The sequence below is a fragment of the Variovorax sp. J22R115 genome, assembly GCF_030317005.1.
GTDB lineage: Bacteria > Pseudomonadota > Gammaproteobacteria > Burkholderiales > Burkholderiaceae_C > Variovorax.
In genome coordinates this window covers 285,006-340,433 of record NZ_JASZYM010000003.1, presented here as the reverse complement: position 1 = coordinate 340,433, position 55,428 = coordinate 285,006, and the positions used below count along the sequence as shown (strand labels likewise).

Below are 55,428 nucleotides of genomic sequence, written 5' to 3'. Positions count from 1 at the left end.
CCGACATCAGGTCGCCGAAAACGGCCCATACGGGCACGGTCGGCTCCACGCCGGCGTCGAGCTCCTCTGTCATCACGCTTCGCTGCCTGCCGTTGAACGGTTGCTGGCGAGTTGCTGCAGGTCCTCGACGATCTGCTTTTGCGACATGATGCTCAGGTCGATGACTTCACGCGCCTGCGCCACGTAGTAGTCCAGTTGCTCGTCACTGCGCGCGATGGACTTGCTGAGCGCACCTTCGATGCGCTGCAGATGCGTCACCAGCTTGTCGTTCGAATCGCTGAACAACTGCACGCCGAAGCCGAATGCCTCCCCGAGGCTCGCCACTTCGACGGCGCTGCCGGTGATCTGCGCGGCGACCTCGGTCATCTTCCCGGTTTCCGCCTCGACCTTGTCGTTGAAGCGCGTGCCGACACGGTCCATCAGTTCCGCCGACGCGCCGACCAGCGCATCGATGGCCGAGCGCTGTTCGGTGGAGGCATGGTTCACGGCGCTGAGCAGAGTCTCCAGCGTTTCGAGAATGCGGCTGCGCTCCTCCAGCATCGCGTTGTCGCGCGCCATGCTGTCGGACAGCTTCTGGCGCAGTTCGGCGATGACTTCGGCGGCGGCGCGAGGCGCTTCCGAAGCGGCTTGCATGAGCTGGGCGATTTCGGCGATCGTGTTTTTCGCGTGCGCCTCGGATTGCGTGGAGATGTCGCGCGCGGTCTCGGCCAGCGTCCTGCAGATTTCGTGCTGCTGGCTCTCGGTGCGCGCGCCCGCCTGCTGCCATTCCTGCTGGAGCGATGCGGCCATGGCCGCAAGCGCCTGGGTCCAGGCGCCCAGGCGTTGCGCGTCGCGCGACGCCATCTCCGTCTGGAGGCTCGCGTGCGCCTCGTCGACCGTGCGCAGAAGCGAAGTCGAATGCTGCTCGAAGGTCGCCGCAGCCGCTGCCAGGGCGCCTTGCGTGCCCTTCGACAGGTTCTCGCTCACGCGCTCTTGCTGCGCCAGGGCGTTGCCCCAGGTGTCTGACACGCTGCCGACCGCGGTCTCCAGGCGGGCAGAGACGCCGTCCACGAGCGATGCCGAGCGCTGTTCAAAAGTCTCGGCGAAGCGGTCGAGCGAGGTGCGCAAATCCCTGGACAGCGCTTCGCTCGTGCTCTGATGCCCCGCGAGCGCCGTCTTCCAGAGGTCCGCCACCGTGGCGGTGCTGGCCTCGAAGCGGCTCGACAGGCCATCCAGTTGCCGTTGCACGCCGTGCTCGACGGTGTGGTGCAGCGAGGTAGCTTCGCGCGCGATGCTCGCCATCGTCGCTTCGACGACCGGCTGGATCGTCGCGCTCGCGGCCCGGGCGCTTTCGGTCAGGCTCTCCTTCAGTGACTGGTCGACGGAGGAGGCAAGGGTGGCGTATGCGGCCTCGGCCTTGTCGTGGAACGTGTCCTGGTTGGCGATCAGTCGTTCGTTCAGCGCCTGGGTCTGCCTCTCCATCTTCGCCATCATGGCCTGCAGCCGGTCGATCAGTGCGGGCATCAGCTGGCCCTGCTGCTGCAGCAGCTTGAAGGATTCCTCGCGCTGGTGGGCCTGTGAGAAGACGCGCAAGGTGCTCGCGATCCGCGTGTCGAGCAACTGCGCGGTCTGGATTCTGTCGCGCCGGCACAGGGCGGAGACAAGGCCCAGCATCGCAGACGCGGCCACGCCGGCCAGCGAGGTGCCGAACGCCACGCCCAAGCCCTTGACGGGTGCAGCCAGGGAGGCGCGCATGCCTTGCAGATCCGATGCGTTTTCGAGAGCCGTCCCGGTGCCGTTCAGCGTGACGACCATGCCGACGAAGGTGCCCAGCATCCCGAGCAGCACCAGCAGCCCTGCAAGGTAAGGCGTCAGGGCCGGGCCCGGCAGGCCGACGCGCTCACCTTCGACGCGAAGGCGCACTGCGTTCCGCAAGGAGGGATGCAGCTGGTCGAGCCATGGGCCCAGGCTCGCCGGGGGAGCGTTCAGGTCCGCGACGGCATGCGTCAAGCCGGACGTGGCTTGGTGGAAACGATGCAGCTCCAGCGCGCCCATCAGGTAGAAGGCACCGATGAGCACGGTGATCGCCAGCGCCAGCGGGTTCGAGCCGATGTAGCCGACGCCGACCCAGCAGACGGCGGCCAGGCCGACGAAGAAGGCGGTGAAATGAAGAAATCTGGTCATGAAGGCCTGGTTAACTCACGCGAAGGGCTTCGAGCAGCCCTTCGACCGGTTGAAATCGAATGTCCAATTCAGCGAGCAACACGCCTTGCATGTCCTTGCGGAACACATCCAGCCACGCGCCGGGGTGAACCCCGCCGACGGACTCGGCCGCGGTGACTGCGGCGACCTGCGCTGTCTCGTCGGCCTTGCGCAAGCGCTTGAAGTGCTTTTCGAGCAATGAGGGCACGGTCGACAGCAAGCGGTGCTCATGCACACCCAGCGCCTGCTCCATGACGGCGTCCACCGCGGCCAGACGGGCCATTGCCGGCGATCCGGCCGCCAGCCTGGCTCGCAGGCGCTCGCGCAGGGGGCCGACGCTCGCCTCCATCGCCTGTTGCCGGGAGAGGTAGCGCTGGCGGTAAGGCGAGAAGTCCGCCGCCGCTTCCATCGGCGCGGCGATGGCGTGCACCAGGGTGGCGCGCGCGCGGGTGCATTCGCTTTCTTCGGCGCTCAGGGGAACTCGTGCGCCGGAGGGCGCCGTCGCGGGACCGCCATCCAACGCCCCGGCCAGGGAGATGGCGTCGGTCCAGCTGACCCACTGACTCAATCGATCCGCGAAGGCTTGTTTGGGTTCGGGGACGCCGGTGTCGGCCAGCCGAGCGAGCAAGCGAATGAGCGCCGAGCCGGTGAAACCTGTGCGCCGTGACACTTGCACCATGCTGCCAAATTGGATAAACCCGGCAGTCTACACTGCCCGGCTCGCCGCACGACTTGTTACCGCCTGCAGATGCCGAGCACCAGTTCCTGCTCGGTGCAGGGGCGGGCAGGCGCTGGCGCCCTGGTCGAAGTCGGCGTGCCAAAGCCGCTCTGGCCGGCAATGCACGCACGCAAGCGCTTTTCCATCGGGCCGTAGTAGCGCCACCCCTGGCTCAGCGCAGGGAGCTCGAGCTTCACCTGCTTCCACTTGGGATGCCCGTTGGCCTGGAGCTTGTCGAAGTTGGTGCACAGCGACTCGGCAAACCGGGCGAGATTGCCGACGGTCGACTGCAGACCGTAGTCATAGGTGACCAGGTAAGCCTTCACCGTGAGGGTCGGGGTATCGGCCGTGAGCCATGTGGGGTAACTCGTGGCGCGGATGGCCGCGGGAAAGTAGGTCTTCTTCGCGCGCGCCGATTCAGGTGCCGACTCGTCCAGCTTCAGGATCTTGATGAACTTGCGCGCCTCGGGCTTCATGTCCGCGAACAGCTTGGCCGGCTGTCCGGCCACGATGATGGCGACGTCGATCGTCTTGTCCACGGTGAGCTTGACCAGCGCATCCTCGTTCGTCAGGTACTGCGCGTTCGCAGCCGATATCGGCTCCTCGAACATCAACTGATAGAGCGTTCTCGCCGTGAGTGCCGTGCCGCTGCCCAACGGGCCGACGCTGATCTTCTTGTTCTTGATCTCGTGGATGGATTCCAGCGGCGAGTCCGCGCGGGCGACGAAGTAGATCTCCTCGTCATAGAGCGGCATGATCAGACGCAGCGGTCGAATGATGTTGCCGGCATCGGCGTTGCCCGCCTTCGCTTCGTCCAGGAAGGCCTGGTACACGTCGGACTGCACCAGCGCCAGCTTCACCCCCGGTTCGAAGCGCATGCGCTGCACGTTCTCCGCCGAGCCCTTGGACTCCAGGACTTCCAGGTCGATGCCCGCAGGATCGGCCACCCACTTGGCAAGGTCGTTGCCGATCTGGATGTAGGTGCCGGTCTTCGAAGCGGTGACGATCTTGTACTCCGCCCTCGGCGCAGCGGCTGCGGACGACAGGAAGATCATCCCCATCAGCACCGTCAGTAGGGTTGTGATTCGCATGCTGGCTCCATCGAAGGTTGGTAGTCGCGCCAGGCGATGCCTGGCCCCTTGCTGCTGCTCGCTGTCTGATCACTTCTGGCACAGGGCCAGCGCCGCAAGCGCTTCATTGCACTCTTTTTCCTTCGGATCCGCTACGCCAATTGCGGGCGCAGGGACTGCGGGCTTCGGCGCTTCCTTCGCGGCAGGGGCAATCGGGGCGGCCGATTCCACCAGTCCGATTGCATTGGACGCCTTCACTGCGGCGTTTCGAAGCTGGTCACGGCGGGCGGCCTGCGCCAGGATTCGCTGATCGAAGGTCTCCCTCAACTCCAGCACGCCGGGGTCATCCGCGTGGTCGACGTCCAAAGTATCGAGCACGCGTTCCGCCGCTGCCAGGTCGCCACGGCTCAAGGCGCTCTGGACCCGCGCGATATTCGCCTTGAACTCTCGCTGCCTGCCGGCATCGCTTTCATTGTCGAGATAGAAGTGATCGAACATCAGCGCGATCACGAGGACTGCCAGCGTCGCCACGATGGCGATCACGAGGCGGAGCGACACGACGGAGTTGCTTGCCCAGTTCCTGGACCCGCGGCCCCCGCCCGCTACTTCCTGCTGCCAGACGGCGCCAGGGCGGACCTGCCCGATCTCGGGGTTCGTTTCGTCATTGGTTGCGCGGGTCAAGACGAGACTGCCTACAGGCTCTTCCTCTGGCTGCACCGTGTCCGCAAAATCCACCTGAATGGGTGCCAGGGCCCGGCCTCTGGCCGACCTTGCGCCAGCAGTGTGAGCCGCGGCACTCTGGATTGTCTGATCAGTACCGCAGAACCGGCAAAACCGGTCCCCTTCCTGCAACAGAGCAGCGCAATGCTTGCAGGACATCGGCGTAGACGAGGGCTGATCGGCCAGGCTCTCCATGACTCGGAACAAGGTTGATGCTCGCAATGGAGCGATGCCAGTCTCATTCTGGACCCGTGTGGCGTCAATCGGCCATCCGTCGGAGCCCCAGTCAAACTTACCTTTTCGGCTATTTTTTCTTCGGGAAATTCCCTGCAAAAATCCGTCGTTCTCGCGACTCAAGTGTTGCGAGGATGCCAAAGTACATGGCACTCGCGGGCTACCATGGCCCATGGACTGCACGACCTATATCGAGGCCGAACTGGACCTCTATTTCGCTTGGCTCACCCAGTTCGAAGCCAGTATTCCCCGCGCGCACGACGTCGTCTCGAACTGGTACACGAGCCAGGTGCTTCAGGCCTACACGCGCTACTCGTGGTTCAAGCCTTCCACGCCGGGAGCGCCTGCCCTGTGCCTGGCCAACATCACCTTGGCCGACAGCGCCAGGGGCCAAGGCTACTTCGCCAGGTTCGTCGAGCGCTTCACCCATGGAGGCGATGGCTTGCAGGCGCGAGTGCTGTATCTGGAGAACATCGCCAGCCCCCGGTTCGAGGACAAGCTCCTCCGAATGGGATTCCAACGCTGCAATTACGGGACAGGCGAGTTCTCGGCCTACTACCTGGTGCGATAGCGCGATCGCGATCGCGACGTTGCCGGATCGCTCAGATTTCCCTGTCCAGCCCCTGCGCGCGCAGGACGGCCTTCAAGCGCCGCACTTCGTGCTCCAGATCGAGGATCAGCGCGGCGGCCTCGAGGCCCACGCCGAAGTCGCGCTCCAGCCGTCGCGCATCGAGCGCGCATTGCAGGTCGCTGCTGTGAAAGCGCCAGTCGTCCGGCCGCTGGGCCGGCGTGCGCGACGCGATGATGCCGACCTCGACCAGCTGAACCACCCACTCGATCTCCGCCCCGCAGGCGTGAGCGAGTTCGCCGGCGGCGAGCGGATGCGAAGCGCTCAGGGTGGTGCTCGTGACGGAAATGGTAGCCATGGTCATCACACTCCGAGGTGGCGGCGCGGATCGAAGGGCGCCGCCTGTGCGAGTTGCTCATAAGCCTTGCGCGCGGCCTCGGTGTCGGCCGGCGGCAACGCAATTTCGAGGAGCAGGTAGAGGTGGCCTGGCGGCTTGCCCGGCAATCCACGCTCCTTGAGCCGCAGTTTCAATCCGTTGCGCGCATTGGGCGGCACCGTGACCTCGACCACGCCGCCGTCGGGCGTCGGCACTTGCACCTGTGCGCCTAGCGCGCCTTCGGTTGGCGTGATCGGCAGCGTCATGTAGAGGTCGCGATCCTCGATGCGATAGCGCTTGTGTGGCGCGATGCGCACTTCGAGGTAGAGGTCGCCGGCCGGCTCGCCGCCATGGCCTGGCATGCCTTGCCCGGCCAGGCGGATGTATTGGCCAGGATGCACGCCGGGCGGAATCTTCACGCTCAGCGTGCGGGTTTTCCACTCGGGCCGGCCCTGGGCGTCGATCTCCTGTGAACGCAGCGTGATCTCGCGCTCGGCGCCCTTGAGCGCGTCTTCCAGCGCGATCTCGATCGCCGCATGGTGGTCCTCCCCACGGGCACGGTAGTTCCTGCGCTCGGCGCCGCGTCGCTCGGCGGCGCCGAACAGTGACGAGAAGAATTCGCTGAATTCCGCATGGTCGGCCGGTCCCTGGTGCGGGCCGCGATGGAACTCGAAGCCTTCGTCCCATCCCGGCGGCGGCTGGAATCCTCCATCCGGGCTGCCGCCGCGCGCCACGTGATCGGCCAACTGGTCGTAGGCGGCACGCTTTTCCTTGTCGCGCAACACGTCGTTCGCCTCGTTGAGGTCGCGCATGCGCAGTTCGGCGTCCGGCTCCTTGCTGACGTCCGGGTGGTACTTGCGCGCCAGCTTGCGGTAAGCCTTGCGCACCTCGTCCTCGGAGGCGCCGCGTTCGAGCCCGAGGATCTTGTAGTAGTCCTTGAAGTCCATGCCGATGAATCCGTGGGGGGGTGGGCTAGGCCAAGGCTGCGCCGCCGTCCACGGCCTGCAGGAGCGGCTTCACGCGCCATGCAGAGCCGCTTCGTTCGAAGCGCAAGGGTTGCGCGTTGCCGAGCACGCTCATGTCGATCGGCACGCCGAGCAGCGCCGCGAGCACATAGAGCGATCCGCCGTGCGCCACGATCAGCACGGGCGCCGGGTGCGTCAGGGCTTGTTCGAGCGCGATCCGCTTGCGTGCGACGAACTCGGGCAGCGTCTCGCCGCCTTCGGGCTCGCAGGCCCAATCGATGTCGGCGGACGAAGTGCCGATCAGCGCGCCGAAGTTGCGCTCGCGCAGGCCCTCGAACACCACCGGCGCCATGCCATGCGGAGCCGACACCGTGTGCGCCGTGGTCAATGCGCGATTCACGTTGCTGCTCGCGATGCTGCGGATCGGCTCGCCGGCGAGCAGTTCGGCCGCGCGAGCGGCTTGCTGCAGACCCAGCGCGCTCAATGGCTCCTCGGTCGTCTGGAAGATCCGGCGCGCGTTGCATTCGGTCTGTCCGTGGCGCAGGAAGTAGAAGTGGTCGCAAGCAGGTGTCAGCGGCTGTGCGGCTGCCAGCTTGACGAGTTGTCGAAGGCCGTCGTTCATCAGGTCAATCAAAAGAGGGCATGTGGGGCATCCACCCTACAGCATCCATTCGATGGGCAGGATCTCCAGGAAGTTGATCCAGCCACGCTTGAGCGCGCCCGAGCCCGGCTCGGTCGTGTAGATCGTCTCGCCTTGCGGTGTGCGGTCGATCCATTCCATGCTGCCATCCGGCTTGAGCCGAACCTGGTAAGCCGCCTTGGGGATCGCGGTGTCGAGCTGCTGCGCGAGACGGCCCGCCAGCACCGGGCTGTCGATGATCACGCCCATTTCCGTGTTGAGGTGCGCCGAGCGCGGGTCGAGGTTGAATGAACCGACGAAGATCCGGTTGCGATCCACCGCGAAGGTCTTTGCATGCAGGCTCGCGGCCGAACTTGCGCGGCTGCCGCTTCCGGGCAGACCTCTGGTTTTGTCGGCGTCCTTCTCGGGCGGTGGCACGCCGATGCCTGGCTTCAATTCGTAGAGCGTGACGCCGGACTGCAGCAGTTCCTGGCGGTACTTGGAGTAGCCGGCGTGGACCGGGCTGACGTCGGTCGCCGACATCGAGTTGGTCAGCACTCGTACCTTGATGCCGTTCCGCGCCAGCGTGGTCAGGGACTTCGTGCCGCCCTTGCCGGGTACGAAGTAGGGCGATACCAGGTCGAGTTCGTTCTGCGGATTGCCGAATGCCTCTGTCAGCAGCGGCAGCATCTGCAAGTCCTTGCGATCGGTCGTGTCGAGCACCTTGGCCGGGTTGTCGTGAATCACGCGCGCCGTCGTCCATTCGAAGCTGAGCTGGTTGTCAGTCAGTTGGCGCAAGAGCGGGGTCCGCCGCACGGCCTCGACGTAGCGCTGGGCCTCCGGGCTCTTGTGGACCTGCTCCCATTTCTGGAGCAGGCGCGCTGCGCCGTCGGATTCCGCGGGCGGCAACAAGCTCGCGGCGGGATAGGCGGAGGCGCTGTTCCAGAACAGGTCGAATTCCTTGGAGACTTCGCGCACGACGGGCCCGACCGCCATCACGTCGAGATCCTGGAAGCCGACTTCCATGTTGGCGCCGTAGTACTCGTCGCCAACGTTGCGGCCGCCCACGATGGACACCTGGTTGTCCGCGGTGAAAGACTTGTTGTGCATTCGCCGGTTGACGCGCGAGAAATCCATGGCGAAGTCGCCGACCCTGAAGCCGCGGTTCGCGAAGGGATTGAAGAGGCGGATCTCGATGTTGGGGTGTGCGTCGAGCGCTGCAAGGGTCGGGTCGAGGCCGCCGGTGTTGGCATCGTCGAGCAGCAGGCGAATGCGCACACCGCGTTCCGCCGCCTTCCAGATGGCTTCCCACAACAACTGTCCGGTCGTGTCGCCATGCCAGATGTAGTACTGGAGGTCGAGGCTTCGATCGGCGTATTGCGTGAGCAAGATCCGGGCGGCGAAGGCGTCCTCGGCGACGGGGAGCGGATGGATGCCGGACTTGCCCGGGTTGGCCGATGTGAGCGTTCGGACCGACTTGCCCAGTCGGGTGTCATTCGTGTTCGTGAATGCGGCGGACTCTGCGCGCTCGACGTGCCCAGGCAGGCTGGCACAGCCCGAGATCAACAGCCCAAGAAGGAAGGCAACCAGTACACGCGATGAAATCATGGATTGGGCCTGACTCGGCGACGACTATGTGCGCATTCTAGGCACGCCCCCTGGTTTGCTACAGCTTGGGAATGCGCAGGGTCTTGCTGATCATCAGCGTGCCCGACAGCGCAAAGAGCAGCGACAGCGGATGAAGCACCCACGGCCCGAGCAACCACTCACCGCCCCAGATGGCATCGCCGATGCGGCCCTGCCATGCGGCCAGCGCGAGCACGCCCACGAGCACCACGCTGGTCGGGATGGGAGTGCCTTCGAAGTACTTGACCTTGTCGGCGCCTTCGGAAAGCGCTTCGGCCGTGACGTTGTAGCGCGCGAGCCGGCTCACGCCGCAGCACACGAAGTAGATGAGCAGCACGCAGTCCCAGCCGCCGTCGAGTCCCGCGGCAAAGGCGAGGGAGGCGGGCATGACGCCGAAGGAGATGACGTCGGCGAGCGAGTCGAGTTCGCGCCCGAGGGCCGAATGGGTTTGTCGCCAGCGAGCGATGCGGCCGTCGAACACGTCGAAGATGAAGGCCGCGGGCGCCAGTGCGGCTGCCCAGAGGAAGTGGGTGAGCGAATGGCTGGCCATATACGCCATCGCGAGGAAGACGGCGCCGACGCCGCATGCCGCGTTGCCCAGGGTGAACACGTCGGCCAGGTGGAAGCCGCGGATCATCGAGAAGTGCTTTCGGACGGGGGCCGATGCGGGAGATGAAGGGGGCATGGGTGCTTTCGTTTGGAAAGTTGCGGGACACATTAGCGCAAGGGCGTTCCGGGCGGTGTAGTCGCATTCTGATGTCGCGTGCGCCGCGCGGGGGCTCAGGCGCCGCCGGGTCGCGCCGCGGCGTCGTGCGCTTCGGCGATATGGGCGAAGCGTTCGAGCAGGCAGGCCGCAGTCGCCGTGCCTGCGACCCGGTCGCGCAACGCCGCGGGATCGACGCCCTCGGCGCGCAAGGATTGCGCGAGCTGCTCGACGTAGCCGCGCATGATGTCGGCGTCGAACTCGGGGTGAAACTGAACGCCCCACGCGTTCTCGCCGATGCGGAAGGCTTGCGTGCGCTCGAAGTCGTTCCCGGCGAGGCGCACGGCGCCCTCGGGAAGCCGCAGCGCGCTCTGGCGGTGCACCACGTGCGCGTCGAAACGAGATGGCAGGTCATGCATGAGCGGATCGTCGGCGGCCTCGGGCGTGAGTTCGACCTGGACCGTGCCGATCTCCATGCCGCCCGGATGGTCCCCGGCCTCGCCGCCGAGGGCACGGGCCAGCAACTGGTGACCGAAGCAGATGCCGAGCACGGGGGTGTGGCTGGCGACGAGTTGCGAGAGCCACGCGCCGGTGGCCTCGCTCCAGGGTTCGCGATGCGAGACCATCGCGTGAGACCCGCTCACGATGGCACCGGAGATTTCCGCGGGCGAGGGCAGGGTGTCGCCGCGTCGCGGGTCGAGCACCACAACCGGCAGACGGGTGTCGCCGAGGCCTGCGGCCATCCAGTGCTCGAAGTCGCCGCGGCGTTCGCGCAGCGCATCGAAGGTGTCGCCGAGCTTGATGATCGCGAGGGGACGAGGGGAGAGGTCTTCCATGCGCGTGATCATGCCGCACTCATGCGGGAACACGCTGCTCGACGACCTCGATGGCGCCTGCGACCCGTTGCGCCACCTGCGCCACGAGATCCTGCCTTTGAGGCGCCTCGCGCCAGCGCAGGCGTGTGCCGGACTCCCAGTCCGAATGGCTGCGGGCCGGTTGCGCGGCGCGAATTACATCGGCGATCGTGCGATGGGCCGCGTCTGTTGCGCTCGTTGCGCCGGCACCTGCGTCGATCCGGTCGACGGCCGCGTGACCGCGCTGCTCCAGCGCTCGCAGCAGGCGGAGTTGCCAGCTCAGGAGCACGAACAGCACCCGGTCTTCCACGGTGAGTTCGTGCACATCGCGCAGCTTGTTGGCGAGCTTGCGGCCCAGTGGGCCCCACCCCTGCGACACTGCACCACCGATGGCGCCGCCGAGCGCCGCGCCCGCGCCGAGCGAGAGGCCTGCAAGTGCGAGGTCCGCGACGACGCCCACCGCAGCGCCGACCGCAACGCCCTTGCCGAGCAGGATGCCTGCGTCCTTCAAGGCCTCGGGATGGAAGAAGTCCATGGTCCATCGACCTTCCACCAGCGGCAGAGCGGCTTCGTCCGCATCGCCTTCGCGAAAGCCGTAGAGCGCGAGCAAATCGTCGGCGCAGCGCTGCGCCTTTTCGAACAGGTCTTTCTGCAATCCGTTGACCAGGCGCCGGCGGCCCTCGGCGTCGGCGAACTCCGTGGCGGAGGCCGTGCGGCGCATGGCGGTCGCGTCGATCAGCAACTCTGCGATACGCGTGCTCGCAGCCTGCCGACGCTGCCTGAACTCGGCGTCGAGAAATGCCGCGACGCCATCCAGCGTGCTGCGTCGGTCGCGTAGCAAGGTCGACAGATCGCGATAGAGATCGCGCTCGGCGCCGACAAAGGGTGCCGCTGCATCGAAGCGCACCACCACGTGCAACCCATAGGCCGAAAGCAGCTCTTTCCAGGCGGCCTCTCGGCTCGTGGCACGGCCCACGAAGTTCAGCACGGGTAGGACGGGGCGTGCGCAGGCGCTCAGCAGTTCGATCTCCGCGCGGAACTTGGGCAGCACGGGTTCGCGCGCATCGATGACGAGGAACGCGGCATCGACATCGAGCAGGGCGCGGAGCACTTTGGCCTCCTGTTCGAAGGCGCCATGCGCTTCGGGGCCTTGCAGGAACTGTCGGATGCGGTCGGGCGGCGTCAGGCTTCTGTCGAAGGCTTCGAGATGCTCGCGCAGTGCGACGGCATCCTCCAGTCCGGGTGTGTCGAAGAAGCGCACGGCGGGCGCACCATCGACCACCAGATCGACCGACTCGACATGGCGTGTGGTGCCGGGCCGCTCCGACACTTCACCGAAATTCACGCGCCGCGTGAGCGTGCGCAGCAACGAGGTCTTGCCGGCGTTGGTGTGGCCGACCACGGCGATGCGGATGGCGTTGGAGGGCTTGTTCATGCTCCGGTCCAGCCGTGAAGCATGGGTTCGAGCGCATCGCCAGCGTGCAGGCCGTCGAGTCCGGCATCGGCCAGCCAGGCGTGCCAGCGCTGGCGGGCGGTGTCGTCGGGCGCAGTGCCGAACAGCCACAGCCGGCATTCGCCACTCAAGGACATGACCTCACGCAGGAAGCGTTCGGTGCCGCGGTCCGGACTGGATGCTGCATGGCAGCCGACCAGCACGCGTCGGGGGCGCACGCGGGCCAGCGTGTCGAGCAGTTCGCGCCGGGCGTTGGCGCTGCCGTCGATGCGCATGGCCTGCGCGCCACGCATGTCGAGCGCGGCCGGCGGCCACGGGAGTTCATCGGGCAGTTCGAAGCCGACGGCCATCAGCGAGTCGGTGGTGTCGCCTGCTGCCAGAGCATGCGTTGCAAGGTGCGGCAGCTGGCCGGGATCGGCGTCGACGATGTGCGGTGGCGCGAGCGCGTCCAGGCGCGCGAGCAGCTTGCGGTAGTAGGCCTGAGACAAATCGGGCCGAAGTGCCTTCTTGCGCACCTGCCACACGGCCGCGCAGAGCAGCGCGAAGACCACGCGTGGCAGCAAGCCATAGACCACGATGCAGCCGGTGAGCCATAGCGCCCAGGCGCGCTGGCCCGAGGCGGCCGCCAGGGGCGAGCGCACCGCCTGCGCATCGGGCACCGGGAAACCCAGCCACTCGGGCGCGCGCCCGAGAAATTCCACGCTGCGCACGAAGAAGTCCGGTTCGAGAATCGTGGTCTGCCAACTCAGCGTGTAGTTGCGAAACGCGAGTGCGAAGAGCATGGCCGCGAGCACCACGGCGAAAGAGAGCGTCCAGATCGCATGGCTCACGAAGCCCAGCGCCCAGGGTAGCAATCGCGCACGGTTCAGCAGTCGCGTGATGGCGCGCAGCAGCACCGGCGCCTGGCCGCGCTGGCCGCCTGCCACGCGTGCCGTGAGCGTCAGCCAGAGCCAGCCGAAAGACGCGTTGAACGATCCCAGCGGAACGACCAGACCGACCAGCCACGCCACCAGCGTGATCAGGTGCAGACCCAGCAGACTTGCCAGCGCGACGACGACGTTGATCTGCCCGGTCCCGCCGAGCACGTTGCCCGCGAGCGTCAGGCCTGCGATGACGATGACCGCCACCAGCCCCAGCAGGACCCATGGAGACCAGGCCCGCGCCCGGGCCCATTCGTCCTGCAGTCCGATACGCTGCCCGAGAATCCGCGCGCGCTCGACGATTCGGCGGCCGGGGTCTTGCTGAAGGCGCATCGCCTCTCGCAGGGCTTGCGCGTCGTCGAGCGGGCCGGCTTCCTCGACCAGTTGCACCGCCTCGGTGATCGTCGCGTCCTGGAACGGAGAGGGGTGCGCCACGGGATTCAACGGCTTCCTTTACAACACAGAGCAATGCCGGCGCACCGGAGGGGAGCGCGAAATTATGCCCGTGCCAAGTTGGCCGATCGCCCATGAAAAACGGGGCCGCTCGGCGGCCCCGTCAACCCCGTGGCCGGGGATACGAAAGAGGAAACGGGTGTTCTCAGCGGAGGCCGAAGAACGAAAGCACGGCGACGACGACCACAACCAGACCGACGATGTAAATGATGGAATTCACGGTGGAAACTCCTCTTTGTTGAAGACGAAGCCAGAATGCCCGCCGACCGGGGGCGACGATGTCGGCGGGCGTCACCGCGCCCTGTAGGACTTGCAAGTCAGACCGTCGAGGGCTCCGCGACCGCGTAGTCTTCTTCGTCGCTGCCGTCCCCCAGAAAGCCGCCGCTCTGGTGGGCCCACAGGCGCGCGTACAGGCCGCCTTTCGCCAGCAGCGTCTTGTGATCGCCTTCCTCGACCACTCGGCCTTCGTCGAGCACGATCAGCCGGTCCATCGCCGCGATCGTCGACAGGCGGTGCGCGATCGCGATCACCGTCTTGCCCTCCATCAGGCGATAAAGACTGGCCTGGATCGCGGCCTCCACCTCGGAGTCGAGTGCGCTCGTGGCCTCGTCGAGCAGCAGGATCGGCGCGTCCTTCAGCATCACCCGCGCGATGGCCACGCGCTGGCGTTGCCCGCCGGAGAGCTTGACGCCGCGCTCGCCCACGTGGGCCTCGTAGCCGCGGCGCCCGTTCGGGTCGCCGAGCGTCTCGATGAATTCGTGCGCCTCGGCGCGGGCGGCGGCCGCGCGGATGGCCCCGTCGCTCGCGTCGGGCTTGCCGTAAGCGATGTTGTCGGCGACCGAGCGGTGCATGAGCGAGGTGTCCTGCGTGACCATGCCGATGTGGGCGCGCAGGCTGTCCTGCGTGACGTGAGCGATGTCCTGTCCGTCGATGAGGATGCGGCCGCTGTCCAGGTCATGGAAGCGCAGCAGCAGGTTCACCAGCGTCGACTTGCCCGCGCCGGAACGGCCCACGAGGCCGATCTTTTCGCCGGGCGCGACGGCGAGCGTCAGGTCGTCGATCACGCGCCTGGCTCCTTCGCCGTAGCGGAAGCTCGCATGCTCGAAGCGCACCTCGCCGCGCGGCACATCCAGCGTGCGCGCATCCGGCGCATCGAGCACGGTGCGCGGGCGCGACAGCGTCTTCATGCCGTCCTGCACCGTGCCGATGTTCTCGAACAGGCTGGTCATCTCCCACATGATCCAGTGCGACATGCCTTGCAGGCGCAACGCCATGGCCGTGGCCGCGGCCACTGCGCCGACGCCGACCGAGCCCTGCGACCAGAGCCACAACGCCATGCCCGCCATGCCGGCGGTGAGGCCCATGCTCAGCGTGTGGTTCACGATCTCGAAGGCGCTCACCAGTCGCATCTGGCCGTAGCCGGTGTGCATGAATTCCTTCATCGCCGCGCGTGCGAAGCCGGCCTCGCGCTGCGTGTGCGAGAAGAGCTTGACGGTGGCGATGTTGGTGTAGGCGTCGGTCACGCGGCCCGTCATTGACGCACGTGCATCGGCCTGGGCCTTGCCGACCTTGCCGAGGCGCGGCACGAAGAACACCAGCGAACCAATGTAGAGCGCGAGCCAGATCAGGAAGGGCAGCATCAACTGCCGGTCGAGCACTGCGGCGAGCACGATCATGGTCGCGACATAGACGCCCATTGCCACGAGCACATCGGCCAGCACGAAGATCGTGTCGCGCACTGCCAGGGCGGTCTGCATGACCTTGGCGGTGATGCGGCCAGCGAACTCGTCCTGGTAGAAGGCCATGCTCTGGCCCAGCATGAGCCGGTGGAAGTTCCAGCGCAGCCGCATCGGCAGGTTGATCGCCAGCGTCTGGTGCTTGACGATGGTCTGCAGCGCGACCACGCCGATGCTCGCGAGCAGGGCGATGCCGAGCCACATCAGCGTGGTGCCGCGGTCTTCCCACAAGCGCGCTGGCACCTGATCGCCCAGCCAGTCGACGATGCGGCCCATCATGGCGAACAGCAGCGCCTCGAAAGCCGACATCACAGCCGTGAGAACGGCCATGGTGGCGATCGTGCCCCGCAGCCCGCGGGTGCATGCCCAGAGAAAGGCGAAGAGCCCGTGCGGCGGCAGCGTGGGCTCGGCAGGCGGGTAGGGGTGAAGCAGTTTTTCGAAGAAACGGAACAAGGCGGGCTGTCTCCAGTGAGGCGCCACTGTACCGGCGGGCGAGGTGTTTCGCGCGGAAAGGGCTATGGCGGCGCCGCGTACTCGGGCGCCAGGCACGAGGCGGCCTTGAAATCTCTAGACTGACGGTCAAGGAGCATTCCATGAGCACCACACGACTCTCGACCCTTCCCACCTATTTCATTTCCCATGGCGGCGGACCCTGGCCGTGGATGAAGAAGGAAATGGGTCACGCCTACGACCAACTCGAAGCCGCCCTGGCGGACATGCCGCGCCAGGTCGGCCGCACGCCGGCCGCGATCCTGATGATCTCGGCGCACTGGGAAGAATCCGCCTTCACGGTGATGGGCAACCCGCGTCCGCCGATGATCTACGACTACGGCGGCTTTCCCGAGCACACCTATAGCGTGCGCTACGACGCACCCGGCTCGCCCGAACTCGCGCGCCGCGTGCAGGCGCTGATCGAGGCGGCGGGGTTGCCCGCGCGGGTGGATGCCGAGCGTGGCTTCGACCACGGCACCTTCTCTCCCATGGCCGCGATTTATCCGAAGGCCGAAGTGCCGGTGGTGCAACTGTCGCTGCGACGCGGGCTCGATCCGGCCGAGCACATCGCGCTGGGCCGTGCCATCGCACCCCTGCGCGACGAAAACGTGCTGATCGTGGGCAGTGGGCTGAGCTATCACAACCTGCGCGCGTTCGGCCCGCAGGCGCGCGATGTGTCCAAGGCCTTCGACGATTGGCTGGACGATGCGGTGGTCGCCGCCACGCCACAGCAGCGGGTCGAACGATTGCTGCAGTGGTCGACGGCGCCAGCGGCCCGCGTCGCCCATCCGCGTGAGGAGCATCTGATTCCGCTGATGGTCGCAGTGGGCGCCGCTGAAGGCGACGCCGGGGAGCGCATCTATCACGAAGATGCCTTCATGGGCGGCATCGCTGTGTCGAGTTTCCGCTTCGGGGAAGCGGCCGCCTGATCGCCGGTGCGCGGCACAATGCACCGGTGCCTTATTTCTCGACCTTCGATCCCCAGGCGGAAGCCGACGCGCTCCGCCTGATCGCGCGCATCGACGCGCTCTCCACCCATCACGATGCCGAGCATGGCGGCGTGCGCGTACGCTGGCGCCGCTTCGGCGATGACGACACGCACCCGCCGCTGGTGCTGCTCCACGGTGGCCACGGCAGCTGGATGCACTGGCTGCGTAACGTCGAGGCGCTCTCGGCCACGCACACGCTGTGGCTGCCCGACATGCCGGGCTTTCACGATTCCGACACGCCGCCCAAACCGGCGTCCGGCCAGGCGGCGGTCGATCCGCTGCTCGACGCCCTCTCCGGAACGCTCGACAGCCTGATCGGCGCGCAGACCGAGATCAATCTCGGCGGCTTCTCCTTCGGTGGCCTGGTGGCCGCGAAGTTCGGCGCACGGCGTGGCGGCATCCGTCGGATTGCCTTGCTGGGCAGCGGCGGCCACGGCACGCTGCGCCGCATGACAGTGGAGATGATCAACTGGCGCGCCGCCGAGGATCGCGACCAGGAGCGCGCGGCGCTGCTGCACAACCTCGCCGCGCTGATGCTGCACGACAAGGCGGCCATCGATGCGCTGGCTTTCGCCGTCCACGACATGTCCTGCCATGGCACGCGTTTCCGCAGCAAGGAAATTTCGCTCGCGGGAGGGTTGCAGGCGGCGCTGGAGGCCATCGGCGGGCCGCAACTCCTGCTCTGGGGTGAACACGACGTGACCGCCGATTCGCGCCCGCTCGTCGCGCAACTCGCAGCCGGCCACCCGCAGCGCGAAGGCGTGGTGATCGACGGCGCCGGGCACTGGGTGCAGTTCGAGCGCGAGGACGAGGTCAACGCGCAGTTGCTGCGGTTTCTCGCCTAGCCCGGCAGCGAAACATCCTTGCGGCGCCAGAACGCCGCATCCGGCACAGGGCCCGCGCCGGCCGCTGCGTTGTCCGCCATGTGCTCGGGCCGGCTCGTTCCGGGAATCGTGCAGGTCACGGCAGGATGGCTCAGCACGAACTTGATCAGCACCTGCGCCCAGGTCGTGGCGCCGATCTCGGCGGCCCAGCCGGGCAGGGGCTTGTCGCGCAGCCGGCGCAGCAGCCCGCCGCCGCCGAAGGGCATGTTGACGATGACCGCAACGCCGCGTTCCGCCGCCAGCGGCAGCAGGCGCTGCGCCGCTTCGCGCTCGTCGAACGAATAGTTGATCTGCAGGAAATCGAGCTTCTCGGCACGCAGCACGGCCTCGACCTCGGCATAGGCCGACGCGGTGTAGTGCGTGATGCCGATGTAGCGCACGCGGCCCTTGTCCTTCCAGCCGCGCAAGGTCTTGAGGTGCGTGCGCCAGTCGACGAGGTTGTGCACCTGCATCAAGTCGATGCGATCGGTGCGCAGGCGCTCGAAGGACTGTTCCATCTGCGCGATGCCGGCATCGCGGCCGCTGGTCCACACCTTGGTGGCGAGAAAGGCCTTGGCTCGCTGGTTCGACGCGGCCAGGAGATCGCCGGTGACGGCTTCGGCGCGGCCATACATCGGCGAACTGTCGATCACCTTGCCGCCCGCGGCGAACAACGCATCGAGTACGCCCGGCAGGCGCTGGTACTCGGCGCTCCCGGCCGCGACGTCGAAGCCGATCCAGGTGCCGCAGCCGACCACGGGCAGCGCTTCGCGGGTGGAGGGGATGGGGCGGGTGTTCATGCGGAGAGGTCCTGATGTCTGGGCCGACGCGAATGGCAGTGATGCGCCGAGGGACAGGCCAGCTCCGAGGCGCAGGAAGTGCGATCGACGAATCGGATGAGGGTTCATGATTCCGAATGATCGTCTCGGGAATGCAAAAAGAAAAACCCGGCATCCCAAAATACTGTATAAAAATACAGTTACTCGATCCATCATGGGCCTCCCTTCCCTCGACTCTTTTTCACCCTCCGCGCGGCACAAGGTCTGGCGCGGGGATGAGCTGGGCATGGCCGATGCGCAGGTCATCGCCACCGGCCATGCCCCGCTCGATGCGCAGTTGCCCGGTGGCGGCTGGCCGGTCGGGGCGATGACCGAACTCTTGCAGTCCGCGCCCGAGGCGCATTCGTGGCAACTGCTATTGCCGGCGCTGGCGCATGCGGTGCGGGGCGGCACGGGGCCGGTGGCGCTGATCGGTGCGCCCCATGAACCTTTCGGCCCCTCGCTGGCGGCGCACGGCTTGCCGATCGAGTCCTTGCTGTGGATTCGCAGCGAGGCGGCCGCCGCACGGCTCTGGGCGTGCGAACAGGCGCTTCGCTGCGCCGACGTGGCCGCCGTGCTGGCGTGGCTGCCGCAGGCGCGCATGGGCGATCTGCGGCGGCTGCAGCTCGCGGCGGCGCAGCACGAATCCCTGCTGTTCGTGCTCCGGCCCGCGGCGTCGGCGTCTTCCACGTCGCCGGCCCGTTTGCGCCTGCAGGTGGCGCTCTGCGAGGAAGACAAATCGCGGCTCGATGTCCACATCCTCAAGCGTCGAGGGCCGCCGCTGGCCTCGCCCATCCAACTGCCGGCATGCGGCGAACGCATGGCCGCGCTGCTGGCGGCGAGCCAGCTCCGGCGCAAGCTGCTCCGTCAGCAGCAAGGCGTGCCGCAGGCAATCGGCACAGCCACGGTGGTGCGCATCGACCTCCACCAAGGAAAACGACATGCACTGGATCGCGTTGCGCTGGCCGCAGCCTGAGGCGGAGATGCGCATGCCGCCGATGCCCTCCGACGAGGCGCTCGGTTGGTGGGCCCTGCAGTTCACCCCGCGCGTCGCCTGGGTCGACGAGGCGCTGCTGCTCGAGGTGTCCGCCTGCGAGCGGCTGTGGGGCGGGCGGCTGGGCCTGATGCGCCAGATCCTGAGCCTCAATCCCGCGCCGGTGCGCGTTCAGCAGGCGCAGGGCGCGACTTGCCTCATCGCGCTCGCGCGACTGCGGATGTTCGCGCGCGGCGAGCAGCCTCCAGCCGATGTGCCGTCCGGGCTGCCGCTCGACACACTGAGCGCCGCGCGCGATCACCTCGAGGTGCTGGCGCACCTCGGCTGCCGCACCTGGGGCGAGGTGGCGGCATTGCCGCGTGGCGGCCTCACGCGGCGCTTCGGCAAGGATCTGCGCACCGCGCTCGATGCAGCCTACGGATTGCGACCCGAGAGCCATCGCTGGCTCACGCTGCCCGATGTGTTCGAGCAGAAGCTCGAACTGCCCGCACTGGCCGAAGGCGCACCCGAACTCATGTGGTCGGCCAATCGCCTGCTGTCGGCGCTACAGATCTGGCTGCGTGCCCGGCAGCGAGGCGCGCGTGCGCTCGAACTGCAATGGACGCTCGACCTCAAACGCTTCAACGGCGTGAACCTGCCGCCGCACCAGCTCATCACTGTGCGTACTGCCGAGGCGACGCAGGACATGGCGCACCTGCGCCGCTTGATGGCCGAAAAACTGGCGCTCACCACGCTCGCTGCACCCGCAAGCTGGCTGCGACTGCGTTCGCTCGAAACCGATCCCTGGGCTGGCGCCAGCAAGAGCTTCCTGCCCGAGGACAACCGCAAGGGCGACAGGCTCCATGAAATGGTCGAGCGGCTCAGCGCGCGACTCGGTCCGCAGCAGGTGCTCGTGCCCGTGGCGCAGGCCGATCACCGGCCCGAGCGCAAGCAGACATGGCAACCCGCCTTGAACACTGGCCGGCGCAGCGAAGCCCGTTCGCGGAACACCGTGGAACCAGCTTCGCCTACGTGGCTGCTGCCCGAGCCGCTGCGTCTCGACATGGATGGCGAGCGCCCGTGCTACCGCGGACCGCTGCGTCGATTGATCGGCCCGCAGCGGGTGGAGGCCGGCTGGTGGGGCGGCGTGGAAGACGGCGGCCGGCCTGCCGTGCGCGATTACTACGTCGCCGAAAGCCCCGAGGCCGGCCTGGTGTGGATCTTTCGCGAGCGCCCGGCCGCTTGCTTCGCTGAAGGCGAAGTTCGCTGGTACCTGCAAGGCCTCTATGCCTGAACTCAGCGACAAGAAAGTCCGCGCGCTCACGCTCGCGGCGATGCATGCGTTGCCGAAGCGGCAACCGCCCGTGCCTGGCTTGCCAGGGTATGCCGAGCTTCATTGCCTGACGAGCTTCAGCTTCCAGCGCGGCGCGTCCACGCCCGAGGAATTGGTGGAGCGCGCCTACCAACTCGGCTATGCGGCGCTCGCGATCACCGACGAATGCTCGGTGGCTGGGGTGGTGCGCGCACATGTCGGCCTGCGCGAACTGCCCGCCAAGCTCGATGCCTACGAGCGCGACCACCCTGAAGAGCCGCCGATCCCGCGCAACCCGGACTTTCGCCTGCTGTTCGGCAGCGAGTTCCGCTTCGAGCGCTTCAGGTTCGTGGTCATTGCGAACGACACAGAGGGCTGGGGCAACCTCTGCGAGTTCATCACCGCCGCGCGCACCACCGAACTGCCCAAGGGCGAATACCGCGTGAGCTGGGAAGACAGCGACGTCGCCTCTCTGCAGCATTGCCAGATTCTTTTCGTGCCCGACCGAAAGCCCGTTGGCACGGTCGATGTCGCCACGCTGCACGATGACCTGATCGCGGCGAAGACGCTTTATGGCGGCAGCCTCTGGCTCGCCGTCGAGATGCTCAACGAACTCGACGACGACCTCTGGTTCGTCACGCTGGTCGAGGCCGGCGCGCGGGCCGGCGTGGCGCTCGTGGCGGCCGGCGATGTGCACATGCATGCACGCGCACGCAAGCCGTTGCAGGATGTGCTCACGGCAGTGCGCGAAGGCAGGACCGTGGCCGAGTGCGGCTTCGCGCTGCAGCCCAACGCCGAGCGCCACCTGCGGCAGCGCGTGCGGCTGGCGGGGCTCTACACGCAAGAGATGCTCGCGAACACGCTCGAAGTGGCCGGACGTTGCCGCTTCGATCCCGAGGTGATCCGGGAGAACTACAAGTACCCGCTCGAAAGCGTGGGCAACGGAGAAACGCCGGCACAGACGTTGGTGCGCAAGACTTGGGAAGGCGCACGCGGGAGATATCCGGCAGGCATCCCGGAGAAGGTGTCCCAGCTGCTTGAGCGCGAGCTGCAATTGATCCTCGACCTCGAATACGAGATGTTCTTCCTCACGGTCGAGGACATCGTGCGCTTCGCCCGATCGCAAGACATCCTCTGCCAGGGCCGCGGCTCCTCGGCCAATTCGGCGGTCTGCTACTGCCTCGGCATCACCTCGATCAATCCCGACAAGGGCCACCTGCTGTTCGAGCGCTTCCTGAGCCGCCATCGTCGCGAGCCGCCCGACATCGACGTCGATTTCGAACACCAGCGGCGCGAAGAAGTCATCCAGTACATCTACGAGAAGTACGGCCGCGAGCGCGCCGCCATCGCCGCGGTCGTGATCTGCTATCGCTCGCGCAGCGCATTGCGCGACGTGGGCAAGGCGCTCGGCATCGATGCGCGGCTTGTCGACGAATTCGCCAAGGACCACTACTGGTTCGACGAGACCGTGCTCGGCGAGCAACTGCAGGCAGCCGCCGTGCGCGCGGAGGTGCAGGAAGACCCGCTCAAGCTGCAGCAGTGGATCGAACTCACGTGCGAGCTCAAGGGTTTTCCGCGCCACCTGAGCCAGCATGTCGGTGGCTTCGTGCTCACCCATACGCGGCTCACGCGCCTGGTGCCGGTGGAAAAGGCTTCGATGAAAGATCGCTCCGTCATCCAGTGGGAAAAGGACGACCTCGAAGCCATGGGCATGCTCAAGGTCGACGTGCTCGCGCTGGGCATGCTCAGCGCCATCCGCCGCGGACTCGAACTCATGAACCACTGGCGTGGCACGGCGCTGCAGATGCACCAGATTCCCAATGACGACCCGGAGGTGTTCGACATGATCTGCGACGCCGACACCGTCGGCGTGTTCCAGATCGAGAGCAGGGCGCAGATGTCGATGCTGCCGCGCCTGAAGCCGCGCACCTACGAGGACCTGGTGATCGAGGTTGCGATCGTGCGTCCGGGGCCGATTCAGGGCGGCATGGTGCACCCCTATCTCAAGCAGCGCGAGCGGGTGCGCAAGGGGCTCTCCATCCACTACGAGAAGGACGAACTGCGGCCCGCGCTGGAGCGCACGCTGGGTGTGCCGATCTTCCAGGAACAGGTCATGCAGATTGCCATGGTCGCAGCCGATTTCACCGCCGACGAGGCCGATCAATTGCGTCGCGCCATGGCCGCATGGAAGCGCAAGGGCGGTCTCGGGAAGTTCCACGACAAACTCGTGAATGGCATGGTTCGCAAAGGGTACAAGCCCGCTTTTGCCGAAGCGATCTTCAAGCAGGTGATGGGCTTCGGCGACTACGGCTTTCCCGAGAGTCATGCCGCGAGCTTTGCCCTGCTGGTCTGCGTCAGCAGTTGGCTCAAGTGCCACGAGCCCGCCTGCTTCCTGGCGGCCTTGCTCGATTCGCAGCCGATGGGCTTCTACAGCCCTTCGCAGCTCGTGCAGGACGCGCGGCGCCATGGCGTCGAGGTGCGGCCGGTCGACGTCACGGCGAGCGAATTCGACAGCAGCCTCGAAGGTCGCACGCCTGGCGCGCCGCGCATGCCGCCTGGCGCCGATGCGCGCCATGCCGGGCGCTTGGGCAATGCCGACCCGCCCGCCGTGCGTCTGGGGCTGAGCCGCATCGCCAGTTTCAGCAAGGCCGGCGCCGAGCGCCTTCTGGCAGCGCGCGAACTGGCCCCTTTCACCAGCACCGAAGACCTTGCCTTGCGCGCCGAACTCGACGCCAAGGACATGGCGGCGCTGGCCGCCGCCGATGCATTGATGTCGCTCTCGGGCCATCGCCGCCAGCAGGTGTGGGACGCCACCGCCCAGCGCCGCGCACCCGCCTTGCTCAAGGGTGTGCCGATCCACGAGCCCACCTTGCAACTGCCCGCCGCGCCCGAAGGCGAGGAGATCCTCGGCGACTACGTCTCGCTCGGCCTCACGCTGCGCCGCCATCCGCTCGCATTGCTGCGCTCACGGCTCGCCCGCATGAACCTGATGAGCGCGGAGCAACTGCGCCCGCTGCCCAGCGGCCAGACCGTGCGTGCCTGCGGCATCGTCAAGGGGCGTCAGCGGCCGCAGACCGCCAACGGCACCATCTTCGTCACGCTCGAGGACGAGACCGGCAACGTCAATGTGATCGTCTGGAGCCACGTGATCGAGGCCTGGCGCGAGCCGTTGCTCAAGTCGACGCTGCTGGCGGTGCAGGGCACGTGGCAGCGTGATGTAGACAGTGGTGGCGAGGTGCGGCATTTGGTGGCGACGGGGTTCAGGGATCTCACGCCGATGCTGGGCAGGTTGGCGCAGGCGAACAAGAGCCGGGATTTTCACTAGGCGGGTCGTTCGTGCGCCGTCACGGTCCGCGTGATGAGTCGGCCTTCGCGCAGCAGAGACACCTCCACGGGCCGCCCGATGCGGTCCGCGCCGAGCAGGCGCAGAAGGTCGTCCGCGCCTTCCACGACCACATCGTCCAACGCAAAGAGGATGTCGCCCACGCGCAGGCCTGCAAGCTGCGCCGCGCCGCCGGGCTGTACCTCGCCGATGCGCACGGCGTTGGCGCCGGAGTGAATGGCCAGTGACACGCGCCGGGGCAGGGGCACCGTCTGCGCCGCAATGCCGAGGTGCGCGCGCCGTACGCGGCCGTGGGCGATGAACTCGCCGATCACGAAGCGCGCCGTGTTGCTGGAAACCGCGAACGCAAGCCCCTGCGCGCCGGCGATCATGGCCGTATTGATGCCCACCACCTGCCCGGATGCGGCCACGAGGGCGCCGCCGGAGTTGCCCGGATTGAGCGCCGCGTCGGTCTGGATCACGTCGTCGATCAGGTGCCCGCTCTGCGAGCGCAGCGAGCGGCCCAGCGCCGACACGATGCCGGCAGTGATGGTCGATTCGAATCCCAGTGGATTGCCGATGCCGACGACCAGATGGCCGCGCCTGAGCATCTTCGAATCGCCGAGCGTCGCGGTGGCGGCGCCGCGCGGAAGTTCCACTCGCAGTAGCGCGAGATCGGTGGCGGGGTCGTCGCCGAGCACCTCGGCTTCCCTGTCGCCGGCTTCCGGGAGTCCGATCCGTACGCGGCGCGCACCGGCGACGACGTGGCTGTTGGTCAGCACCAGCCCGTCGCCGGCGATGACCACGCCCGAGCCCAGGCCGCCGCGTCGGTCGGGCGTGCCGCTTTGCACGCGCACCACGGCTGGCCCAACGCTGTCGGCCACCGCCGCGACCGCGTGCGAATAGGCATCGATCAGGGCGTCCTGGTTCAGATCGGGAGCGCTGCCTTCGGCGGAGGGCGAGGGGGCGTTGTCGTCGAACATGGTTTTCTCAAAGATGGATGACACCCTGCCGCACTGCCTGCGCCACTGCGTCCGTACGGCCTGTGGCGTCCAGCTTGTCGAGCAGCGAGCCGACATGGAACTTGGCCGTGTGCATCGAAATGCCCAGCCGCCGGGCGATGGTCTTGTTGGATGCGCCTTCGGCCATCAGGGCCAGCACTTCGAGCTCGCGCCGGGTCAGCGTTGCCTCGGCGTCGGCGGCGGGCACGGCGTGCGCCGGCACCACCGCGACATCGGCCGGCTCGCCGCGCTGCGCGACACGCAGCCCGGGCACATCCGACAGGGACGCGAGCAGGCGCTCCGACAGTTCCACGTCGGCGATATCGACCGCGATCACGATCGGCTCCGTGACGCCCGTCTTGTTCAATCGTCCGGCCTTTCGCCAATGGTGACGTTCGCCTCGACGGGCTCCCCGGCACGCCGCAGCGACAGCGTCACGACGGTGCCCACGCTCGCCGGGCCCAGCGCTCGCAGCAGCGCCTGCACGCTGCGCACCGCTTCGCCGTTCCAGGCCACGATCACGTCGCCCTGGTGAAGGCCAGCCTTCGCAGCCGGCCCGTCGCGATCGATGGCCATGACCATCGCGCCGATGCCCTCGGGTTCGATCTTTACGGGTTGGAGTCCCACACCCAGGTAACCGCGCGGGACCCGGCCGTGCGCTGCGATCTGCGCGGCGACCCGATCGATCGTCGCGCCCGGAATGACCAGCACGCGCCGGCGTGGCCCGAACACGCTCATGCCGATGGCCCGGCCCTGCACGTCCATTGCCAACCCGCCTTCGGCGATGCGCCGCAGGGTCAGCCCGAGTTCGATCCGTGCGTCGATCTCGCCGCCGCGCAAGCTGCGCCAGGCGGGGCCCGACAGCGAGACCACGCCCGCCGCCGCGACAGGTGCGCCGGCGAGCGACCCGACCGTGAGCGCGATGGAGCCGGCGCGCACCGGCGACAGGTCAAAAGCGATCGGGGAGGGCGCGTTGCCTTCGATGCGTAACAGAGCGATGTCGGTGCCGGCATCCCGACCAACGAGCTTCGCGCTGGCGTTCGCGCCGCCCGGCAGACACACCGTCACGTCCGCGTCGTCGGGCAGCGCCTCGTCGCAGGTGACGACCAGCCCGTCGCGCCAGGCAAATCCGCTGGAGCGCGAGCACCCGGTGTGCACTGCCACCACGCTGCCAGCTGCAGCGGCCACCGCCTCGGCCATTGCCGCGGACAGTTGTTCGAAAGATGAGGACATCGTGTCGGCCATGGGAGCTCCTTAGATGGCTTCATTGTGTGAATGCGCAAGGGGCAGACGCTACTGCCCGGATGGGCAGGGTGTGCATACTGGCTGGTCCGATGAAGCTCGAACCCTTTGTCCGCGTCGACGAAACGCCGTTCTCGGCCTCCAGGGAAGAGGTCTTGCGGATGTGGGGCGTGCCGACGAGAACATGCCGCAACGGCATCGGGCTCAATGAGCTGGACTATGAATCGATCGTCTTCCGCTTTCAGGACTGCGGCAGGCTGGAAGAGATCACGATGCAGGCGCCGGTCGTGAACATCGGCAACGTGTCGGTGCCATTCGCCGCACTCTCTTCTTTCGTTCGCGCGACCGATCCGTCGGTGTTCGAGAGGGCGGGCTTTCTCGTCAGTCCTGTGTTGGGACTGGCCTTCGATCCGGACGAGCCTTGCTGGATTACCGCGCTCGCGGCTCACTGCATCGACTCCTGGCGCGCGATATGAACGGACCCGCCACTTTCGAGTGCCGTCAAAATGGCGCCCACCAGGACAAGGCAGCGACTCTCGCGACTCAAGACACATGACCAGCTTTTTCGATTTTTCCAGGGCCAGCGTGGCCGAATTGGCGAGCACGGATGCGCTCCGGGCATTGCAGGAGGATGTCGGCGATCAGGATCTCACGGCCGGATTGGTGGCCCCGCTACGGCGCGCCACCGCTCATGTGCGCACTCGCGAAGCCGCGGTGCTGTGCGGCGCGCCCTGGGTCGAGGCCGTGGTGCGGCAACTCGACCCGCAAGCGCGCGTGACGTGGCATTGCGTGGAGGGCGGGCATTGCGCCGCGGACCAGACGGTGCTCGAACTCGCCGGCGACGCGCGCAGCTTGCTCACGGCCGAACGCACCGCGCTCAACTTCCTTCAACTGCTGAGCGCCGTGGCAACACGCACCGCCACGTATGTCGATGCGGTGCGCGGCACGCGTGCCCAGATCGTCGACACGCGCAAGACGCTGCCGGGTCTTCGGCTGGCGCAGAAATATGCCGTGCGCACGGGCGGTGGCACGAATCACCGCATCGGCCTCTATGACGCGATCCTGATCAAGGAGAACCACATTGCAGCCGCCGGCGGCGTGAGCGCGGCCCTGCGCGCAGCGGCTGAAGTCGCTGCGCAGGCGAAATTCATCGAGATCGAGGTCGAAACCCTCGCCCAGCTCGACGAGGCGCTGGCCAGCGGCGCCCGCATGGTCCTGCTGGACAACATGGACCTGCCCACCTTGCGCGAAGCCGTGCGTCGCAACGATGCGGCGGGCGACGCCCGCGCCGTGCTCGAGATATCGGGCGGCGTCACGCTCGACAGCATTCGCGCCCTCGCCGAGACTGGCGTCGACCGCATCTCGGTCGGTGCACTCACCAAGGACGTCAAGGCCATCGATTTCTCGATGCGGTTCCTGGAAGGCTGAGCAATGGCGCACTCACTCATCGGCGTCGACTACGCCCAGCCCATCGAGACTGCCGAAAGCGGACCCGCGTGCGACACCCGCCGGGCCTGGGCCCGTGTGCCTCCTGAGCCCACGGCGGCCGAACGCGACGCCTTGAAGGATCGCATCCGCTCGTTGTTGCGCGAGCGCAATGCGGTGATGGTGTCGCACTACTACGTGCACCCCGACCTGCAGGACCTGGCCGAAGAGACCGGCGGCCTGGTGAGCGACTCGCTCGAAATGGCGCGCTTCGGCCGAGACCATGCCGCGCAGACGCTGGTCGTTTCCGGCGTGCGCTTCATGGGCGAGACGGCAAAGATCCTCTCGCCCGAAAAACGTGTGCTGATGCCCGACCTGGACGCGACCTGCTCGCTGGATCTCGGCTGCCCGGTCGATGCCTTCAGTGCCTTTTGCGATCGGCATCCGGATCGCACGGTGGTCGTCTACGCCAATACCAGCGCTGCGGTGAAGGCGCGAGCCGACTGGCTGGTGACGTCGGGTTGTGCACTGGACGTGGTGCGGGCCTTGACGGCGCAAGGCCAGAAGATCCTGTGGGCGCCGGACCAGCACCTGGGCGACTACATCCGCCGCGAAACCGGGGCCGACATGGTGAGCTGGCAGGGCGCCTGCATCGTGCATGACGAGTTCAAGGCGCTGGAACTCGAACTGCTCAAGAAGGAGCACCCCGCGGCTCGCGTGCTCGTGCACCCTGAATCACCGGCCGACGTGATCGCGCTGGCCGATGCGGTGGGGTCCACCTCGGCCATCCTGAGTGCGGCGCAGCGCATGGATGCGAAGGAATTCATCGTCGCGACCGACACCGGCATGCTGCACAAGCTGCGCACACTCAATCCGGGCAAGACCTTCATCGCAGCGCCGACCTCGGGCAACGGTGCGACGTGCAAGAGCTGTGCGCACTGTCCGTGGATGGCCATGAACGGGCTGGCTGACGTGGCGCGCGCACTGGAAACGGGCGCGGGCGAAGTCCATGTCGAGCCGGCTCTGGGTCTGCGAGCGCGCGTGCCGATCGATCGCATGCTGGACTTCACCGCGAGGCTCAAAAGCGGGCAGCCCGCGGGCGCCATGGTCGCGGGAATCGGCGCAGCCTGAAGCTCCGGCGATGCCGGGCGCCGATCAGGTCTGCGCGTCGATTTCGAGGTTGTCGATCAGCCTCGTCGCGCCCAGGCGGGCCGCGGCGAGCGCAACGAGCGGGTCGCCGGGCGAAGGTGCTTGCAGGTCGGATCGTCGCCGCAGCACCAGGTAGTCGGGTTGCCAGCCGCGCGCCCGAAGGGCGTCCATCGCACGCGTCTCGACGGCCTCGAAATCGTGCTCGTCCGAGCGCACCGCCTCGGCCATGCCCTGAAGCGCCTTCGAAAGCTGCACCGCCTCCGCCCGCTCCGGCTCGCTCAGGTAGCCGTTGCGCGAAGACAACGCAAGGCCATCTGCGGCGCGCAGCGTCTCGACGCCCACGATCTCGATCGGCAGCGCGAACTGGCGAACCATGTGCCGGATGATCATGAGCTGCTGGTAGTCCTTCTTGCCGAACATGGCTGTGGCCGGTTGCACGCACGAGAAGAGCTTCATCACCACGGTGCAGACCCCGACGAAGAAGCCGGGGCGGAAATGGCCTTCGAGGATGTCGGCCAGCACAGGGTCGGGGTGCACCTTGCAGGTCTGCGGTTCGGGGTACAGCGCCTTTTCGTCGGGCGCGAACAGCACATCGCAGCCGGCTGCGCGCAGCTTCTCGCAATCGCTGTCCCAGGTGCGCGGGTAGGTGTCGAAATCCTCGTGCGGCAGGAACTGAAGGCGATTGACGAAGATGCTGGCCACCGTGACGTCACCCAGCGGCTTGGCCCGGCGCACGAGGTCGAGGTGGCCGTCATGCAGATTGCCCATCGTGGGAACGAAGGCGGGGCGGTGAGAGGCGCCAAGGTGTTCGCGCAATTCGGGGATGGTGCGTGCGATGTACATGGGATGGACCGTGATCGTCGAAAGGGAGCGAAGGGAGGCAGCGAGGGCCCGCTACCACGCGTGCAGCGCGTCGTCCGGAAAGGTGCCGTCTTTCACGGCGCGCACGTAGGCTTGCATCGCCTGTGCAATGCCGCCGCTTTCTGCCATGAAGTTGCGCACGAACTTCGGCATCTTGCCGAGGTTGATGCCCAGCATGTCGTGCAGCACGAGCACCTGGCCTGCCGTTGCGTGCCCGGCACCGATCCCGATGGTCGGGCATCGTGCAAGTTCTTGCGTGAGCGTGGCGGCGAGCGACGCGGGCACCATTTCCAGCACCAGCATCGCCGCACCTGCGTCCTGCAGTTCGAGCGCGTGCCGGCGCAGAAGTGCGGCAGCCTCGATGTCCTTGCCTTGCACGCGATAGCCGCCCAGCGCATGCACCGTCTGCGGCGTGAGGCCGAGGTGCGCGCACACCGGAAGGCCGCGCTCCACCAGGAAGCGCACGGTGTCGGCAGTCCAACCGCCACCTTCGAGCTTCACCATGTGGGCGCCGGCCTGCATCAGCACCGTGGCACTGCGCAGGGCCTGTTCACGCGACTCCTGGTAGCTGCCGAAGGGCAGATCGGCAACGAGCCAGGCGGTGCCTTGCACGCGGCGCAATCCGCGCGACACGCTTTCGGTGTGATAGCGCATGCTTTCAAGCGTGACGCCGACTGTGCTGTGCAGACCTTGGCAGACCATGCCGAGCGAATCGCCCACGAGCAGGCATTCAACGCCTGCGGCATCCGCCATCGCGGCAAAGGTGGCGTCGTAGGCGGTCAGCATCGTGATCTTCTCGCCGCGCGCATGCATGTCTGCCAGGCGCGGCAGGCTCAAGGGTTTGCGCAGGGATGGCGGCGACGCGGGTGGCAACGTGCCATAGGGACTTGCCGATTCCCTGGCGGTGATGGTTGACATGTTGATGGCTCGAAGTGAAATGCCGGCTGATCGACACGGCTCGGATGCCGCCTTGGATCATCTGAAAACGACCATGGCGGAGGGAAGCGCGCGGACTGTAGCATCGTCCAAATGGACGGCGGCGTTTTGACTCGGCCGCATGCGGTCAGTTGGTCGCCAACTCCGCCTGGGCGCGAAGCACGGCTTTGTTCGAGACCCCCACGACGCCGGAAAAAGGCGTGTCCAGTTCGAGGATGATGAAGATCGAACAGGCGAAGGCCAGCGCACAGATGGCCAAGGCGACGTTCACACTTCTATTGATGACCATGAACGCGCCCAGCCCGACGTAGATGGCCACCACCCATCCGCACACGATCACCAGCAGGGCAGCGGGCACCGAACTGTCCTCGCGCTCCGCGGTCAGTACGCGGCTCTGCGCGATATCGGAGGACAAGTGCATGGCGCGCGACTGGTACCACTTTTGGGAATCATTGCGCGGCAACATGGAGAGAATGGTCTGTTGAAGCCGCGTGATCGCGCGCAGGTCTGCGGAGTACTTGGCATCCTCCAGGCGTCGTTCCTTGTGGCGCTGTCGCTCGGTGAGCTCGACGATCCGGTTCAGGATGCCATGCAACTGGTCGCGAGCGGGGCGAGTCTCTTCCCCGAACCCCACGAGAGCGCGATCCAGCAGCACGATCGACGTAGAGAGCTGAATCAGCTCTGCCTCGCGTTCATCGAATGATCGCTTCGCGGAGGTGATCATGAGACCCAGCACCAACGCGAGCAGTGTGGCCAGCATTCCGATGCCGACCTTTGCGGAATCGCGTGCATCGCTCACAAGGTGGTGCTCCGGCAGCAGCGTCGACAGGCGAACGCCCAGCCAAAACCCGCTTTGGGTCAGAACGAAAACGAGAGCGGCGACGGTGTAGGAGAGCATTGGATGAACCCGGCACGAAGGTTGCCGAATCGGCTTCGAAGATGCGCTCCCTGACAAAAGACGATACCCGCTGACGCGAAAAGTGGGCAAGGACTTTGACATTGATGTGCCCGCGGCATCAATGCCGCCCGCCGTTTTCATCGAACCGACAGCGGCATCCCCCTAGCATCGATGCACGAGGTGGCATTCATGACTCCGAATCTTCAAGGTCCGAACATCGATGGCGGCAGCGAGGGCGGCGACCCTATCGCCGAGTTCTTCGTGCAAGGCGCGGAGGACCGGTACAGCGACTGGGATCTCTTCGCGAATATGGCGCACTGGGCCAGCGTTTCGGCCGGCCTCGCGTTGATGATGGCGGCCGGCCTGGGTTTTTTCTAGCTATCGATCAGGACGAGGCCGTGCAAACGCCGGTCTTCCTGTGACGGGCCGGCTGAACCACGCGCACAGGCGCCTTGGCCTGCGTCCGACTGCTCACGGTGTGGATCAACAGGGCGCCGACCACCATCGCCATCCCCAGCAGTTCATTGCCCGAAGGGAGCTTGCCCGACGCGACGCTCATCAGCAGCGCCGAGACCGGAATGAAGTTCAGGAAGGCCGTGCCGGTGATCGTGCCCAAGGAACGCACGCCATAGTTGAAGGCCAGTACGGCGATGGCGGACGACACGAGACCCACGTAGACCAGGCCGTGCCATGACAGCAGCAGGCCGTCGCCGCTGGGGATGTCCGCTGCACCCAGGACGGTCGCCAACGCGGCGCCGATCGCAAGCAGGGGCCATGACGCAACGACGGTCAATGCGCTGTATTCGATGACGTCGAGCCTGTCCGCGAACTGCGCGGCGCCGCGGGTGTACCAGACCCAGCCCAGCGTGCCTGCAAAGGCCACTGCATCACCCCATGCGGTCGATGTCTCGCCGTGAGCGTTGTGCGGCGACAGCGCACCTGAGACGATGACCACGCCGACCAGCGCGAGCAGGCTGGTGAGCAGCGTCGAGCGGGCGGGCCGCACGCCGTCGAGTGCCCAACGCAGCAACTGCGTCGTCATGGGCGTGGTGGCCATGATGATCGCGCCATGCGACGGCACGGAGTGCGCGAGGCCAGTCAGCAGCATCACGCTGAACACGCCGTAGCCTGCCACCCCTCGCACCGCGAGCGGCAGCGCATGGGCGCGAAGCTTGCGCCACGGCGCCATGCCGCGCGGCGCGATCAATGCGACGAAAAGGATGACGGAGAAGGTGTAGCGGATCAGCGTCAACCAAACCGGGTCGACGTGGTGAAGAACCCCTTTGCTGACGAGGAACATGCCTCCCCATGCGGAGGTGGCGAGCAGCAGCGCGGCGATGCCGAGTGAGCGTGGATGGATGGTGATCATTGAGGTGCCTGCAATGTGGAATCGATGGGCAGAAGCATCGGCGCCAGGTCGCTCGTTGACCATTCGTTTCTTTGGACGGGGCTTTCGGCTTTTGCGAATGGCCCGATGCGACCATCGCGCTCACAATTCGCGGCATGGAGCTTTACCAACTCAAGACCTTCGTCGCGATCGCCAGGGAGGGCAGCCTCACGCGTGCGGCCGAACGCGTCTTCACGAGCGCGCCAGCCGTAAGCGCGCAGCTCAAGGCGCTGGAGGATGAGCTCGGTGTCAAGCTGTTCGACCGGACGCCGCGGGGCATGACGCCGACGGATGCCGGCCTCAGCCTGCTCGAGGATGCAGAGCGCACGCTGGCTTCGGCGATGCGCATGCGATCGGCCGCCGAGCAGATCCGTGGTGCGGCGCAGGGTGTGGTTCGCTTCGGCACCGTGGTCGACCCGGTCGCGTTGCGGCTGGGGGATGTGCTGGTCAAGCTGGCCGAGCGTCATCCGCACGTGACGCTGCAATTGCAGCAGGGCTTGTCGCATCAGACGCTCGAGGGCGTGCGGCGAGGAGATCTGGACTGTGCCTACGCGCTGAGCGATGGCGAAGAGATCGACGGCCTCGCGGTGCAGCGCCTTGGTGCGGTCGATCTGGTGGTGACGCTGCCGACCTCGCTCGCGCGCTCGAATCCAACGATGAGCCTCGAGACGCTGACCAACCTGCCCTGGGTGGGCACGCCGCCCTCATGCATCCTGCGCGCGCATCTCGACGGCCTGTTCAACAGCATCGGCCGCGAGTATCGACCGGCGATGACTGCCGACAGCGAGAGCGCGCTGCGCGCGATGGTCGCCAGTGGCTTGGGCGCGGGCTTGCTGCGGCTCGACCAGGCCGAGCAAGCCGAACGCAAAGGCGAACTCGCGATCTGGCCAGGCTGGCGCTCGCACACCTGGCTGTGCTGGGTGGCGTCTGCGGACGACAGGCGTGCGCCGGCGGTGGATGCCGTGCGCGCCGCGGTGCTCGAGGCGTGGGCCTGAGACGGTACGTACTACCGAAGGCGAGCCGGCCCCAGCATCTCCGGCGTGATCCCGAAGGACGCCGGGTGCGCAGGGACGGGCAGTCCGCGCGCCAGGGCAGCGCAGGTCTCGCCCATCGCGGCCGAGGTCTGGATGCCGTAGCCGCCCTGAGCCGCAATCCAGAAGAAGCCCGGCGCCTCGTCGTCGAAACCGCCGACCAGATCACCGTCGGCCACGAAGGAGCGCAGCCCCGCCCATGTTCGCGTCGGCCTGCGGATCGCCAGCGTGGTCGCCTCTTCGATGCGATGGATCGCCATGGCGATGTCCATTTCCTCGGGCTGCACGTCCTGCGGTTCCACCGGGTCGGCGTTGGCGGGCGAGCCGAGCAGCATTCCTGCATCCGGCTTGATGTACCACTCCTCGTCGGCGTCATGCACCAGGGGCCACCTGGCAATGTCCATGTTCTCGGGCGGCGCGAAGATGAAGGCGGAGCGGCGGCACGGTTCGATGCCAAGTGGCCGCACGCCGGCCAGCCGCGCGATGATGTCGACCCACGCGCCGGCGGCGTTGAGCACGACCGGTGCTTCGTACACCGCGCCGCCTGCATGCACGCGCCATCGGTCCTGCACGCGCTCCATGGCCGTTACTTCGGCGTCGCACGCCAGCTTGCCGCCCGCCTGTCGCATGCCGCGCAGGTAGCCCTGATGGATGGCATGGACGTCCATGTCGGCGGCATCGGGCTCGTACACGGCACCGATGAGGCGTTCCGGTCGCAGCGCCGGGACGATGGCGCAGGCTTCTTCGCTGCTCAGTCGCCGCGCGTCGGGTGCCATCGCGTGCAGCACTCGCCAATGTTCTTCAAGCTGGGCGGATTGCCCCGGGCCCGCGACCATCATCGCGCCGCGTGGCGTGAGCAAAGGATGTTTGGCGAAGCCTGCAGGCGGATGCTGCAGAAACGCCCGGCTCGCCATCGTGAGTGCGCGCACCTGCGGCGTGCCGTAGCTCTCCATGAAGAGCGCCGCCGAGCGTCCGGTCGAGTGGTAGCCGGGTTGCGCCTCGCGCTCCAGCATGACGATGCGGCCATGCGGCGCCAGCCAGTAAGCGACGGAAGCGCCGGCAATGCCGCCGCCGATGATGAGGAAGTCGGCTTGCACCGCGGAGGAGAAAGTAGTCATGGCGCTGCTGGATTCGAATGCGGCGCAGTGTAGTGAGAAAACGTGTGGATACACGCGGCAGGATCTCGCCCGCTCCGCTTTTCGCTAACCTAGCGCGATGACTGCACTTGCTTCGCTGCGCGCCGGCGCCGACGCGCCCATCGGCCCGCCGCCACCGGCGCCCGATCTGCCGACGCCACCGCCTCCGGTCACGCCGCCGCCCGCGCCCGTGGTGGACCCGCCGCCTGCGGACCCACCGTTCGTCGAGCCCGGCGCGCCGCCGCCCGTCGCCGATCCGCCTCCGGGCGCGGTGGCGCTGGGCCGTGTGCATGCGCGACGGCTGCGCGAGGTCTATCGATCGGCCGGCTGGCCTTGCTGCGACGCCATCGAGGTCGACCTGCTGGCCGCCGGCCTGCTGGAGCGGGTGCGAACCACGCACGGCCACGAAACGCTGCGCGTGACCGATGCCGGCATCGCGCGCATTGCGACCAGCCTCGTCGTCAACCGGGCCGTGACATCGAGGCACGAAGCGCTCGTGGAGCAGGTCGCCCGCGAGATGACACGTGCCGGCCGAGTGGCCTGGCGCGGGCTCAGCCTGCGTGCGCGCCTGCCTGAAGTGGAGGAGGGCGGCAAGCCACGCTGGTGCATCGCGCGGCCGGACGTGTTTTCCATCCGCAATACCAGCGTCGAGGCGTACGCGCAGCCGATCGTCCACGAGGTCAAGGTCAACCGCGCCGACCTGTTGAGCGACCTGCGCAAACCCGACAAGCGCGCCGCCTACCTCGATCTGGGCGGCGAATGCTGGTACGTGCTGGGCTGCGACGCGAAGGGGCGACCCATCGGCGAGCCCGACGAGATCCCGTCCGCATGCGGCGTGCTGATCGCGCAGGAAGGCCGGCTTGTCGTGGCGCGGTCGGCCGTGCATCGTGCGTTGCAGCGCCTGCCGTTCGCCGTGTGGATGGCGCTTGCGAAGGCGCAGCCGGTAGCGGGATTCGACGAGGAAAGCCAGGATCTGCTCGGGGATTTCGCGGACTGATCCTCCTTGCCGTGTGGTCATCTTCCGCTGCCCTTAGGTGCAATAGCCGTGGACGGTTCAGCCACTTATGCTGCGTGGTGTCCGGGGCTGCTTTGGCGCCCGGCAAGGAGGCGATATGCGTGCCCTGTCCTTTCGATTCGCGCGTGCCCTGATGCTCGCCGCAGCGTTTCTCTCGGCGCTTGCGAGCGCGCAGCAGGCGCCGACCTTTTCCAGGGAGCAACTCGACCAGATGATGGCGCCGATCGCGCTGTACCCCGACTCGCTGCTGTCGCAGGTGCTGATGGCCGCGACCTATCCGGCAGATGTCGCCGATGCGGCGAAATGGTCGAAGGCCAACCCGAACCAGAAGGGCGACGCGGCGCTGAAGATGGTCGCGAACCAGCCCTGGGACCCGAGCGTGCAGTCGCTCGTTGCGTTCCCGCAGGTGCTGCAGATGATGGGCGATCAACCCGACTGGGTGCAGAACCTGGGTGATGCCTTCCTGGCTTCGTCCAAGGACACCCTCGACGCGGCCCAGCGCTTGCGCGCCCAGGCGCAGAAGACGGGCAGCCTCAAGAGCTCCGAACAGCAGAAGGTGATCGTCGAGCAGGAGCCGCAGACGCAGCAGACGATCATCAAGATCGAGCCGGCGAATCCGGAGGTGGTGTACGTGCCGGCCTACAACCCGACCGTCGTGTACGGCGCGTGGCCGTATCCGGCCTATCCGCCTTACTACTATCCGCCGGCGCCTTACTACTACCCCGGCGCGGCGCTCGCGACGGGCATCGCGTTCGGTGTCGGCGTGGCCGCCACCGCCGCACTCTGGGGCAACACCAACTGGGGCGGCGGGAACGTCAACGTCAACGTCAACCGCTACAACAGCGTCAACGCGAACCGGCAGATCAGTGCCAACCAGACGAACTTCCAGCACAACGCGGCCAACCGGCGCGGCGTGCCGTACCGCGATTCAGCGAGTCGGCAGCAGTTCGGCAAGGATGTCGCCGGCGCGAACCAGCGCAACGATTTTCGCGGACGCGACACGGCAGCCCGTGACGCGCAGCGCCAGCAGGCTCAATCCCAGCTGCAGCAGCGCGGCATGGACCCGGGCCAGGGCCGCGACCAGCTGCGCAACGACCCGGGCACACGCGACCGCGCGCAGGCGGCAGACCGAGACACTGGCCGCGATCGAGCGGGTCCAGGCGGTGACCGCGCGGGTGACCGCGTCGGGGACCGCGCTGGCGACCGTGCCGGTCCCCGCGCTGGAGCGGGGGACCGCGGGGGAGCGGGCGACCGTGGAGGACCGGGCGGACGCGGCGGTGCCGACCAGGGGCTGCAGCGGACGCAGCATGGCGGCGGCGGCGACAACGCCCTGCGAGGCGCAGGTGATGCCGGGGGGCAGGCCCGCCAGCAAGCAAGTCGCGGCGATGCGAGCCGCCAGTCCATGGCGCAGAACCGCGGCGGAGGCGGGGGCGGGGGTGCGCACATGGGCGGAGGCGGTGCCCGCACGAGTCCTGGCGGAGGTGGCGGAGCACACATGGGTGGCGGTGGCGGTGGCGCACGCATGGGTGGAGGCGGTGGCGGTGGCGGTGGCGGCGCGCGCGGTGGAGGCGGTGGGCGCGGCGGTGGCGGTCGTCGCTGATCGAGAGGCACACATGACGCAATCCACCTGCTCAGGAGATCGGACCATGTCCTTTGATGCCACACCTTTCAAGACGCTTGCGGCCTCTGTGGTCGTGGCGCTGTCGCTCGCCTCGGGCGCTTCATTCGCGCAAAAGGCCTACCCCACGCCCGATGCCGCGGCGCAAGCTTTCGTCGACGCCCTGGCGCGCACTGATGTCGACGCAATGCGCAACGTGCTCGGACCCGAATGGCGGCGCTTCGTGCCGGAAGGCACCGTCGACCAAGAGGACGTCTACGAATTCCTCGCCGCCTGGGCGAAGCAGCACAAGGTCGTGCTCGAACAGCCGGACAAGGCCCTGCTCGCCGCCGGCCCCGGAGATTGGACACTGCCCGTGCCCATCGTGAAGACAGCCGCCGGCTGGCGCTTCGACCCGAAAGCGGGCGCCGACGCCATGCGCAGCCGTCGCATCGGGCGCAACGAGCTCAGTGCAATGCAGGCCGCGCTCGCGTACTTCGATGCCCAGAAGGAATACGCGCAGAAGGACCGCGACGGCAATGGCGTGCTCGAGTACGCACAGAAGTTCGTGAGTTCGCCCGGAAAGCACGACGGGCTCTACTGGCCCGACGCTACGGGACAGGACGAAAGCCCGCTCGGGCCGCTCTATGGCGGGCAAAGAGCCGGCGAGGGCTACCACGGCTACCACTTCAAGATCCTCAAGGCCCAGGGCAAGGACGCTCCGGGCGGGGCCTACGACTACGTGATCGGCAACCGCATGCGCGGCGGATTCGCCTTGATCGCATGGCCGATCCACTATGGGGAGACGGGCGTGATGAGCTTCGTCGTCAGCCACGATGGCAAGGTGTACGAGAAGGATCTTGGCGTGGGCACCGATGCCGCCGTTCGGGCCATGGCGCGCTTCAACCCGGATTCAAGCTGGCGCAAGGTAGACGTGCCCGGGAGCTGACCGGTGCCCGCGCCACTCTTGCAAGGGCTCTGGACGGAAGTTGTAGTCCGCTTGTCACACGTGCGACAGAACGTAAACTAAGGGTGGCGCCAAGTCCGTTCGCGCACGGAAATGAGGAGTACCCGATGCAACCAGTCCTGGAGATCCGCAAGCTCGGCGAGCGCTGCTACACCTATACCGTCCGCGCACCTCGCTCCGCGGGCGAGCCACCGCCCAAGGCCTGCTATGTGGATCTGGGGCTTACCTCATTTGCCGACTGCCTTCGCGACGCCGCGGAGGCGCTGACCTATTTTTCACGTGTCTACATCCGCTATGAAGGCCTGTGCGTCGGCGAGCAGATGGTGATGCGGCTCGAAAGCCAGCCCGACACGGTGGCTCGCGAACTGCTGGCGGACTACGCGAGCCAGATCGAAGTGCCACCGGCGCCCAAGCCCGTGCCGCTCCAGCCGGCGGACGTACGCACTTCGGTCACTCGCAGTGCCACGCCGACCGGGTCAGTTCAGGTGGTGTAGTCGCCGCTGGCCTCCGGCTGGTAGTGGACCTCGGCCACCTCGGCGTTGAACTCCTCACCGCCGGGCGTTCGCCATTGGGCCGTTGCGCCAATTCGCAATCCAAGCAGGCTCATGCCCACCGGCGAAAGCACCGACACCAAACCCGTGGCCGGATCGGCATCGGTGGGATAGCACGGGGTCAGCTTCTGGCGCTGGCCCGTACGCGTGTCCACGATCGTGACCTGCGAGTTCATCGTGACGAAGTCGGGAGCGATCTCGCGCGAGGGCATCACCTCGACCAGGTCCAGCAACTCTTCGAGGTCCGAGTGGGGTTTCACGGCGACCAGCTTCGTGAGGCGAACGTGATCCAGTTCGGTGAGCGTGCGATCGCCGTAGTTCTTTGCATGCATGAAAGGCACTCCTGTCGAAATGAGCGACCTGCCGACATCTTCAGCGGTCGCCAACGCGCGAGAACTGGGGCCCGGCGGTCGATGTTGCGCTAAATGAAAGAAAGAGGGGATCGCCGGGCCAAGGAGTGTGCGGCCGGCTGGCCCAGTCCCAGCATGCCCACGCCATTGCCGAGCGAACGCGTGTGCGCGCGGCAGTGGAAGAGGACGGGGGTGGGGAGATGCATGCGCTCGATTGTAGGAGGCCGCATCAAGGGTGGGGAGATGGAGCGGGTGAAGGGAATCGAACCCTCGTATGAAGCTTGGGAAGCTGCCGTTCTACCATTGAACTACACCCGCAGACCGGCGCGAATTCTACCGCGGGCCTTGAGTGGGTCAGCGAACCGAAGGTCGTGCCGCACCGCGCGCATTCAAGTACACCGAGTACAGCGATGTCGTCGCGCAAATGAACAGCCGATTGAGCTTCGGCCCGCCAAAACACACATTGGCCACCACCTCGGGCACCCGGATCTTCCCGATCAGCTTTCCATCCGGTGCATGGCAGTGCACGCCATCCCCGGCGCTTGCCCACAGATTGCCTTGCATGTCGATGCGGAACCCATCGAACAAGCCGTAGCGGCACTCCGCGAAGACTTCGCCGCCGGACAAGCTACGCCCGTCGGCTTCGACGCGAAAGCGCCGGATATGCCGGGGGCCGTCGTGCACGTGCGTGACCCCGGAGTCCGAGACGTAAAGCAAGCTTTCGTCCGGTGAAAACGCGAGCCCATTGGGTTGCACGAATCCATCGGCGACTCTGCTGACTGCGCCCGACTCCGCGTCGATGCGGTAGACGCGCTGGCTCCCGATCTCGCTCGGCGCCGCGTCCCCTTCGTAGTCGCTGTCGATCCCGTAGGTGGGGTCGGAGAACCAGATGCTCCCATCCGACTTGACGACCACATCGTTCGGCGAGTTGAGCCGCTTGCCCTCGAACCGCGACGCGAGCACGCTGCGCGTGCCGTCATGCTCGGTGCGCGACACGCAACGCCCGCGGTGCTCGCAGGACACCAGCCGGCCCTGCAGGTCGACGGTGTGGCCGTTGGTGTTCAGCGCCGGTTGCCGGAACACGGAGACCGAACCGTCGGTCTCGTCCCAGCGCAGCATGCGGTCGTTCGGAATGTCCGACCACACGAGATACCGCCCGGGCGCGAACCACGCCGGTCCTTCGGCCCAGCGGCAGCCGGTGTAGAGCTTCTCGACATGGACGTTTGCGAAAACGAGTTGACGAAAGCGCGGGTCGAGTGATTCGAAGCTGGGCACGAGGTCGATCACCATTTGCTCCTGTGGGTTCACCGTCATCGAGGCATTGCGAATGTCGGCACGATCATCTTACAAAGCGGGTGATGACATCCGCACCTGCGCCGACCCGGCGCCTCTTCATCGGCCTGTTTCCCGATCCGGGCGTACAGGCTGCCATCGATGCGCACCGTCGCAATTGGTGGTGGCCGCCCGGCGCGCGAATGATTCCGCCAGCGCGCGTTCACATGACGCTGCACTTTCTCGGCGAGGTGCCCACGATGCAGCAGGCGGCGTTGCAGGACGGACTCGCCGAAGTGCCGATGCAGGCGTTGACGCTGGTACTGCGAACGCCGGAAGTCTGGCGCAATCCTGTCGCGGTGTTGCGGCCGGATGAGGACGAAGTGCTGCGCGCATTGCACGAACGCTTGAAGCGGCCGCTCCAACAGGCGGGGCTTTCACCGGAGCGGGCGCACTGGCTGCCGCATCTCACGATCGCGCGCAAGTGCCTGGGCGCCGTCCCGCCCGATGAACCGCCGCTGATTCCCTGGCAGGTCAGCGAGTTCGTGCTGGTCTGTTCGCACCTGACGCCGCCCGTCCACTACGAGATCCTGGCGCGCCATTCCACGCGTCGTCAACGATAGCAATCGGTTGCGGCAGAATCCTCCGATGAAGAAATTTCCGGTCGAAGCGAGCCTGCTTCTTGTCGATGACGACCCCGCCATCATTCAGGTACTGAGTCGGATACTTTCGGACTACACGACGGTTCGTTTCGCAACCAGTGGTGCCGATGCATTGCAGCTCAGCAAGGAATCGATTCCCGACCTGATCCTGCTCGACGCGCAGATGGGCGACATGAGCGGCCTGCAGGTGTGCGAAGCATTGAAGGCCGACCCGGCGTTGGCCGATGTGCCGGTCATCTTCGTGAGCAGCCACCAGGAATCCGAACTCGAAGTGGCGGTGCTGGAACTCGGCGCAGTCGATTTCATCCGCAAGCCATTCAATGCGTCGCAGGTGACGGCACGGGTGAACACCCAGCTCAAGCTGAAGCGCCTGTCGGACGACTTGCGCCGCTTGTCCAGGATCGATGGGCCCACGGGTCTCGGCAACGATCACGCCTATGCCGAGATCCTGGTGCGCGAAACACTTCGCGCGGCCGAGTCGGGTCAGTCGGTTGCGCTCGTCATGCTCGAGGTCGATTTCTTCCAGTCCTTCGAGGTGCTCTACGACCGGAAGGCCGCGGATGTCTGTCTTGTGGCCATTGCCGAATCCTTGCGGGGCAGCGCGCGCCGGCCCGGCGATTTCGTCGCCAGACTGGATCGCGAACGCTTTGCGCTGGTTCTGGCGGACACCTCCGCGGACGACGCGCTGCACGTGGCCAATCGCGCGCTGAGGTCCGTCGAAGCGTTGGACATCAGCCACCAGGGTTCCGCCGTCTCGCGTCACGTGACGTGCAGCGCCGGCGTCGCCTGCCTCGATGCCGCGGCGCGCGAGGAACTGGTCGGCGCGGGGGGCGATGCCGTGGAGGCCCTCGAGCGCGCCGCCCGTGATGCACTCGCCGAGGCAGCCAGGGCAGGGCGAGCGCAGGCGAGCCGGATGGCCCCCAAGGCGCCGCCGCCGGAGCCCGGCACCGAGGCTGATTGACCATCCCCGTGGGGCTTCGGCAGTCCGCGCGATCGCTGATCTGGCTGGGCATCGGCCTGTGCATGGCAGCGGGCGCGGGGTGGTGGCAGGCGCGTTACAACGATTCACTCGCGCAAACGCGCTTCGACGCACTGGCCCGGCGCGCGGTCGAACAACTCACATCGCGCATGCACGCTTTCGAGTTCGGCTTGCGCGGAGCGCGTGGGGCTGTCATTGCGGCGGGCGGAGAAGGGGGCATCACTCGGCTGCGGTTCGCGCAGTTCAGCGCTTCACGCGATCTGGAGCGTGAGTTTCCCGGCTCGCGAGGATTCGGCTTCGTGCGCCGCGTGCCGGTCGCGCAGGAGGCCGCCTTCGTCGCGGCGGCGCGGCTCGACGGCAAGCCCGATTTCAGGATTCATCAACTCGGCGTGAACGAGGGCGATCGCTTCGTCATCCAGTATTTCGAGCCGTCGGATTCCACCAGTCCTGCCATCGGACTGGACATCGCATCGGAGCCCAACCGTCGCGCCGCCGCCGAGCGCGCCATGCAGACGGGCGAAGCCGCGATGACCGCGCCGATCGCGCTGGTGCAGTCGGAGACGGCGTCGCCAAGCCAGCTCTCCGTGTTGATGCTGTTGCCCGTCTACAGGGCGGACACGCAGCTCGGCCGCCTGCAGCAGCGCCGGCACCGGTCCGCTGCGGCGCGCGGTACGCCGGACGAAGGGTTCGGCTGGATCTACACGCCTCTGATCATCGACGAAGTGCTGAAGGGATTCGATTTCCAGGACGGCGAGTTCGCCCTGGCCCTGGCCGATGTGACGCCGCCCGACAAGCCGGTGCCCTTCTTCACCTCGCCGGGCCATTCATCGGTCCGGCCCGGTGCGCTCAAGAACGTGCTGCCGCTGAATCTCTACGGCCGCACCTGGCACGTGGAGGTCAGCGCGCAGCCGATGTTCCTGAAGCGGTTGAACCTGCGCAGCCCGTGGGCCGCGGTGCTGATCGGCTCGACGCTGGCGCTGCTGCTGGCTCTGCTGTCCTTCATCGAGCAGACGACGCAGCGGCGCAAGCAGCAGGCGGGCGAACAGCGCTCGCGGCTCGCGGCGATCGTGACCAGTTCCAACGACGCCATCATCGGCTGCCGGCTCGACGGAACGATCACCGACTGGAACGACGCAGCGGCCAAGATCTTCGGGTACACCTCCCAGGAGGCGCTCGGGCAGCCCATGCAGGCCCTGCTGTTGCCGCCGGACTATGCGCAGGAAGAAGAGACGCTGCTGCGCCACATTGCGCAAGGCAAGTCGGTCGCCGCGTTCGAGACCTTCCGGCGTCACCGCGACGGCACGGCCGTGGCAGTCTCGGTGGCGGCAGCGCCGATCCGCTCGGCGGACGGCCGCGTGCTCGGCGCCGCCGAGACCCTGCGCGACATCACGCACGAGAGGGCGACCAAGGCGCACATCCTCGAGCTGAACGCGACGCTGGAGCAGCAGGTGGTCGAACGCACCGGCGAGCTGGTGGCGCTGTCGGCGCGCGAGCGGGCCATCCTCGACGGAGCGGCGAGCGCCATCATCGCCACCGAGGTCAATGGCATGGTGACGCTGTTCAATCCCGCGGCGGAGGCCTTGCTGGGCTATTCGGCCGCCGAGGTCGTGAACCAGATGGAGATGAACCGCTTCCACGACGTGTTCGAGGTCCACAGCCGCGCGATGGCGCTCACCACCGAGCTGGGGCGTCCACTCGAAGTGTGCGAGGTCTTCGCGCCCGCGCCGGGCACCGGCCGGGCTCGACCCCGGGAGTGGACCTATGTCCGCAAGGACGGCAGCCGGGTAGCCGTGCACCTGAACGTGAGTCCGTTGCGCGATGCGGCCGGCAGCGTGGTCGGCTTCATCGCGATCGCGACCGACCTGTCGGAACGCAAGGCGGTCGAGGAAAGGCTGCACAAGAACGAGCGCTTCATGCGCATCGTGACCGACAACATCCCGGGGATCGTCGCCTACTGGACGACGGAGATGCGCTGCAGCTTCGCGAATAGCGCCTACCGGCGCTGGCTGGGGCGTGCGCCCGAGGAGATGCTCGGGATCACGCAGGTGGAGTTGCTCGGCCCTGAACTCTTCCGCGAGAACGAACCCTACATCCGCGCCGCATTGGCCGGGAACGACCAGCGCGTGATGCGTACCCGCACGCTGGCCGACGGATCGACGATGCACTACTGGCTGCACTACATCCCCGACTTCGACGAGTACGGCGTGGTGCAGGGCTTCATCTCGGTAGCGGTGGACGTCACCGACATGCGCCGCGCGCAAGACCAGCTCGAGAGCCTGAACCTCGCGCTGAACGAGCGCAGCGCGCAGGCGGAATCGGCGAGCAAGGCCAAGAGCGAATTCCTTGCCAACATGAGCCACGAGATCCGCTCGCCGCTCAACGCGGTCATCGGGCTGGCCTATCTGCTGCGGCAGACCTCGCTGGATGACAGGCAGCGCGAGTTCCTGCGAAAGATCGATGACGCCAGCAACGCGCTGCTGGGCGTCATCAACGACATCCTCGACATCTCCAAGATCGAGGCCGGAGAGATGGCGCTCGATGAATCCGAGTTCGGGCTGGGCGATCTGCTCGACAGCGCCATTTCGATGATGACCGTTGACGCCAGCGAGAAGGGCATCGCGTTGGCGCTGGAATCCGGTGCCGATCTTCCAAAGCACCTGGTCGGAGACGTCACCCGCATCCGGCAGATTCTCGTCAACCTTCTGAGCAATGCCGTCAAGTTCACCGCGCAGGGGTCGGTCCGGCTGAATGTGCAGGTAAAGGAGCGGCTGGAGGATCGCCTCCGCCTGCGCTTCGCCGTGATCGATACGGGCATCGGTATCGAGGCCGATGTGCTCGACCGGCTGTTCACGCCTTTCACGCAAGCCGACACATCGACCACGCGCCGCTTCGGCGGCACGGGACTGGGCCTGTCCATCGTGAAGCAACTCACGGAATTGATGGGCGGCGAACTCGGCGTCAGCAGCACCCCGGTCAGCGGCAGCGAGTTCTGGGTCATCCTGCCGCTGGACATTGCCGGCGAGGGCGCCATTCAGCCTGCGCTACCCACTCGCGCAGCGTCGACGGACCGGCGCCTGTCCCGGATGCGCGTGCTGGTGGCAGACGACAGCGCTGTGAACCTGGAGGTTTGCCAGCACATCCTCGAACGCGAAGGCGCTCAGGTCAGCGTGGCGTTGGATGGCCGCGAAGCAGTCGAGACGCTGCGCAGGAGTCCGCAGACTTTCGATCTGGTGCTGATGGACGTCCAGATGCCCACGCTCGACGGCAACGAGGCCACGCGGATGATTCGTAGCGAGTTGGGCCTCAGGGCATTGCCGGTGGTCGCGCTGACGGCCAGCGCGCTGGTCGCCGAGCGCGATCGCGCGCTCGAAGCCGGCATGAACGACTTCATCAGCAAGCCTTTCGATGCCGAGGTGCTGGTGCGCACCGTGCGACGTTGCGTGGAGCGTGCACGGGGCCGGCTGGTGCCGACCGCGCATGAGGAGGCTCCAGCCATGGCGCCGCTTCCGCCCGGCTGGCCGTTGATCCAGGGCATCGACGCGCAGGGCGCATCGAAGCGGCTGATGGGCGACAGCGCTCTCCTCTTGAGCGTTTTGCGCAGCCTGCTCGCGGAGTTCGCCGACCTGGCTCGCGAGGGGGATGCGTCCTCCGGCGGATCGTCTTCGGCTCTCGCGGCCCGCTTGCACAAGCTGCAAGGCAGCGCTGGCGTGATCGGGATCGACGGCGTGCGGCAGCAGGCAGCCGAGGGAGAGGCGGCGCTGAGAGACGGCGACCCCCAACGGGCCGGTCGTGCGCTGCGTGCGCTGGGCGCGGCGCTGCGGAATCTGCAGGCGGCGGCCCAGCCGTTTTTCGATGCGACGGACGCCAGGGCTGGGGCCGACGATGATGCGACGCCCATCGATCCCGACGGGCTGGCCTCGCTCATCGATCTGCTGCGCAAGCAGAGCATGGCGGCGATGCCGTTGTTCGACGAACTGGGTCCGTCGTTGCGCCACTCGCTGGGCAGCGAACGCTTCGCGGCGCTGGAGCGGGCCATGCAGGCGCTTCAGTTCAGGCAGGCGGTCGAGATCCTGCAGATCGGCCAGGGCGCATAGCCATTGCCCGGTCAGGGCTGGGCGGCTTCAGCTTCGTTTCCGCCGCCGTTTGCGAATCAGCAGTGCATACGCGCCCAGGTTCAGGACGGCGACAAAGGTGCCCGATGCGATCTGCGCGCCGCGAGTGAGGCCCTCGGGATAGATCACGCCCAGCAGGTAGTGATCGATGAATCCGCCGGCGTAGCCGGCCTGGCCGGCCGCGCGCCGCAACTCGTTCTCGAGGGGCGTGAGCGGGCATTCCCATCCGAACCAGGCCACCCAGGCAGCCCACGCGACCGCCGGCAGATGCAGCCAGGCCAGTCGTGGCCAGCGCCAGACCAGGACGCCACCGGCCAGGGCGAACAGGATGAAGAGGCCGTGCAGGACCAGGATGGCATCGGCCAGGACTCGGTTGCTCATGTCCGGGATTTTCCCCAAACCTATAATGGAATGTTCACGCAGATCAAGCAGTTAGGTGGGTTCGATGCAGGGGCTGCCCGCAACCGGCCGCCTTCGCCACAAGCCAAAACCCAAGATGAGCCAGCCCACCTTCAGCGTCGCCGACATCCGCAAGTCGTTCCTCGATTTCTTCGCGACCAAGGGCCACACCGTCGTGCCCTCGAGTTCGCTGGTTCCCGGCAACGATCCGACCTTGATGTTCACCAACTCCGGCATGGTGCAGTTCAAGGACGTGTTCCTCGGCACCGACAAGCGCCCCTATGTGCGCGCGGCTTCCGTCCAGGCCTGCCTGCGCGCCGGCGGCAAGCACAACGATCTCGAGAACGTCGGCTACACCGCACGTCACCACACCTTCTTCGAGATGCTGGGCAACTGGAGCTTCGGCGACTACTTCAAGCGCGAGTCGCTCAAGTGGGCCTTCGAACTGCTGACCCAGGTCTACAAGCTGCCGGCCGAGAAGCTCTGGGCCACCGTCTACATCGAGGACGACGAGGCCTACGACATCTGGACGAAGGAAATCGGACTGCCACCGGAGCGTGTCGTGCGCATCGGCGACAACAAGGGCGGCCGCTACATGTCCGACAACTTCTGGATGATGGCCGACACCGGCCCTTGCGGACCCTGCAGCGAGATCTTCTACGACCACGGCCCCGAGATCGCCGGCGGCCCGCCCGGCAGCCCCGATGAAGACGGCGACCGCTACATCGAAATCTGGAACAACGTGTTCATGCAGTTCGACATGCAGCCCGACGGCAGCGTCAAGCCGCTGCCCGCGCCCTGCGTCGACACCGGCATGGGCCTGGAGCGCCTGGCCGCCATCCTGCAGCACGTGCACAGCAACTACGAAATCGATCTGTTCGACGCGCTCGTCAAGGCCGCATCGCGCGAGACCGGCGAGAACGACCTCGGCAACAAGAGCCTGCGCGTGATCGCCGACCACATCCGCGCCACGGCCTTCCTGGTGGCCGACGGTGTGATCCCTTCGAACGAAGGCCGCGGCTATGTTCAGCGCCGCATCGTGCGCCGCGCCATTCGCCACGGCTACAAGCTCGGCCAGAAGAAACCCTTCTTCCACAAGCTCGTGCCTGACCTCGTGGCGCTGATGGGCGACGCCTATCCCAAGCTCAGAGCCGACGAGAAGCGCATCACCGATACCCTGAAGGCCGAGGAAGAGCGCTTCTTCGAGACCCTGGCCAACGGCATGGAAATCCTCGATGCGGCGCTCGCGGACGGCGCCAAGGTGCTGCCGGGTGAAGTCGCCTTCAAGCTACACGACACCTACGGATTTCCGCTCGACCTTTCGGCCGACGTTTGCCGTGAGCGCGGCGTCGCCGTCGATGAAGCCGGCTTCAGGGCCGCCATGGAAAAGCAGAAGGCCGCAGGCCGCGCCGCCGGCAAGTTCAAGATGGAACGCGCCGTCGAGTACACGGGCGAGGGCAATGCCTTCACCGGCTATGAGCATCTCGAAGAGAAGGCCAAGGTCGTTGCGCTGTATTTCGAAGGCGCCCCCGTGCAGCAGCTGGCCGAAGGCCAGCCTGGCATCGTCGTGCTCGACACCACGCCCTTCTATGCCGAAAGCGGCGGTCAGGTCGGCGACCAGGGCATGCTGACCGCCGAAGGCGTGCAGTTCGGCGTCGAGGACACGCAGAAGATCAAGGCCGACGTGTTCGGCCACCACGGCACGCAGACGCAGGGCACGTTGAAGGTCGGCGACGCCGTCACGGCCCGTGTCGACACCGCGCGCCGCGCCTCGACCATGCGCAACCACAGCGTCACGCACCTGATGCACAAGGCCTTGCGCGAAGTGCTGGGCGAGCACGTGCAGCAGAAGGGCTCGCTGGTCGATGCCGACAAGACGCGCTTCGACTTCGCGCACAACGCGCCCGTCACGGCCGAGCAGATCCTGGAGATCGAGCGGCGCGTCAATGCCGAGATCCTCGCCAACGAAGCCACTCAGGCCCGGCTGATGGACATGGAATCGGCGCAGAAGACCGGCGCCGTGATGCTCTTCGGCGAGAAGTACGGCGAAACCGTGCGCGTGCTCGACATCGGCAGCAGCCGCGAACTGTGCGGCGGCACGCACGTTTCCCGCACCGGCGACATCGGGCTCTTCAAGATCGTGAGCGAAGGCGGCGTGGCCGCAGGCGTTCGCCGCATCGAGGCCGTGACCGGCGCCAATGCCTTGACCTACTTGCAGGAACTCGAAGCCACGGTCAACAGCGTCGCCGCCACGCTCAAGACGCCGGCCTCGGAACTGCAGGCGCGTCTCGCGCAGGTGCTCGACCAAGTGCGCGCGCTGGAGCGTGAGGTCGGCTCGCTCAAGGGCAAGCTCGCGTCCTCCAAGGGCGACGAACTGCTTGCGCAGGCGGTCGACGTCGGCGGCATCAAGGTGCTTGCGGCCAAGCTCGACGGCGCGGACGCCAAGACGCTGCGCGACACCATGGACAAGCTCAAGGACAAGCTCAAGACCGCGGCCATCGTGCTCGCGGCCGTCGACGGCGCCAAGGTGCAGATCGCGGCCGGCGTCACTTCCGACACCATGGGCAAGGTGAAGGCGGGCGAACTCGTCAACTTCGTGGCCCAGCAGGTCGGCGGCAAGGGCGGTGGCAAGGCCGACATGGCGATGGCCGGCGGCACCGATGCGGCAGGCGTTCCGGCCGCGCTGAAGTCGGTGCAGGGCTGGGTCGCGGAACGCCTTCAATCGAACTGATGAGCGACGAACTGGCCGCCGATGTCCTCGTGATGGGGGCAGGCACCATCGGGTGCTTCATCGGCGGCAGTCTGGCTGCGGCGGGTGTTCGCGTCGCGCTGGTGGGGCGTCCTCGCGTGCTGGGGGACGTTGCTGCGCACGGGCTGACGCTCACCGATCTCGACGGCACGCGCCATCAGGTTCTGCCGGACGTGCTGCGGCTGTCGAATGAAGTACCGGCCGGCGTGCGGCCTGCGCTGGTACTGCTGACCGTCAAGAGCGGCGCGACCGAGGAAGCGGCAGCGGAACTGGGTGCGGTGCTGCCTGCCGGCACGCCGGTGCTGTCGCTGCAGAACGGCATCTCGAATGCCGCCGTTGCATCGCAAGCCGCGCCGAAGCTGAACATCCTTCCTGCGATGGTCCCTTACAACGTCGCGGAGATCGGCGCCGGTGCCTTCCATCGCGGCACGGTCGGCCGGTTGGCCGCGAAGGACGACCCTGCGCTGCGGCGGTGGGTTGCGGTGTTCGATCGCGCGGGCGTGCCCATCGATCTGCATCCCGAACTCTTGCCGATCCAGTGGGGCAAGCTGCTGCTCAATCTCAACAACCCGGTCAACGCGCTGTCCGGGCTGCCCTTGCGCGACGAGTTGCTTCAGCGTGGCTATCGCCGCTGCCTCGCCGCGCTGATGGACGAGGCGCTCGCCGCGCTCGACAAGGCCGGCATCGCGCCGGCTCAACTCGCGGCCGTGCCGGCGCGTCGCCTGCCCGCGATCCTGCGGTTGCCGACGCCGCTGTTCCGGCTGGTCGCGGCGCGCATGCTGCGCATCGATGCCAAGGCGCGTTCCAGCATGGCCGACGATCTGGCGCTCGGCCGGCGCACCGAGATCGATGCACTGTGCGGTGAAGTGGTGCGGCTGGCCGAAGCGAGCGGCATGCGAGCGCCGCTCAACGCGAAGATGGTCGAACTGCTGGAGGGCTGGCCCGAGCGCAAGACGCGCTGGACGCCGGCGCAGTTGTTGGCGGAAATGCGTCTATAGATCGCGAAGGCGCTACGCGGGATCGCGTCCCGCTGGCGCCACGCTGGCACCCTGGATGCGATGCCGGGCCAATGCATCGGCCACGAAGCCGCTCGCTTTCATCTCCTCGACGAACGCGTTGAGCGCCGCGCCGGCTTCGCCGCCGCGGGAGGAGGGCGTGCCCATTGCCTGCTGGATCACCATGAAACGGCCCGGGAGCAGGCGCAGCCCTGGCGCCTTTTCGGCCTCGGCTTCGAGCACCTGTCGGATGCCTGCCGCCACGTTCACCTGGCCCGCGTGGAGGCTTTCCATCACCCCCTTGGCGCCTTGCACGCGAACGATCTGCGCCTGCTTGATTTCGCGAGTGAGGAAGAGGTCGTAGGCGCTGCCGGCGCCGACGGCGATCCGCTGTGCATCGCTGTCGACCTCTTCATTGCGCGTGAGCGGCGAGGCGGCGGGCACGAGGTAGCTGCCTTCGATCAGCACATAGGGCGCGGTGAACTGCATGCCTTCGCTGCGCAGCGGATCGATCGCGAAGAAGCCGATGTCGGCCTGCTCGTTGCGGACCGCATCGACGGACGCGGCGGCCTTCTCGAACACTACGAGTTCGATGGCAACGCCGAGTCGCCGCGCGAACTCGCGCGCGAGATCGATCGACACGCCGACCGGCTCTCCGGTGGCGGCATCCCTGTTCGCGAGGATCGGGTTGCCGAGATTGATGGAGGCGCGCAGCGCGCCGGTGGGCGTGAAGGCCGAAACCACGGCCGCGGGGAGGGTGGTGCTCATCCCCCGATTCTGCCGCGCTACGCAACGGCCGCGCGCCGTCCCTTGCGATAGAGCGCCAGCGTCGCGCCCAATCCGCACACCGCGGCGAAGCTGAGCCAGTAAGCGGGCGCCGCCTTGTCCCCGGTCGTCTCGATCAGCCAGGTCGAGATGGCGGGCGTGAAGCCGCCAAAGACCGCTGTCGCCAGGCTGTAGGCCAGCGAAAAGCCCACCACTCGGACTTCCACCGGCATCACCTCCGTGAGGGCCACGACCATCGCACCGTTGTACATGCCGAACAGGAACGAGAACCACAGCAGCACGTCGAGCATGCGGCCGAAACTCGGCGCCGCAGCGAGCCAGTGCATCGCGGGGTAGGCGGTGAAGATGGCCAGGATCGTGACCGCCAGCAGCAAGGGCTTTCGCCCGATGTGGTCCGACAGCGCACCGCCGATGGGAAGCCAAATGAAATTGGTGACGGCGACCAGCAGCGTGACGATCAGGCTGTCCTTCGCGCTCAGGTGCAGCACGGTCTTGCCGAAGGTGGGCGTGTAGACGGTGATCAGGTAGAAGGTGGTCGTGGTCATCGCGACCAGCATCATTCCGGCCAGCACGACCCTCCAGTTGCGCACCATGGACTGGAACACTTCGCGTGTGCTCGGATGGTGCTTGCGCGCCTGGAAGGCCTCGGTCTCCTGCAGCGAGCGGCGCAGGACGAAGATGCACGGGATGATCATGCAGCCCACGAAGAACGGCATCCGCCAACCCCATCCGGCCAGCGCGGCAGGAGCCATCATTTCGTTGAGCGCGAAGCCCAGCGCGGCGGCCAGCACGATCGCGACCTGCTGGCTCGCCGATTGCCACGCCGTGTAGAAGCCCTTGTGGCCGGGCGTCGCCATCTCCGACAGATATACCGAGACGCCACCCAGTTCGGCGCCGGCCGAGAAGCCCTGCAGCAGGCGGCCGAGTAGCACCAGCACGGGCGCGATCGCGCCGATCGTCGCGTAGCCGGGCACGAAGGCGATGAGCACGGTGCCACTGGCCATGATGCCCAGCGTGACGATCAAACCCTTGCGCCGTCCCACTTCGTCGATGTAGGCGCCGAGGATGATCGCGCCGAGAGGGCGCATCAGGAATCCCGCGCCGAACACCGCAAAGGTCAGCATCAGCGAGGCGAAGTCGCTGCTCGCGGGGAAGAAGGCCTTGGAGATGTAGGTGGCGTAGAAGCCGAACAGGAAGAAGTCGAACTGCTCGAGGAAGTTGCCGCTGGTCACGCGCAGCACGGCGCCGAGCTTGGAGGTGCTGCGAGGCGGCGCGGCGTGGCCGGGGGCCAGTGTGGCGGTGCTCATGGGTGTCTCCTGAGGGGTGGACGCGCCGGTGTCGGTGCGGTCCATTCATCGTAGGGAGGCAACCTGTCGAACAGCCGTCATCTCGCTCGGGGTATGTCCTGCCCCCGGGAGTCAGGCGCTGCTCAGGCGGTGAGGGCTAGCGCTCGCGCCACGCGCCCTGTTCGCGCAGGGTCGTCTTGCTGCCCTTCGTGACGATCAGCCAGCCGTCCTGCCCGACGAAGTAGCTGGTGTTGCCATCGTAGAACTGCCAGCCCATTGGATTGCAGGGCGCATTGCCGGGCGGGCAAGGCCGCTGCGCGGGCTTGCCCACCATGTTGAGTTGGCTGCCCGTGCGCTTGTGCGTATCGGCGTAGGCGAACTGTTCGCAGTCCGTCACCCGCTCGCCGCACAGGGGCGTGATCTCCACCGTGTAGGTGCGCGTGTCGAGCGTGGCAGCGTGCAGCAGAGGGACGGCCATCGCTGCGGCGAAGGCGAGGGCGGGCGCGAGGTGGTTCATGCGCCCATCGTCGCCAGGTAAGCGGACGTAAAAGATAGGGTTTATACCTATCTTTCTGAAGGGTTTCCGCATTATTCTCGCTTCATCGTTCCATTGATAAACCGCTGTTTAATTAGTGAAACAAACCGAAGCGAACAGACCAGAGCTCCAGTGCGGTCTGTCAGCGTTCACCACTCCACGGATCGCAATGACCATGATGAAGCAGACACGTCGCCAGGCCCTGGCTCTCGCTCTCTCGATCGCAGCCGCAAGTGCAGCCGCTCCAGTCTGGGCCCAGGGTTTTCCGAGCAAGCCCGTCACATTGGTTGTGGCCTACCCGGCCGGCGGCGACACCGACGCGCTTGCGCGCCTCTTTGCCGAAAAGCTGTCCACGCGCATCGGCCAGCCAGTGGTGGTCGACAACCGGCCGGGCGCCAGCGGCGTCATCGGCAGCAGCTTTGTGGCCAAGGCGCCTGCGGACGGCTACACGTTGCTCCTGGCGCCCAGCACCTTCTCCATTGCGCAACTCGTCCTGAAGACCAACGGCTCGTCGAGCTACGACGTGCTCAACGGCTTCACGCCCATCATCCAGACGGGCACCCTGCCGCTGGCCCTGGTGGCCAGCACCGCCTCCGGTATCAAGAGCTTCAAGGACCTGCCGGCTGCCGCCAAGGCCCAGCCCCTGTCTTATGCCAGCCCCGGCAGCGGCTCGCCGATGCACATCCTCGGCGAGATGGTCAACAAGTCGGCCGGTCTGAACATTCGCCACGTGCCGTATCGCGGCGTGGCGCCGGCCGTCAACGACGTGCTCGGCGGCCATGTGCCCTTGACCTACATCACGCTGGGCCCGGTCGCGCCTTACCTCCCGAACGGCAAGATGGTCGTGCTCGCGGTGGCGGACCATCAGCGTTCGCCGCTCGCGCCCAACGTGCCGACATTCCAGGAGCTGGGCTACAAGGACATCGAAGTCACCGCCTGGCACGGCCTGTTCGGGCCCAAGGGCATGCCTGCCGACGTCGTGAAGACGCTGAACGGCCACTTCAACGAGATCCTCAAGATGCCGGACGTCGCCTCCAAGATGGCCGTCCTGGGCGCGCTGCCGCTGGGTGGCACTCCCGAGACGCTGGCCAAGACAAATGCCGCCGACTTCGAGCGCTTCGGCCGGATCATCAAGGAACTGGGCATCCAGGCGGACTGATCTCATGACCGAAGTGAATACCACCGCCGATCCCGCCAGCCTGCAAGCCCTGCTCGCCGAGCTGCCTTCGAACCTGCTGGCCGGTCGTCGCGTGCTCGTGACCGGCGCCGCGCGCGGTCTCGGGCTCGCCTTTGCCAAGTGCATCGCGAAGGCCGGCGCCAGCGTGGTGCTTGCCGACATCCTCACCGACCTCGCGCAGGTCGAGGCGCAGGCCTTGCGCGAGGATGGCTTCATGGCGCACGCGCTCACTGTCGACCTGAGCGATCCGGCCTCGATCGCCGAGGGCGCTGCCGACGCGGTCAAGCTGCTCGGCGGACTGGACGGCCTGGTCAACAACGCGGCCATCACCAACTCGGGCGGACGCGACGCGCATGCGCTCGAGATCGACATGTGGGACCGCGTGATGGACGTCAACGTGCGCGGCACCTGGCTCATGAGCCGCGCCTGCCAGCCTGCCCTCGCGCAGAGCGGCCGCGGCGCCATCGTCAACCTGGCGTCCGACACCGCGCTGTGGGGAGCGCCGAACCTGCTGGCCTACGCATCGAGCAAGGGCGCCGTCATCTCGATGACGCGTTCGCTGTCGCGCGAGTGGGGCGGCGACGGCATCACGGTCAACGCCGTGGCGCCCGGCCTCACGCTCGTGGAGGCGACTGAATACGTGCCCATGGCGCGGCACCAGAAGTACCTGGAAGGCCGGTCCCTCCCGCGCGAACAGCAGGCGGTCGACGTCTGCGGCGCAGTCCTGTTCGCCTTGTCCGGCCTGTCGCGTTTCATGACCGGCCAACTGCTCGCCGTCAATGGCGGCTTTGTGATGCATTGATTTTTCTCGACCAAGGAGTTTCCCGATGAGCGATTTGTCCGAACAACAGAACATCGACGGCACTGCCCCGACCTGGGAGCGTCCCGAAGGCGCCAGCCTCGAAGCGTGGATGAACACCCGCATCGCGCGCTATTCGACCCGCAAGTACGACTGGGACGCGCTG

The 55,428-nt window shown here is 66.9% G+C and carries 52 protein-coding genes and 1 tRNA gene (2 of these 53 running past the window's edge); 23 read left to right on the top strand and 30 right to left on the bottom strand.

Annotated elements, in window-relative coordinates; translation table 11 throughout:
* The 5 genes from QTI04_RS06950 to QTI04_RS06930 form a co-directional block, all read right to left on the bottom strand.
* Window positions 1–73 carry the beginning of an OmpA family protein gene (locus QTI04_RS06950; protein ID WP_286605428.1) on the bottom strand. 575 nt of this gene lie to the left of the window's left edge, so the window shows 73 of its 648 coding nt (coding positions 1–73); it begins with the start codon at window positions 71–73; the stop codon falls past the left edge of the window.
* Window positions 73–2,163 (bottom strand): DUF802 domain-containing protein, encoded by a 2,091-nt coding sequence (locus QTI04_RS06945; RefSeq protein ID WP_286614672.1) that lies wholly within the window; start codon window positions 2,161–2,163, stop codon window positions 73–75. Before QTI04_RS06945 ends, QTI04_RS06950 begins: the two co-directional genes overlap by 1 nt.
* 10 nt (window positions 2,164–2,173) lie before the next feature.
* Window positions 2,174–2,860: a DUF3348 domain-containing protein gene (locus QTI04_RS06940; RefSeq protein WP_286605426.1), complete on the bottom strand. Its 687-nt coding sequence runs from the start codon at window positions 2,858–2,860 to the stop codon at window positions 2,174–2,176.
* Between the two features lie 56 nt (window positions 2,861–2,916).
* Window positions 2,917–3,990: a TAXI family TRAP transporter solute-binding subunit gene (locus tag QTI04_RS06935; RefSeq protein ID WP_286614670.1), complete on the bottom strand. Its 1,074-nt coding sequence runs from the start codon at window positions 3,988–3,990 to the stop codon at window positions 2,917–2,919.
* Between the two features lie 69 nt (window positions 3,991–4,059).
* A complete protein-coding gene (locus tag QTI04_RS06930) occupies window positions 4,060–4,512 on the bottom strand; it encodes a hypothetical protein (RefSeq protein WP_286614668.1) in 453 nt (150 codons plus the stop codon).
* Window positions 4,513–5,095: 583 nt separating this feature from the next.
* On the opposite strand from QTI04_RS06930, the gene QTI04_RS06925 reads away from it, so the two are divergent.
* Entirely contained in the window at window positions 5,096–5,494 is a 399-nt protein-coding gene (locus tag QTI04_RS06925; RefSeq protein ID WP_286614666.1) for a hypothetical protein, read from the top strand.
* A gap of 31 nt (window positions 5,495–5,525) precedes the next feature.
* Here the strand turns inward: QTI04_RS06925 and QTI04_RS06920 are convergent, their stop codons facing one another.
* The 9 genes from QTI04_RS06920 to QTI04_RS06880 all read right to left on the bottom strand — a co-directional run bounded on the left by QTI04_RS06920 (window position 5,526) and on the right by QTI04_RS06880 (window position 15,649).
* Complete coding sequence (locus QTI04_RS06920) at window positions 5,526–5,855, bottom strand: chaperone modulator CbpM (protein WP_286614665.1); 330 nt, start codon at window positions 5,853–5,855, stop codon at window positions 5,526–5,528.
* Window positions 5,855–6,814 (bottom strand): DnaJ C-terminal domain-containing protein, encoded by a 960-nt coding sequence (locus QTI04_RS06915; protein ID WP_286603488.1) that lies wholly within the window; start codon window positions 6,812–6,814, stop codon window positions 5,855–5,857. The genes QTI04_RS06920 and QTI04_RS06915 overlap by 1 nt, the downstream gene beginning before the upstream one ends.
* Before the next feature lie 25 nt (window positions 6,815–6,839).
* Window positions 6,840–7,454 carry a histidine phosphatase family protein gene (locus QTI04_RS06910; RefSeq protein WP_286614664.1) on the bottom strand — a complete coding sequence of 205 codons (615 nt, stop codon included), beginning with the start codon at window positions 7,452–7,454 and terminating at the stop codon, window positions 6,840–6,842.
* A gap of 36 nt (window positions 7,455–7,490) precedes the next feature.
* Entirely contained in the window at window positions 7,491–9,059 is a 1,569-nt protein-coding gene (locus tag QTI04_RS06905) for a phospholipase D family protein (protein WP_286614663.1), read from the bottom strand.
* 58 nt (window positions 9,060–9,117) lie between these two features.
* Complete coding sequence (locus QTI04_RS06900; protein ID WP_286603485.1) at window positions 9,118–9,762, bottom strand: phosphatidylcholine/phosphatidylserine synthase; 645 nt, start codon at window positions 9,760–9,762, stop codon at window positions 9,118–9,120.
* 95 nt (window positions 9,763–9,857) lie between these two features.
* Window positions 9,858–10,628 carry a glutamine amidotransferase gene (locus QTI04_RS06895; protein ID WP_286614661.1) on the bottom strand — a complete coding sequence of 257 codons (771 nt, stop codon included), beginning with the start codon at window positions 10,626–10,628 and terminating at the stop codon, window positions 9,858–9,860.
* Between the two features lie 7 nt (window positions 10,629–10,635).
* Window positions 10,636–12,069, bottom strand: coding sequence for a GTPase/DUF3482 domain-containing protein (locus QTI04_RS06890; protein WP_286614659.1), 1,434 nt, complete (start codon window positions 12,067–12,069; stop codon window positions 10,636–10,638).
* The gene (locus QTI04_RS06885) at window positions 12,066–13,442 is read right to left on the bottom strand and encodes a DUF2868 domain-containing protein (protein ID WP_286614658.1); all 1,377 of its coding nucleotides are present in this window, start codon (window positions 13,440–13,442) and stop codon (window positions 12,066–12,068) included. The genes QTI04_RS06890 and QTI04_RS06885 overlap by 4 nt, the downstream gene beginning before the upstream one ends.
* Window positions 13,443–13,777: 335 nt before the next feature.
* Window positions 13,778–15,649: an ABC transporter ATP-binding protein gene (locus QTI04_RS06880; RefSeq protein WP_286614657.1), complete on the bottom strand. Its 1,872-nt coding sequence runs from the start codon at window positions 15,647–15,649 to the stop codon at window positions 13,778–13,780.
* 140 nt (window positions 15,650–15,789) lie between these two features.
* Between QTI04_RS06880 and QTI04_RS06875 the strand changes: the two genes are divergently transcribed.
* Complete coding sequence (locus QTI04_RS06875) at window positions 15,790–16,617, top strand: class III extradiol ring-cleavage dioxygenase (protein ID WP_286614656.1); 828 nt, start codon at window positions 15,790–15,792, stop codon at window positions 16,615–16,617.
* 26 nt (window positions 16,618–16,643) lie between these two features.
* Complete coding sequence (locus QTI04_RS06870; RefSeq protein ID WP_286614655.1) at window positions 16,644–17,522, top strand: alpha/beta fold hydrolase; 879 nt, start codon at window positions 16,644–16,646, stop codon at window positions 17,520–17,522.
* Here the strand turns inward: QTI04_RS06870 and QTI04_RS06865 are convergent.
* The gene (locus QTI04_RS06865) at window positions 17,519–18,340 is read right to left on the bottom strand and encodes an aldo/keto reductase (protein WP_286603478.1); all 822 of its coding nucleotides are present in this window, start codon (window positions 18,338–18,340) and stop codon (window positions 17,519–17,521) included. The genes QTI04_RS06870 and QTI04_RS06865 overlap by 4 nt on opposite strands.
* 193 nt (window positions 18,341–18,533) lie before the next feature.
* Here QTI04_RS06865 and imuA point away from each other — a divergent pair, with 193 nt between their 5' ends.
* From imuA to QTI04_RS06850, 3 genes are read left to right on the top strand one after another with little or no spacing between them, the layout of a single operon-like run.
* On the top strand, window positions 18,534–19,334 hold the full coding sequence (gene imuA / locus QTI04_RS06860; RefSeq protein WP_286603476.1) for a translesion DNA synthesis-associated protein ImuA: 801 nt from the start codon (window positions 18,534–18,536) through the stop codon (window positions 19,332–19,334).
* Complete coding sequence (locus QTI04_RS06855) at window positions 19,300–20,625, top strand: DNA polymerase Y family protein (RefSeq protein ID WP_286614654.1); 1,326 nt, start codon at window positions 19,300–19,302, stop codon at window positions 20,623–20,625. Before imuA ends, QTI04_RS06855 begins: the two co-directional genes overlap by 35 nt.
* A complete protein-coding gene (locus tag QTI04_RS06850; RefSeq protein WP_286614652.1) occupies window positions 20,618–23,968 on the top strand; it encodes an error-prone DNA polymerase in 3,351 nt (1,116 codons plus the stop codon). The genes QTI04_RS06855 and QTI04_RS06850 overlap by 8 nt, the downstream gene beginning before the upstream one ends.
* Here QTI04_RS06850 and QTI04_RS06845 read toward each other — a convergent pair.
* The 3 genes from QTI04_RS06845 to QTI04_RS06835 are packed head-to-tail and all read right to left on the bottom strand — an operon-like array spanning window position 23,965 to window position 26,211.
* Window positions 23,965–24,948, bottom strand: coding sequence for a S1C family serine protease (locus QTI04_RS06845; RefSeq protein ID WP_286614649.1), 984 nt, complete (start codon window positions 24,946–24,948; stop codon window positions 23,965–23,967). The two genes, QTI04_RS06850 and QTI04_RS06845, sit on opposite strands and share 4 nt — an antisense overlap.
* Before the next feature lie 7 nt (window positions 24,949–24,955).
* Window positions 24,956–25,333 (bottom strand): response regulator transcription factor, encoded by a 378-nt coding sequence (locus QTI04_RS06840; RefSeq protein WP_286603471.1) that lies wholly within the window; start codon window positions 25,331–25,333, stop codon window positions 24,956–24,958.
* Window positions 25,330–26,211: a S1C family serine protease gene (locus QTI04_RS06835; protein ID WP_286603470.1), complete on the bottom strand. Its 882-nt coding sequence runs from the start codon at window positions 26,209–26,211 to the stop codon at window positions 25,330–25,332. Before QTI04_RS06835 ends, QTI04_RS06840 begins: the two co-directional genes overlap by 4 nt.
* Before the next feature lie 89 nt (window positions 26,212–26,300).
* On the opposite strand from QTI04_RS06835, the gene QTI04_RS06830 reads away from it, so the two are divergent.
* The 3 genes from QTI04_RS06830 (at window position 26,301) to nadA (ending at window position 28,764) form a co-directional block, all read left to right on the top strand.
* The gene (locus tag QTI04_RS06830) at window positions 26,301–26,684 is read left to right on the top strand and encodes a hypothetical protein (protein WP_286614648.1); all 384 of its coding nucleotides are present in this window, start codon (window positions 26,301–26,303) and stop codon (window positions 26,682–26,684) included.
* Between the two features lie 76 nt (window positions 26,685–26,760).
* On the top strand, window positions 26,761–27,636 hold the full coding sequence (nadC, locus tag QTI04_RS06825) for a carboxylating nicotinate-nucleotide diphosphorylase (protein WP_286614647.1): 876 nt from the start codon (window positions 26,761–26,763) through the stop codon (window positions 27,634–27,636).
* Window positions 27,637–27,639: 3 nt separating this feature from the next.
* Window positions 27,640–28,764, top strand: a complete 1,125-nt coding sequence (nadA, locus tag QTI04_RS06820) for a quinolinate synthase NadA (protein ID WP_286603467.1) — start codon at window positions 27,640–27,642, stop codon at window positions 28,762–28,764.
* Window positions 28,765–28,788: 24 nt separating this feature from the next.
* Here the strand turns inward: nadA and panC are convergent, their stop codons facing one another.
* The 3 genes from panC to QTI04_RS06805 all read right to left on the bottom strand — a co-directional run bounded on the left by panC (window position 28,789) and on the right by QTI04_RS06805 (window position 31,618).
* On the bottom strand, window positions 28,789–29,625 hold the full coding sequence (panC, locus tag QTI04_RS06815) for a pantoate--beta-alanine ligase (RefSeq protein ID WP_286603466.1): 837 nt from the start codon (window positions 29,623–29,625) through the stop codon (window positions 28,789–28,791).
* Window positions 29,626–29,676: 51 nt separating this feature from the next.
* A complete protein-coding gene (gene panB / locus QTI04_RS06810) occupies window positions 29,677–30,561 on the bottom strand; it encodes a 3-methyl-2-oxobutanoate hydroxymethyltransferase (RefSeq protein WP_286614644.1) in 885 nt (294 codons plus the stop codon).
* Window positions 30,562–30,706: 145 nt separating this feature from the next.
* Entirely contained in the window at window positions 30,707–31,618 is a 912-nt protein-coding gene (locus tag QTI04_RS06805; RefSeq protein WP_286614642.1) for a hypothetical protein, read from the bottom strand.
* 48 nt (window positions 31,619–31,666) lie between these two features.
* On the opposite strand from QTI04_RS06805, the gene QTI04_RS06800 reads away from it, so the two are divergent.
* On the top strand, window positions 31,667–31,855 hold the full coding sequence (locus tag QTI04_RS06800; RefSeq protein ID WP_286614640.1) for a hypothetical protein: 189 nt from the start codon (window positions 31,667–31,669) through the stop codon (window positions 31,853–31,855).
* 7 nt (window positions 31,856–31,862) lie between these two features.
* On the opposite strand, the gene QTI04_RS06795 is transcribed toward QTI04_RS06800, so the two are convergent.
* A complete protein-coding gene (locus QTI04_RS06795) occupies window positions 31,863–32,846 on the bottom strand; it encodes a DMT family transporter (RefSeq protein ID WP_286603462.1) in 984 nt (327 codons plus the stop codon).
* A 134-nt stretch (window positions 32,847–32,980) separates the two neighbouring features.
* Here QTI04_RS06795 and QTI04_RS06790 point away from each other — a divergent pair, with 134 nt between their 5' ends.
* The gene (locus QTI04_RS06790) at window positions 32,981–33,859 is read left to right on the top strand and encodes a LysR family transcriptional regulator (protein ID WP_286614637.1); all 879 of its coding nucleotides are present in this window, start codon (window positions 32,981–32,983) and stop codon (window positions 33,857–33,859) included.
* Window positions 33,860–33,870: 11 nt separating this feature from the next.
* On the opposite strand, the gene QTI04_RS06785 is transcribed toward QTI04_RS06790, so the two are convergent.
* A complete protein-coding gene (locus QTI04_RS06785; RefSeq protein WP_286614636.1) occupies window positions 33,871–35,013 on the bottom strand; it encodes an FAD-binding oxidoreductase in 1,143 nt (380 codons plus the stop codon).
* A gap of 97 nt (window positions 35,014–35,110) precedes the next feature.
* Here QTI04_RS06785 and QTI04_RS06780 point away from each other — a divergent pair, with 97 nt between their 5' ends.
* The 4 genes from QTI04_RS06780 to QTI04_RS06765 all read left to right on the top strand — a co-directional run bounded on the left by QTI04_RS06780 (window position 35,111) and on the right by QTI04_RS06765 (window position 39,104).
* A complete protein-coding gene (locus QTI04_RS06780) occupies window positions 35,111–36,028 on the top strand; it encodes a hypothetical protein (protein ID WP_286603458.1) in 918 nt (305 codons plus the stop codon).
* Window positions 36,029–36,143: 115 nt separating this feature from the next.
* Entirely contained in the window at window positions 36,144–37,646 is a 1,503-nt protein-coding gene (locus QTI04_RS06775; protein ID WP_286614634.1) for a DUF3300 domain-containing protein, read from the top strand.
* Window positions 37,647–37,692: 46 nt separating this feature from the next.
* Entirely contained in the window at window positions 37,693–38,592 is a 900-nt protein-coding gene (locus tag QTI04_RS06770; RefSeq protein ID WP_286603456.1) for a DUF2950 domain-containing protein, read from the top strand.
* Between the two features lie 125 nt (window positions 38,593–38,717).
* On the top strand, window positions 38,718–39,104 hold the full coding sequence (locus QTI04_RS06765; RefSeq protein ID WP_286614632.1) for a hypothetical protein: 387 nt from the start codon (window positions 38,718–38,720) through the stop codon (window positions 39,102–39,104).
* Here the strand turns inward: QTI04_RS06765 and QTI04_RS06760 are convergent.
* From QTI04_RS06760 to QTI04_RS06750, 3 genes are all read right to left on the bottom strand, one after another.
* Window positions 39,092–39,493, bottom strand: coding sequence for a GreA/GreB family elongation factor (locus tag QTI04_RS06760; protein ID WP_286603454.1), 402 nt, complete (start codon window positions 39,491–39,493; stop codon window positions 39,092–39,094). The genes QTI04_RS06765 and QTI04_RS06760 overlap by 13 nt on opposite strands.
* A gap of 262 nt (window positions 39,494–39,755) precedes the next feature.
* Window positions 39,756–39,829 (bottom strand) — tRNA-Gly (locus tag QTI04_RS06755).
* Window positions 39,830–39,865: 36 nt separating this feature from the next.
* On the bottom strand, window positions 39,866–40,801 hold the full coding sequence (locus QTI04_RS06750; RefSeq protein ID WP_286614631.1) for an SMP-30/gluconolactonase/LRE family protein: 936 nt from the start codon (window positions 40,799–40,801) through the stop codon (window positions 39,866–39,868).
* Window positions 40,802–40,869: 68 nt separating this feature from the next.
* Here QTI04_RS06750 and thpR point away from each other — a divergent pair, with 68 nt between their 5' ends.
* Genes thpR through QTI04_RS06735 form a run of 3 tightly spaced genes read left to right on the top strand, consistent with a single transcriptional unit; the run spans window position 40,870 to window position 46,518 of the window.
* Entirely contained in the window at window positions 40,870–41,406 is a 537-nt protein-coding gene (gene thpR / locus QTI04_RS06745) for an RNA 2',3'-cyclic phosphodiesterase (RefSeq protein ID WP_286614628.1), read from the top strand.
* A 25-nt stretch (window positions 41,407–41,431) separates the two neighbouring features.
* Complete coding sequence (locus QTI04_RS06740; RefSeq protein ID WP_286614627.1) at window positions 41,432–42,406, top strand: response regulator; 975 nt, start codon at window positions 41,432–41,434, stop codon at window positions 42,404–42,406.
* Window positions 42,403–46,518, top strand: a complete 4,116-nt coding sequence (locus QTI04_RS06735; RefSeq protein ID WP_286614625.1) for a PAS domain S-box protein — start codon at window positions 42,403–42,405, stop codon at window positions 46,516–46,518. The genes QTI04_RS06740 and QTI04_RS06735 overlap by 4 nt, the downstream gene beginning before the upstream one ends.
* Before the next feature lie 27 nt (window positions 46,519–46,545).
* Here QTI04_RS06735 and QTI04_RS06730 read toward each other — a convergent pair whose 3' ends face one another.
* Window positions 46,546–46,917, bottom strand: a complete 372-nt coding sequence (locus QTI04_RS06730; protein WP_286614624.1) for a DUF2784 domain-containing protein — start codon at window positions 46,915–46,917, stop codon at window positions 46,546–46,548.
* A 115-nt stretch (window positions 46,918–47,032) separates the two neighbouring features.
* Here QTI04_RS06730 and alaS point away from each other — a divergent pair, with 115 nt between their 5' ends.
* Both alaS and QTI04_RS06720 read left to right on the top strand, forming a co-directional pair.
* Window positions 47,033–49,666: an alanine--tRNA ligase gene (gene alaS, locus QTI04_RS06725; RefSeq protein WP_286614623.1), complete on the top strand. Its 2,634-nt coding sequence runs from the start codon at window positions 47,033–47,035 to the stop codon at window positions 49,664–49,666.
* A complete protein-coding gene (locus tag QTI04_RS06720) occupies window positions 49,666–50,682 on the top strand; it encodes a 2-dehydropantoate 2-reductase (protein WP_286614621.1) in 1,017 nt (338 codons plus the stop codon). Before alaS ends, QTI04_RS06720 begins: the two co-directional genes overlap by 1 nt.
* Before the next feature lie 12 nt (window positions 50,683–50,694).
* Here the strand turns inward: QTI04_RS06720 and QTI04_RS06715 are convergent, their stop codons facing one another.
* The 3 genes from QTI04_RS06715 to QTI04_RS06705 form a co-directional block, all read right to left on the bottom strand.
* Window positions 50,695–51,447: a transporter substrate-binding domain-containing protein gene (locus tag QTI04_RS06715; protein WP_286614619.1), complete on the bottom strand. Its 753-nt coding sequence runs from the start codon at window positions 51,445–51,447 to the stop codon at window positions 50,695–50,697.
* A gap of 17 nt (window positions 51,448–51,464) precedes the next feature.
* On the bottom strand, window positions 51,465–52,772 hold the full coding sequence (locus tag QTI04_RS06710; RefSeq protein ID WP_286614618.1) for an MFS transporter: 1,308 nt from the start codon (window positions 52,770–52,772) through the stop codon (window positions 51,465–51,467).
* Between the two features lie 136 nt (window positions 52,773–52,908).
* On the bottom strand, window positions 52,909–53,268 hold the full coding sequence (locus QTI04_RS06705) for a hypothetical protein (protein ID WP_286614616.1): 360 nt from the start codon (window positions 53,266–53,268) through the stop codon (window positions 52,909–52,911).
* A gap of 196 nt (window positions 53,269–53,464) precedes the next feature.
* On the opposite strand from QTI04_RS06705, the gene QTI04_RS06700 reads away from it, so the two are divergent.
* The 3 genes in view from QTI04_RS06700 to QTI04_RS06690 are tightly spaced (at most 25 nt apart) and all read left to right on the top strand, a layout consistent with a single transcriptional unit that may run on beyond the window.
* Entirely contained in the window at window positions 53,465–54,445 is a 981-nt protein-coding gene (locus tag QTI04_RS06700; protein ID WP_286614867.1) for a tripartite tricarboxylate transporter substrate binding protein, read from the top strand.
* A gap of 4 nt (window positions 54,446–54,449) precedes the next feature.
* Window positions 54,450–55,265: an SDR family oxidoreductase gene (locus tag QTI04_RS06695; protein ID WP_286614615.1), complete on the top strand. Its 816-nt coding sequence runs from the start codon at window positions 54,450–54,452 to the stop codon at window positions 55,263–55,265.
* A gap of 25 nt (window positions 55,266–55,290) precedes the next feature.
* Window positions 55,291–55,428, top strand: partial view of a cupin domain-containing protein gene (locus QTI04_RS06690; protein WP_286603440.1) — the beginning only. It continues 408 nt past the right edge of the window; the window shows 138 of its 546 coding nt (coding positions 1–138); the start codon lies at window positions 55,291–55,293; its stop codon lies beyond the right edge, outside the window.

Excerpts from the sequence above, each read along its gene's own strand:
- QTI04_RS06830 (WP_286614648.1), top strand. The coding sequence starts at position 26,301 with ATGAAGCTCGAACCCTTTGTCCGCGTCGACGAAACGCCGTTCTCGGCC.
- QTI04_RS06895 (WP_286614661.1), bottom strand. The coding sequence starts at position 10,628 with ATGATCACGCGCATGGAAGACCTCTCCCCTCGTCCCCTCGCGATCATC.
- QTI04_RS06935 (WP_286614670.1), bottom strand. The coding sequence starts at position 3,990 with ATGCGAATCACAACCCTACTGACGGTGCTGATGGGGATGATCTTCCTG.
- QTI04_RS06905 (WP_286614663.1), bottom strand. The coding sequence starts at position 9,059 with ATGATTTCATCGCGTGTACTGGTTGCCTTCCTTCTTGGGCTGTTGATC.
- QTI04_RS06785 (WP_286614636.1), bottom strand. The coding sequence starts at position 35,013 with ATGACTACTTTCTCCTCCGCGGTGCAAGCCGACTTCCTCATCATCGGC.
- QTI04_RS06900 (WP_286603485.1), bottom strand. The coding sequence starts at position 9,762 with ATGCCCCCTTCATCTCCCGCATCGGCCCCCGTCCGAAAGCACTTCTCG.
- nadA (WP_286603467.1), top strand. The coding sequence starts at position 27,640 with ATGGCGCACTCACTCATCGGCGTCGACTACGCCCAGCCCATCGAGACT.
- QTI04_RS06770 (WP_286603456.1), top strand. The coding sequence starts at position 37,693 with ATGTCCTTTGATGCCACACCTTTCAAGACGCTTGCGGCCTCTGTGGTC.
- QTI04_RS06705 (WP_286614616.1), bottom strand. The coding sequence starts at position 53,268 with ATGAACCACCTCGCGCCCGCCCTCGCCTTCGCCGCAGCGATGGCCGTC.
- QTI04_RS06760 (WP_286603454.1), bottom strand. The coding sequence starts at position 39,493 with ATGCATGCAAAGAACTACGGCGATCGCACGCTCACCGAACTGGATCAC.
- QTI04_RS06730 (WP_286614624.1), bottom strand. The coding sequence starts at position 46,917 with ATGAGCAACCGAGTCCTGGCCGATGCCATCCTGGTCCTGCACGGCCTC.
- QTI04_RS06865 (WP_286603478.1), bottom strand. The coding sequence starts at position 18,340 with ATGAACACCCGCCCCATCCCCTCCACCCGCGAAGCGCTGCCCGTGGTC.
- alaS (WP_286614623.1), top strand. The coding sequence starts at position 47,033 with ATGAGCCAGCCCACCTTCAGCGTCGCCGACATCCGCAAGTCGTTCCTC.
- QTI04_RS06835 (WP_286603470.1), bottom strand. The coding sequence starts at position 26,211 with ATGGCCGACACGATGTCCTCATCTTTCGAACAACTGTCCGCGGCAATG.
- QTI04_RS06780 (WP_286603458.1), top strand. The coding sequence starts at position 35,111 with ATGACTGCACTTGCTTCGCTGCGCGCCGGCGCCGACGCGCCCATCGGC.
- nadC (WP_286614647.1), top strand. The coding sequence starts at position 26,761 with ATGACCAGCTTTTTCGATTTTTCCAGGGCCAGCGTGGCCGAATTGGCG.
- QTI04_RS06890 (WP_286614659.1), bottom strand. The coding sequence starts at position 12,069 with ATGAACAAGCCCTCCAACGCCATCCGCATCGCCGTGGTCGGCCACACC.
- panB (WP_286614644.1), bottom strand. The coding sequence starts at position 30,561 with ATGTCAACCATCACCGCCAGGGAATCGGCAAGTCCCTATGGCACGTTG.
- QTI04_RS06805 (WP_286614642.1), bottom strand. The coding sequence starts at position 31,618 with ATGAAAACGGCGGGCGGCATTGATGCCGCGGGCACATCAATGTCAAAG.
- QTI04_RS06845 (WP_286614649.1), bottom strand. The coding sequence starts at position 24,948 with ATGTTCGACGACAACGCCCCCTCGCCCTCCGCCGAAGGCAGCGCTCCC.
- QTI04_RS06850 (WP_286614652.1), top strand. The coding sequence starts at position 20,618 with ATGCCTGAACTCAGCGACAAGAAAGTCCGCGCGCTCACGCTCGCGGCG.
- QTI04_RS06740 (WP_286614627.1), top strand. The coding sequence starts at position 41,432 with ATGAAGAAATTTCCGGTCGAAGCGAGCCTGCTTCTTGTCGATGACGAC.
- QTI04_RS06795 (WP_286603462.1), bottom strand. The coding sequence starts at position 32,846 with ATGATCACCATCCATCCACGCTCACTCGGCATCGCCGCGCTGCTGCTC.
- QTI04_RS06925 (WP_286614666.1), top strand. The coding sequence starts at position 5,096 with ATGGACTGCACGACCTATATCGAGGCCGAACTGGACCTCTATTTCGCT.
- QTI04_RS06750 (WP_286614631.1), bottom strand. The coding sequence starts at position 40,801 with ATGGTGATCGACCTCGTGCCCAGCTTCGAATCACTCGACCCGCGCTTT.
- imuA (WP_286603476.1), top strand. The coding sequence starts at position 18,534 with ATGGGCCTCCCTTCCCTCGACTCTTTTTCACCCTCCGCGCGGCACAAG.
- QTI04_RS06800 (WP_286614640.1), top strand. The coding sequence starts at position 31,667 with ATGACTCCGAATCTTCAAGGTCCGAACATCGATGGCGGCAGCGAGGGC.
- thpR (WP_286614628.1), top strand. The coding sequence starts at position 40,870 with ATGACATCCGCACCTGCGCCGACCCGGCGCCTCTTCATCGGCCTGTTT.
- panC (WP_286603466.1), bottom strand. The coding sequence starts at position 29,625 with ATGTACATCGCACGCACCATCCCCGAATTGCGCGAACACCTTGGCGCC.
- QTI04_RS06940 (WP_286605426.1), bottom strand. The coding sequence starts at position 2,860 with ATGGTGCAAGTGTCACGGCGCACAGGTTTCACCGGCTCGGCGCTCATT.
- QTI04_RS06715 (WP_286614619.1), bottom strand. The coding sequence starts at position 51,447 with ATGAGCACCACCCTCCCCGCGGCCGTGGTTTCGGCCTTCACGCCCACC.
- QTI04_RS06695 (WP_286614615.1), top strand. The coding sequence starts at position 54,450 with ATGACCGAAGTGAATACCACCGCCGATCCCGCCAGCCTGCAAGCCCTG.
- QTI04_RS06710 (WP_286614618.1), bottom strand. The coding sequence starts at position 52,772 with ATGAGCACCGCCACACTGGCCCCCGGCCACGCCGCGCCGCCTCGCAGC.
- QTI04_RS06855 (WP_286614654.1), top strand. The coding sequence starts at position 19,300 with ATGCACTGGATCGCGTTGCGCTGGCCGCAGCCTGAGGCGGAGATGCGC.
- QTI04_RS06945 (WP_286614672.1), bottom strand. The coding sequence starts at position 2,163 with ATGACCAGATTTCTTCATTTCACCGCCTTCTTCGTCGGCCTGGCCGCC.
- QTI04_RS06765 (WP_286614632.1), top strand. The coding sequence starts at position 38,718 with ATGCAACCAGTCCTGGAGATCCGCAAGCTCGGCGAGCGCTGCTACACC.
- QTI04_RS06720 (WP_286614621.1), top strand. The coding sequence starts at position 49,666 with ATGAGCGACGAACTGGCCGCCGATGTCCTCGTGATGGGGGCAGGCACC.
- QTI04_RS06915 (WP_286603488.1), bottom strand. The coding sequence starts at position 6,814 with ATGGACTTCAAGGACTACTACAAGATCCTCGGGCTCGAACGCGGCGCC.
- QTI04_RS06910 (WP_286614664.1), bottom strand. The coding sequence starts at position 7,454 with ATGAACGACGGCCTTCGACAACTCGTCAAGCTGGCAGCCGCACAGCCG.
- QTI04_RS06700 (WP_286614867.1), top strand. The coding sequence starts at position 53,465 with ATGAAGCAGACACGTCGCCAGGCCCTGGCTCTCGCTCTCTCGATCGCA.
- QTI04_RS06775 (WP_286614634.1), top strand. The coding sequence starts at position 36,144 with ATGCGTGCCCTGTCCTTTCGATTCGCGCGTGCCCTGATGCTCGCCGCA.
- QTI04_RS06920 (WP_286614665.1), bottom strand. The coding sequence starts at position 5,855 with ATGACCATGGCTACCATTTCCGTCACGAGCACCACCCTGAGCGCTTCG.
- QTI04_RS06790 (WP_286614637.1), top strand. The coding sequence starts at position 32,981 with ATGGAGCTTTACCAACTCAAGACCTTCGTCGCGATCGCCAGGGAGGGC.
- QTI04_RS06875 (WP_286614656.1), top strand. The coding sequence starts at position 15,790 with ATGAGCACCACACGACTCTCGACCCTTCCCACCTATTTCATTTCCCAT.